This is a genomic window from Collinsella sp. AF29-7AC (assembly GCF_003475665.1).
Classification (GTDB): Bacteria; Actinomycetota; Coriobacteriia; order Coriobacteriales; family Coriobacteriaceae; genus Collinsella.
This window is the reverse complement of the sequence record NZ_QRQX01000005.1, coordinates 77,700-135,370: the sequence shown is the minus strand read 5'-3', so window position 1 is coordinate 135,370 and position 57,671 is coordinate 77,700. Positions and strand designations below refer to the sequence as shown.

Here is a 57,671-nt window from a genome sequence, read left to right as displayed (position 1 = left end):
TAAACAGGCGCATGGGCTACCTCCTTTGGTTGATGAGGTCCTCGATGATCGAGACGACCTCGTCGATGGTGTGGGCGGTGGAGTCGACATGTACCGCGTCCTCGGCGGGAACGAGCGGCGCGACCTCGCGGCTGCTGTCGAGCTTATCGCGCTGCTTGAGGGCGTCGAGGGTCTCGTCGACCTCGGTCTCGAGTTGCGCGGACGTGAGCGGCTGGGCATCGTTTTGGTGGCGCTGCAGCACGCGGCGGCGGGCGCGCTCACGCGGGTCGGCAGTCAGGAAGATTTTGACCTGCGCGTTAGGGAACACGACGGTTCCGATGTCGCGACCCTCGGCCACGATATCGCGGTCCTCTGCGACACGGCGCTGATGGATGAGCATGGCGGCGCGCACGCCCGGGTAGGCCGAGACCTTGGACACGTTGGCGTCAACCTGCGGGGTACGAATGGCGGCCGATGCGTCCGCGCCGTCGATGGTCAGGCGCGTGTCCTCGCCGGTACCGTTGGTAAAGCGGATTTCGATCTGCTCGGCGAGGGCATCGATGGCTGCCTCGTCGTCCAGGTCGATGCCGCGGTCGAGCGCGGCGAAGGTGACGGCGCGATACATGGCGCCCGTGTCGAGCTTGTTAAAGCCAAGCTGACGGGCAATCTCCTTTGCGATGGTGGACTTGCCGGAACCGGCGGGGCCGTCGATGGCGACGATCATGCAATGCTTCCTTTCGATGGGTGACGTGCTGGTATGGTTCGCGGGCGTTGGGGCGCGGCGGGTTGCCTAGCCCGTGTAACGCTCGCGGTAGGTGTTGCGCTTGGGTGCGGAGCCGTGGCTGCCGTGGTGACGCGTGCGGCTGGCGGGGGTGTCTTGGGGCTTGCCGCCGTTGCGCTTGGCGCTCGCCTGCTTGAGCGGGATGCCGCCGCTTTTGAGGATCTGCACCTCGCGGTCGGTGAGCTCGCGCCACGAGCCCTTGGCCACGCCCTCGAGCTCAAGGCCGGCAAAGTTGCAGCGATGCAGACGGATTACCGGATGGTGAATCTTGCCCAGCATGCGCTTGACCTGGTTCTTGCGGCCCTCGCGAATGATGACCTCCACGGCGGTGGTGCCGGGCTTGACGCCTTGTGGAGCCACGGCCACGGCCTCGCGCGCGTTGATGACGCGGCAGATCGCCGGCTGGCACAGGCCGTCGTCGAGCTCGATGCCACGGCGGAGTGGGTCTAGATCGCGGTCGGACAGCTGGCCGTCAACGAGTGCCTGGTAGGTCTTATAGACATGCTTGCTGGGGTGCAGCAGGTCCTGCGACAGGTCGCCGTCGGTGGTAAAGAGCAAAAGGCCTGTGGTGTCGCGGTCCAGGCGGCCCACCGGGAAAAGTCCCGGAAAGCGGTCGCGGGGGACCAGGTCGGCCACGCAAGGGCGCTCCTGCGGGTCGCTCATGGTAGTGAGGTAGCCGGTCGGCTTGTAGAGCATCAGGTACACGGCGCCCTGGTTGAGCTTGACGGGCATGCCGTCAAGCTCGATATGGTCGCGGTCAACGTCAACCTTGGTGCCCAGCTCAGTTGCGACCTCGCCGTTGACGGTCACGCGGCCGGCGGTCATTAGGTCCTCCGAGCTGCGGCGGCTCGCCACGCCCGCGCGCGCCAAAAAGCGCTGTAGCCGCATGGTGTGCGGGTAGACGGGCTGGACGTCGGTTGCGGGCGGCACCGTGCCCGTGCCGGCCGCGCCGCGCGTCTCCCCTACTTCGTTAGTCCTCGTCATGCATATCCTCCGAGGTCTCGTCAACGACCAGGGTCTCCAAGTCCTCGACTGCCTCAACATCTTCAACATCGGTATCGAGCAGTTCGTGCTCTTCGTCTAGGTCCTCGGCCTGCTCCTCGAGCGTGGTCTGAATGCTGCGGCCGCTCAGGCGCTCGCGGATAAACTGGCGCGACTGCTCGTCGGGGGCAAACTGCTCCAGATCGGGCAGGTCGCGGGTGGAGCGCAGACCGAACTTTTCCAAGAAGGCGTTGGTCGTGCCGTAGATGATGGCCTGACCGCGCTCGGGGTCGCGGCCGAGCTCGCGCACCAGGCCCTTGTCCACGAGCGACGCAATGACGCCGTCGGAGTTGACGCCGCGGATGCCCTTGACCACCTCGCGCGTGACTGGCTGGTGGTAGGCGATAACGGCCAAGGTCTCGAGCGCCGCCTGCGACAGCTTTTGCGTGTCCCAGCTCAGCACATAGGCCTCTACCACATCGTGGTAGGCGGGGTGCGTAAACAAGCGCCAACCACCGGCGACCTCGCGCAGCTGAAAACCGCGGTTAGCCTCCTCGTACTCAACTTTGAGCTCGGCGAGCAGCGATGCGCACTCGCCCGGGGCGATATCCAGTGCACTTGCCAGCGCGGGCGCACTCACGGGGTCGCTCGACACCAGCAGCAGCGCCTCCAAGGCGCCTTTGAGGCTGTTTGCCTCCAGCGTGGAAAGGGTTGACATGGTTGCCGCTCCTATTCGGTGAGCTCGGGGCCCTCGCCGGGCACGTATGCCTCGGCGCCCTCGACGCGATTGATTTGAATGGTTCCAAAGATTTCGTCCTGGCTCAGGGTAAGCGAGCCGCGCTTGGCGAGCTCGAGCATGGCCAGGAAGGTGACGACAAGCTGTTCGGTGGTGGCATCGCCGTCCAACAGCTCGCGGAAGGTGCAGGTTTGGTGAGCCATGGTAAAGCGATCGACCGAGGCCACCGTCAGGTCGAGCGGCACGCGATGCGGTGCCACGTGCTCGGCTTCCAGCAGGAAAGTCTGGCGCTTGCCGTCCAGGTCGGCGCAGATGACGGCGAGGCCGCGCAGGGTAATGCCGGCCAGGTAGTCGGGCATAAGGCCAAGGAATTCGGGGTCGGGGCCGGCCACGCGCGGATGCATGCGGCTCTCGGCCTGCATCCGCGCGCCAAGGGCTGCCGCCGCGCCTTTAAACTGCTTGTAGGCAATCAGGCGCTGGATCAGGACTTCGCGCAGGGCGTCGCCGTCGAGCGCACTGAGTTCCTCGAGGTCTTCGTCGTCCTCGTCACCGTCGCCTGTCTTGCGCGGGGCCTCCTGGGGTACCAGCGAGGCTGCCTTAATGTCCAAAAGAGTTGCCGCGACCAGCAAAAAGTCGCTCGCCACGTCCAGGTCCAGCGCCTCGATACGCTCGGCCTCGGCCAGGTATTGCTCGGCCACCTCGCTGATCGAGATGGCGCCGATATCAACTTTTTGGCGGGTTACCAGCTGCAGCAGCAGGTCGAACGGTCCGCTGTAGACCTGCGTCGACACGCGATACGACATCTTCGACCTCCTTTGACGGCGCCTTCGCGGCGCGGTTTGGGTGCATGTTGCGACCGTTTTGCACGGTCGACCTGTAAGTTTACCTTAGATGCCGGCGATTGCGAAGTTGAGCAGCCACTCGGCCAACGGATACACGGTAACGTCGAAATAGCGGCCGATCACGTCGATGCCAGTCCACATGGGCAGCAGATACAGCACAATGATGAGTATGGGCATGGCGTATCGCTGCAGCTGGTAGTAGGTGGAGAGCGCCTTGCCTTTGAGGAACGGCACGATAATCGACGAGCCGTCAAGCGGCGGAATCGGAATGAGGTTAAAGAACGCAAGCGACAGGTTGACCACGATAAAGGTGGCGCCGAAGTTCATGATTTGCGTCGCCACGGCAAAGGACATGCTGGCGTAGAGGTTGCCGTATGCAGCGTGCATGAGGGCTGCGGCCAGGCATGCGAGCGCGATATTCGATGCGGGGCCGGCTGCGCTCACCAGGACCTCATCACGCTTGGGGTGTTTGAGGTTGTTGAGGTACACGGGCACGGGTTTGGCGAAGGCGAACACCGGGCCGCCGGCGGCAAGCATGAGCAGCGGCAGGATGATGGTGCCAAACGGGTCGATATGGTTGAGCGGGTTGAGTGAGACGCGTCCGCGCGAACGGGCCGTCTTATCGCCGAGTGCCCAGGCCGCGGCGGCGTGTGCGCTCTCGTGGATCACGATGCCCACGATGACGGCGACGGCGCTGGCTAGCAGGTTCATGAGGTAGCTGCTGGACATGGCGCTCCCCTAGCGGACGCGACGCGAGGCGCGCGTGAGCAGGTAGTCGGCCACAAACAGGATGACGGCCACGATGGCGTAATCCAAGCGGAACACGCCGCCAAAGGGCGATGTGATGACGCCGTAGCCGGCGATGGCGCTCGGCAGTGCGCGCGAAAGCTCGACGACGAAGCCCACAATCTGCAACTTGGCGGTGAGGCCGCTAAAGCACAGCAGCACGGTCATCGCGCTCATAAAGATGCCGCAGATGCGACAGGCGATGGCGATGATGCTCATCGCCACGGCAGCGGCCTTACGAGAGTTCACGCGCGGTCTCCTCTTCGATCTGGGTGGAAAGCTCCAGCCATTCGTCCTCGAGCTTGGGTAGCTCTTGCTTAAGGCCGTTATATTCCCCCAGCGCGGCGTTGAACTTGTCTTGATCGGCATAAAGCTCTTCGCTCGCCATCAATTCCATAAGCTCGTCATAGCGGGCGCGCTTTTTGTCGAGCTCCGTCTCGATCTTCTTGAGCTGGTTACGCACGCCCTTGAGCTTTTTGTTGAGCGCAGCGCGGGCTTGGGCCTCGGCGCGCTTTTGCTCCTTGGTCTTTTTGCCCTCGGCAGGCTTGGGGGCGGCGACGGGGGTGTCGGCCTGGGCGGCGCTGGCCTTGGCGGACTTGGTCGTGGCCGGCGCGCTCTCCGTGGACGCCTCGGCGGCGGCGCGGGCTGCGAGGTCCTCGCGCTTGTAGAGGTAGTAGTCGTAGTCGCCGTCGTAGACCGTGACTTGTCCGTCGCGGATGTCGATGACGCGGTTGGCCACGGCGCGCACCAGGTGCTCGTCGTGGCTGATCAGCACGATGGTGCCGGGGAAGTTTTGCAGGGCGTTCTCGAGCATGTCCACCGAGTCGATGTCTAGGTGGTTGGTGGGCTCGTCCAGGCACAGAAGTGCCTCGGGGGCCACGAGCATCTTAGCCAGGGCCAAGCGCGCCTTTTCACCGCCGGAAAGGACGCGCACCTGCTTTTCGATGGAATCGTTGTCGCTAAACAGGAAGGCGCCCAGTAGGCTGCGCTGCTGCGGCACGGTCCACTTGGGCGTGACGGTGTCGATCTCTTGCAGGACGGTGTTGGACTCGGTCATGCCCTCGAGCGCGTGCTGGGCGTAATAGGCCACGCCCACGTTGGTGCCCAGGTCGCGGGTGCCGGTGGTGGGCGGCTCCAGTCCGGCGATGATCTTCATGAGCGTGGACTTGCCGGCGCCGTTGGGGCCGACGAGCGCCACGTGCTCGCCGCGGTAGAGCTTGAGGTCGATGTCGCTGTAGATGTGCTTGTTGCCGTAGGACTTGGAGACGCCCTCCAGGCCCACGACCATGTCGCCGGAGCGCGGCGGGTCGGGGAACTTAAAGTCGATGTGCTTGTGGCCCTCGGGTAGGATGACAAGCTCCTTTTTGATCTGCTCGATCTTGCGGATGCGCTCCTGGGCCTGGGCGGCCTTGGTGGGCTTGTAGCGGAACTTGTCGACGAAGACCTGCATGTGGGCGATGTCGCGCTCCTGGGCGGCGCGCTTGGCGCGCATCTGCTCAAGGTTGTCCTCGCGCTGCTTGAGGTAGCTGCTGTAGTTGCCGGTGTAAGTGGTCACGCGACGGTTTTCGAGCGCGGCGACGTGGTCGACGCAGGCGTCCATAAAGGCGCGGTCGTGGCTGACGATGAGGACGGCGCCGTCGTAGTTGGCGATAAAGCCACGCAGCCACTGGACGCTTTCGAGGTCCAGGTGGTTGGTGGGCTCGTCCAGAAGCAGCAGGTCGGGATGGCGCAGGAAGAGCTTGGCGAGCGCGATGCGCATCTGCCAGCCGCCCGAGAACTCGGAGCACGGGCGCTCAAAGTCGGTGACCTTAAAGCCCAGGCCGGACAGGATCTTGCGGGCGTTGCTCTCGAGCTCGTAGCCGCCCAGGTGCTCAAAGCGGTCCTGGACCTGGCCGTACTCGTTGAGGAGTGCGTCGACGTCCTTGCCCTGCTCGGAGAGCTCGGTGATTTGGGCCTGCAGCTCGTTAGCGCGCTCGCCCATGCGGCGGATTTCCTTGGCGGCGGCCATGACCTCGGCGAGGATGGTGGTGTCCTTTTGTTCCAGATTAGTTTCCTGCTCTAGGTAGCCCACCTGGCAGTCCTTTGCGTACTGGACCTGGCCGGAGTCGGGACTGTCGATGCCCATGATGATTTTGAGCATGGTGGTTTTGCCAGCGCCGTTGGGGCCCACGAGCGCGAAGCGCTCGCCGGGGTTGATCTGGAAGGACGCGCCGCTAAAGAGGACGCGTGCGCCGAAGCTTTTTTCGATCTTGTCGACCAGGAGGATCATGGTGCCGCCTTTGACCTTGTGTGCCAATATGAAAAAAGGCCCCAACTTGCGTTGGAGCCTCATTCAATGCTCGGGTGGAGACGAGGGGGATCGAACCCCTGACCTCTTGACTGCCAGTCAAGCGCTCTCCCAGCTGAGCTACGCCCCCGTGCGAAGAAGTACTATACGGGAACTCGGACCACGATGCAAGGACATTTTTGGAAAAATTTTCGCGAGTGTCGGCGCGCACGGGACCGCGCCAGCCCGCGGGGCGCCTGGCCCCCGCACAGCCCGTACGCCGGCCGACTTGGCGCGTGGAACACGACGCGCCCCGTTCAACAGGGTTTTCCGTGCGCCGCCAGTCCCATTATCGGGTCCGATTGCGAAGCGCCCCTCCCCAGCGCCTCAGAACCATGCCGGTTTACTACGATAAATCAGGAATGTCCAACCACGCACGCCTTTTCGTGCAACCGGCGGGCTACCTACCTGCGGTTTTGCAAACGGAGAACACACGGTGCTCGGGGGTCGCCGATTCGTCGTAGTAAACCGGCATGGTTTTGAAATGGCATCAGGTTGATTTCACGCAAAAGTGTGTTGGAGCCCTGAATTAAAGGCCTTAAATTTTTTAGATCGCGTCTTTTCTGCGACGCGCCTAGAATTGCTGTTGATTAGCATCGGGCTTGATCTTGCGTTGTGCGACTTGCTCGTGCATGGTAGTATTTCACGTCGTGAAGCGAAGAAATTAGGTCTGAGTTGCCTTTGTTAGAATTGCATTCACTGTTCATAAGGGCTCTTGGCGCAACGGTTAGCGCAGGGGACTCATAATCCCTGGGTTCTGGGTTCGAATCCCGGAGGGCCCACCAGAGAGTTTTAAGGCCGGGCGTTACGCCTGGCCTCTTTGTTATTGGTGCTGCGGACTAGCTTTGCCATCCACAGACGTAAAGTTATTAACATTCATATTCATGATTAACAATGGATATGTAGCCAAGATGCTGCCCAGCCAACAGATGTGGAAATCGATTAATATGAAAAAAGGCCCCAACTTGCGTTGGAGCCTCATTCAATGCTCGGGTGGAGACGAGGGGGATCGAACCCCTGACATCTTGACTGCCAGTCAAGCGCTCTCCCAGCTGAGCTACGCCCCCGTGCGAAGAAGTACTATACGGGAACTCCCCCGCCGATGCAAGGACAATTTTGGAAATATTCTGCGGCGCGTGGAACAGGCACGAGGACGAAGAGACACACGATGCCCGAAATAGCCCGCGGGGCGCGCCCCAGGTGCCGCCGGCCAGAACAAAGCAATCCGCGGTGCTTCCGCGGGAGGGTTTCGTCTGAGCCCCTCTCCGCGCCTTCGGGTCAATTTACTGAATCGTGCGCAGCTCGCGCCAGCTGGTCGCTTCATAAACGGACCGGTTTACTACGACGATTCCCGGATTTCCGACCTCACGCCTGCTTTCGCAAAACGGGCAGGCAATCTACCTGCGGTTTTACGAGCGGCGAATTCGGTGTGTTCAGCCACCCTCAATCCAACGTAGTAAACCGGCATTGTTTTAAAATGGGACTTAATTACTGGCAGCATATAAAGTATTAAAAATGCTCACTAGGCCATTATTACTTACCAATACCAAGCCAATTGCACAGAACGTTTGCGCGCAATCTGGTCTCAGCACATCTCATCCCCTCGGTTTTTGGCTTGTAGCGCAACTCCAATCGCTTACACACACTGTGAATGATGGCATCAAGCTGTTCGTGATCATTGAGCATGTCATGAGTTACAAGAAATACGTCGTATCCCATGCTTTGCAATGCTGTCATTCGAGAGGCATCGTGGTCAAGCACAGCGCCCGATCCATGGATAACCTCTCCTTGAAGTTCGATAATCACAGCCTTCATTTTTATTGGGTTTACGATGACGATATCGCCGTAACAGATTTTCTGACCTGCGATTTTTCGAGCTGAATTCGACAGCGGTGTTAAGTCGTTGACGTATATGTTTTTAAACTCCGCTCCGCCAGTACGCCTCGGAAGACTTAGCAACATGATTCCAGCAACTTCTAGCGGGGATGCCGCAATACCCATTACCTGCCGTGCGGCTTCGTAGAATTGTTTTCCCCACATCTCGCCCTTAACCTTCGCTGCAAATTTGTGCAGTTCTTCTATTTCAATAAGAGGCTTTCTCATCCAGAGCGATGTGCCTTTTCCGTTTGCTTTATTTCCGGATCCGTCATTCTGCTGCCCACTTTGATCATTCTCGCTGTCCTTCTGGCTCGCCCGAGCATAGACTCGCTTCCATGGGGCCTCGTCTTGGGTTTCATCTAGTTCAAAAAGACTTTCTGTGGTGTACTGCTCTTCTTCTGATTTTGCTTGCTCAAGTGCCATGTCGACCGCGGGCGATGGTTTATAAACCGAAAACCATCCGCAGAGCTCGTACATGGCCAGAACCAGGTCGCATGAAGAAACGCTTCGAGTCATGGTGAATAGCGTATGAAGAGGGTCTGTGACGCTAAAGCCCATGCCCGTGTCGATCGAGACCTTCTCTGTATAGGCGCTGTTCCATCGGATGGTCCGTCTTGTCTCGGAATGTAGGTTGCTTCGAGTTGATGCTGCTGTGATGACTGGGGTCTTGAGGACGTCGGTTACGAAAGGGGCTTGGGATAGAGCTCGCCAGCCTTCTTCGGAGTTGGGTAGGCGCGGGTAGAGGTCGCGCACCTGCGGTGGGCAGCGCCAATAGCGGAATGCGGTGTTTGCGCAGACGATTTCGTCCATTTGCGCCTCCCCTGGTATCGGCCGTAGACCGTGCGGTTGTGGTCGTGGACGATTATCTACCGGGGCATCATGCGGGTAAGTACCGGAAGCTGACCAAACGCTGACCAAAAGCTTGACGCAATCCGTTGAAAAGCCGCCATAGGCATGAACGCGCTGGTACAAGCTGTGAGCCAGCGGTCTCTGTCTCCACAATTGCACATAGATTACGCAGGGAATTCAATGAATGAACGCAGACGCATTTTGCAAAACGCGCAATGACGACACCTAAGGTGAACTGCGTAACATATAACGCCTTAGGTAACTTCGCTTCAATTTTGGTGTCAAAAAGAAAAAGGTCAGAGGCTTAACACCTCTGACCTGTGCTTTAGATGGTGGGCGATACAAGATTCGAACTTGTGACCCCATCCGTGTGAAGGATATGCTCTACCCCTGAGCCAATCGCCCGTCGCCTTTCGGCAAAAGAGATACTAACATAGCCGCGCGCGGTTTACCAAGAACTTTTTGCCCTCGATTTTAAATTCGTGGGTGCTAGCCAAGCCAAAACAACCAAGGCAATCGGCAAAACCGCAGTTAAGCCACCCTTTATCGCTTAATCCACGAGGTCTCGGGACGGCAGATAAGTCGAGCATTGTTATAGGCCATGTCGAGCGTGAGGCAGGTGCGCGCGGCGTAGAAGCCGTCCTCGCGCTGGATGGTCAGCGCCAGTTCGGGCTTGTCGCCGGTTAGGCACAGCGGCAGCAGCAGTTGGATCCGACCGCCGTAGAACTGCGGCACGGCGAGCGTGTAATTGGCGGCGGCGCGGCGGGCGGCCTCGACGACGGCTCCCTCAAAGGCGCGGCGCAGCAGCAGCGAGTTGCCCTCCCCCATCAGGCTGGCGGGAATACGCGTGAGGTTCTCCTCGTCGCCCAGAATGTGGTCGATGTTGGAACGGATGGGCAGGCGGTAGTCAAAGACCAGCTCGGAGGGGTCCTCGGCAAAGCGCACGTGGCACGGCAGGTATTCAAACGAGACCAGCATGGGATCGCTTTCCTTAAAGAAACCCTTCAAAAACCAGCGCTGGCGCGCATCGGGCTTGGTGTTGGGCTCAAACAGACCGTAGATGGTCTCGTAACGGCGCGTGTACAGGCCTGTGTTGAATAGGCAGCGATCGTCGTCGAACACCAACGGCAGGTTGGACGGCGCGGTCTGGTCCACGTCGCGCTCGGTCAGGAACACCGCGCGACTAAACGAGAACAACAGGTAGTTTTTGAGGATGCGGTTACTGGGACCCCAGTCCTCGGGATCGGTGAGGTCGACTAGGCGGTCGTAGCAGGGCTCGGGGCAAAACGCAAAGTCGTATACATTGCTGCACAGGTGTTGGGGATCTCCATGTGGCGTCCAATCAATTTCATTGCTGTTGTGCGGATGCTTAGATTCTATACGCGCGACGGGTCGCCGGCACGCACAACGCAATTGCGCCTTAGCTCTTTGACGAGCTTGTCGCGGGAGCGGCTTCTGGAAACGAGACCCTGGATCCAAGCGTAGTACTGGTTTCGTTAGAGCGATACCCGTTATCAGGCGCGTTCGACCGCCACCTTTGCTCCTGGCTCTCCGGCAGAGTAGATATCTCTTGGTATTAGAGGCGCCTCCAATCAATGCGACTGAAGGCGCCTTCTCCGCGAGCATTGTTTTGATTGCGTTGGTCGTGCTCTGCGACCAAGATCTTCCCGGTAGGCTTTCTTTTGATTCCGTTGGTCGCGCCTTACGACCAAAATCAAAGTCAAGCATACAAATGAATGGGAAGAGCTGCAAGGCATACCCAGAAGTCACACGGTCGCGCTCGTCAGCCCTCGGGCTATGCCAGGAAGCGGGATAGTGCCAATATCCGTCGTTGTCAAAAATGGCGAGGTACGTACCTCGCCGATCTGGCACCTCCAAGACGACTGTCTCTTCGGTGAATGAATTTTCTCACATTTCAGGGGCATTTAGAGCCGCATTGATAAGGTCGGCGGAGTTGTCGAAACGGCCTGGTTCTTCACTGGCAAAGAACGCATCCCCTTCGCGGATGGCCTGTAGGCTTTCGGCGTTAGGCTCTTTGGGCGGATAGGGCTGTATGGTTGCATCCGTAAACTCATCGTTTCGTTTATGTTGAGACATAAAGGCGTACCTCTTCCCGTTCGATGTTTTTGCGGAAAGCCGGGCGCATGTGCTCTGGAGGGTTGGTGACGATATCAACCTATCGTCTAAGTTCCTTCTCGAGCTCATGGGAGAGTTCGTACAGCGTGCCGAACGTCATGGTGTTGCCGCAGACTAGGCGCAAGTCAATATCGCTATCAGGCGTTTGCTCGCCTCGGGCAAAGAAGCCAAATAAATATGCTTTGCTGACGTCGTATTGAGCAAGCACGCGGGAGGCGGCGGTGGATATGTCGGTAGGCGAAATCATGGGTTATTTGCTGTTCAACAGTAGAACGTCAGGGGCCAGCGCCGAAACCGCCGATCCGGCTTTTTGCCGTTCTGCTAGCTCGAAGATAAACGGAGCGTTTGATCTAACGAACTCGGTCAAAAAATCCAGATCGTCAGTAGAAAAACATTCGACATTGAACCAATTAACCGCAGGCAAGAAGCATTCCGCATGGTCAAAGCCAAGGTCAACCGGACGCTCGACGGCTACGCGAACGGTCCCGTCATCCCTAGCATAAGCAGAGTTCATTAATCCGCCCCGCTGTCCAAGATAAACTCTCCCGTCTCCAGGTCTACGAAGTCCGCGAGCTTTATCTTTCCGGAGAAGCCGCTCCCCTTGTACTTTCCCGCATAGGTCTCAGAGTCGAACTTGAACGAAATGTTATACAGCTTGCCGCTCTTTGTCCTCCTGACTAGCCCGTTTTCCAGCATGTAGCTCAGTACCCTCTTATGGCTTTCTCTATCGATACCGTTTAGGTAAAAGCAGCAGACACCTTGTTTCGAGCCCGCCGCGATGAGCGTTTCGGGATTCGAGTATTTGGCCTCTACGACGACGCCATCAAGAACTGCGGTTCCGACAATGTCGTCCATGAGGGCGGTTTTGAATGGAGAGAAGAAGAGCATCCATTTGCCGCATTGGACGGGATCTATGTCGTGGATTCGTTCCTTATTGATAAACCAGATCCACGAGAACGATTTGACCCTGGCAATCGAGCCGGATTCGTTAAGAAGCGTTTCTTCGACGGACGGCGTTAATTCCTTGTTGTTGCCTGTGTTATTTGAGTTTGCCATATCATTTATCCTAACATTCGCCGTTAATAAAGCTCCTCGCCAGCAGTTTCGAGCGCTTGTATCGCTGCGCGTTTTAGCTCATTGAGACTTTCGTAGCCGCTTCCCGACAGCGGGATTATTCGTATGTTGAATGAGTCACCGTACTTGTAGTCGGCATACACATCGCAATTTCCCCTACCGAGAAACTGTATGGCCGCCCGATCAATTGCCTTTGTGCTTTGGCCTACGTAGTACAGATCCTTGGTTGCATTATGGACAATGAAGATGCCAGTAATTTCGCCTTGCTGTGTCAGGGCCTTTCGCTGAGCCATAAACTCTTCGGCGCTTGCGACGATTTGTGGATCATCTTCTAGGAGGGATTGGCGTAGTTTAAGAAGTGCTTCTTGCTGCTTCGAAGCGATCAAGATAATTAGGAGACCGTCCAAAAACAAGAATAAGCCGAAAAATATCAAGGGGAAAGACGGCACTCGATTTACGCCAACGCTGAGCAGCCAAGCTATAAATGGGCTGCCAAGGGTAAAAATAAGCCCGCTAACGCAAATGACCTTTCCTGCCTGAATTTGCCTTCTTGGAGGGGCCAAAGCGACGGTTTTAATTTGATAGTAGTTTCCCATGGTTGGTCTCCAGTGATGTAGGCAATTGGGTCCAAATGAAGCTTTATAAACGGCAGCATTTGGATTGCAATTATCTTATCGCTCTGGCAGATGGAGTGTAAGGCTCAACATCGGTAGCAGATCGAGAGGCAGTCGAGCTAAACAAAATAGTGCCGTCGCAGCAATAGCTGATACGGCACCAATCTCTAAGAAATTGATTTAGTAGAAGGCTATATACTTCTGCAATAGCTGCATTAACCACTCCCCTGGTCTCGCTTAAACTGGGCCCTAGCAGCGATATGCGGCAGTCAGGAGCAATGTCCCCAGCAGGAAAAGCGCTACGGACGCAGCGATCCAGTTGTTGTCGCCGGCCTTGGGGAGCGCCGCAGTTGTTGCGGTGGCAGCCTTGGGCTTGGAAGCTTTGGCGACTGTGGTCTTGGTTGCCGTCTTTGTTGTCTTGGTTGTCGTGGCCGCGGGCTTCAGCGAGGGATTTGCCGTGGGCCCTGTGGTGGGCTCTCCAGCAGCGGGGCTTACATCGGCGGGAGACTTGTCCGCGCTATCGCCAGGTACATCGACCCCGTCGGTCTCCCCCGCCGGAGGCGTGGCGACATCGGGCTCAACCACCACATGCGGTGCCACCGCACCGGAGGCGTCCACCATGCCGCTAGCACCAAAAGCCCCACCAGCAGGCGTCACAAACCGCGCTGACACAAGCGACCCGCCCAGGCACGCAACGCCGCCATCGGCACCGGCCGCATCAAGCCACGAGGCATCGACGGAAAGCCGACAGCCGGCCGCGCCAGCGCCAAGGCCCGCATCCTGCAGATACACGCCATAGGCACGCACGCCCACTCCGGACCCGGCGCCAGCGGCAAAGACGCGCCCGCCGCCGCGCACGGCCATGTCGCCGGCGATCACGCCGGCTACCGCCTCGTCCGCAATATCGGCCCCGTCCGCCCGGGCATCTACGGAGCAGCCGTCCACCACGGGCGCCCGCGAAACGTGGATCCCGCACTGCGAGCCCGTCGCCGTCAGGGTCCCGGTGCCGCGAAGCGTCAGGTTGCCCCACACCTCCATGCCGCACAGCGTGATGTCCGCATCGGGCGCATGCGACTCCGTCACGGAGTTTTGCCCGGCAAGCGTCAGCACCAGGTCGCCCTCGGCGCCGATGGCCTCGCCCGCGTAGCCGTTAAGCTCCAGGTGGTCAGCATCGGTCCAGGTCCAGCCGGGGCCCGACACGCCCGGCTCGTAGTACGTCGCGCCCGCGATGATGAGGCTCTCCGCGCCCGCGGCATAAGAAGGCCCGCCCAGCAAAACGCATAGGCAGGCCATGGCAACAATCGCAATGTAATGGCGGCTGGTGTAGGACTCGGCAGCAAACATACCCGCTCCGATCTTCGCAGGAGCCAATAGAATGTGCACCAGAAAATGCCCTGGTAGCAGTAGCTATTAGTTTAGCGAGATCAGACAACTGCCAAGGAAAAACGCAGTGAGAAATGCCTGAAATTAGGTGTAAATCGTTTTGCCAGTCGGTGAAAGGAGGGCGCCTTAGGAACACCGCTGGCGCGGCCTCACCATTTGCGTATTTCATAACATTCTGGCTGCAGTGCTCGAGGTGTTCGATGTCTGTCTCCATTGTCATAAGATGGATTCCGGCGGCCATCGGGCACTATTCTGTTGGGTCACGACTATTACGGAATGAGATGGCGGCCTTAATTGCATTACGATGATTAAGGTTTTGACGACTAAAACAACGTTGAATAGTTATGGCATTAGGAGATAACAAGTGGAAGACATCACGACGCGCACGCTGCCAAAAATTGACCTATCCGCTATTAATCAACAATTACATCTCCCTGAAATTGAACCGCCCGATTTCAATCACCAGTCACGTTCATTGGCAGGTGTTTATGCAGAGCAACCAGATCTCCGACCCAATTGGCATCAGCTAATTATTGTTGGCAACGGATTCGACTTAGAGTGTGGGCTGCCCTCGGGCTTCAGCGACTACATTAATGCTCGCAATAAAGAAATCAATGAATGCGAAAACGACGAAACTCGAAGGTACACCCTCACTATATGGGATGCCATTCTTGCAGGCATGCCAAACGCCAATTGGTGCGACATAGAAGGTGCTATCTCAAATTGGATGGCACCCGACGGCATTGAACCATTATCAGAAGGCACGCTCTTTGCGAAGTGCTTAAACATACTGATCAATTACAACCCGACTGTTTATGATCCAAAAAACGTTGAAGAAGTGGTTGCGTTTCAGCTGTACAGGCGCTTTCCTAATTACTGGGGGACTTGGACCAGTAGCCTTCTACTGGATATAACCATGAAGGACCTTCATATTCTTGAAGAAGAGTTTGCGAAATACCTTCAGGGGGCAGTTTCGAAGTCGGACGACTATAAAGATCGCGCATCAAAACTCATGATTGAGCTGATGGTATATGAGCGACCGAGTGAAGAAGAGTATGACGTTCAGGAAAGTATCCTTAGCTTTAATTACACTCGGGCCGCAAAGGATTTCCACTCGAAGGAACATGTGATTAACTACGTCAATGTTCACGGGAGACTAGGCGGTGAAATAGTTTTTGGTATTGATGGCTCTCGCATAATGAACAACGAGCTCGTTGTGCCCTTTACAAAAACGTATCGAGTTATGGCATTAAATCCGCCAGATATCGGAAAAATCGTTGATGTGCCCACCAAAACAAGCATCTATGGGCACGGCACGCGCGTCATAAAGTTCTACGGTCACTCTTTGGGAAAAGCAGACTATTCGTATTTTCAGGCAATATTTGATGCGGTGAATCTATATGAAGGAGAAACAAAATTAATTTTCTTTTTCAGACCGCACGGTCAGAAACCCGGAGATCGCGGTGGCGTTGAAGAAGCAAAGAAAGAAGCAATGTCAAAAGCAATTGCGCTTTTGACTGCATATGGCGCGACTCTAGACAACAAAGACCATGGAACGAATTTGATTCATAAGTTGCTAATTGAAGGTCGTTTAGTCGTTGCTTTACTTCCCGATACCGTGCGTCGCACCAATTAGATTCGCTAAATCATCTTGGGTGACAATAAATTCGACCATTGAGCGTTTACCGAACGAGGCATGGATTTGAAGAGGCTTGCTTTAAGCCGCGCGGCAACCCTCTACCTCATGACAGGGGGTGATGAACCACAATAGCGGTAACCGTAATTGTATTTTGCGAGAACAACGAATGACGGAGTGTATCGGAAGTATAAGCCCACCCAGCGCAGGTTTGCCCCTCCCCTAGCCGCGCTTAACATATTCCTGGCCTGCACCTTGTCCGCAACGCCCGCGAACTCGTTGCTCCAGCGATTGACGACGATCACGTCGCAGCCGACCTTAAAGAGCTTCAGATCGTGTGTCACCTCGGAACCAAAAATTCCGACGCGTCCAGCGTGTGCTCGTAGGCCACCACGGGCACACGCTTGAGTTCTTCACGTGCTTCATTACGCGTAAACGCACAAATTTTTCTCATAACCGAGAGGACCACCCGCGCCCCGGCGAATGCCCGAGAAACCTCCCTAGGGGCGCGGATCACGACAGCTAAAATGGGCGAAGGAACTCGCGGACCTCTGCGTCTTCCATCCATCGCTTCACCGAGGCTATCGCGTCTTCCAAAACCAGCCGGTGACGCATAAAGGCCACTCCGGGCAAATTCTCGATCACCTCTTCAATGAAGTTAATCTTCCCTTGAAGTAGTGGGATTTCGCTCCCACTCCACGAAGCGCCGAAAGAAGACATGATTACTGGGACCTTTTTAAGCTCTTCCGAGCTAAGGTCCTCTTGGCACAGTAAGACTATGTACTTGACCCTCAGATTCTTGGGTAACTCCATTGCAACATCTGGTAGATGATCGACAAGCTTCCCATTACGCATCGATCGTGACGCCAGCCAAGTCACGACTGCATCGCCGCAATGCTCAATAGCGTAATCAAGAAAATACTTTAAAGCGAAAGGCTTCGACATGCTCCGCAGGTTTGTCTCAACCCCCTCTATGCCCTTCCATGCGCTATCTGTTGCGGCCTCGCTGTTCTCCTCCCTCCATACTGCTTCGCCCAAATGCTCCATTGCATAAGTCGCATTGAACTCCATGAGCACGGGCATTGCCCTCTCAGGAAATTGACCATCGTTAGCGACGATAAGACGAAGAACATCCTCATTCCAATAGGGATTCGTACCGTTTACGAGATTAAGTAAGATATCTTCGGCAAGACGCAGCATTTCCGGCTTGGAGATAAATGCCCTTTGTTCGGCATTGTTGATGTCCCTAGGAAGAAGCCTATAAAGGACATGCGAGCCCCTTTCCAGCTTCTGTAGGACGCCGACCGCGTACCTAGCGAAAAAGTCTGGCGTAGCAGAGTCGATTTCCATCGCGGCTTTATATGAAACGGTTTCGCCGTATTTGTCGGCTCCTTCCTCGATATCCCTTGCCAGCTCGGGACTGACACCGAACTCCTTTAACCGCGCTTCGTCAATCCGACTAAGCCATTCGGGAATCTCATTCTCCTGTCGCTTCAAGGCAAGACCGCGAACCCGATCGATGCCGAGCAAGTCAATCCAGCGAATAAGCAAATCGTCCGGGACTGTATACAAGGGAACATCAGAGAGGATGATCGGCTCTGCGCATTCGGTCAAAGACTCCGCACCAAGAATCATGACGTCACTCAGGATTGGGAATGGAATCCCAGTTGAGCTTTGCCGGCCGGCAGAACACACAATCGAGATCGCCTTCAATAGCTCTGCCGAGCCAGCCGTTTGAATAAGCTCGATCAATTCCTCCGAGACATCGTGTCCGCGGGAGTCGTCTAAGAAGATTTGGGCTGAAATCCGCATCTTGGGCGACACATTGAGGAACGGGAGCCCCTCTTCGGCGATGATACCTTGGGAAATGAGCTCTTTCTCCAGTTGAACAAACCCAGGTAAGCTGCAAATCTCAATCGACTCGATTCGGGAAACATATCCTTTATACGCCTCCTCCAAGGTCTCCTTCCACAACCGACCGGCACCGTCCTCGCCGCCGATACCCCGAAGCCCGGTAATAACCGAATCGCAGAGACGGCTTAGCTCATGACAGTCTCTGAGCTCCTTGAGGCAGGCGATCGCTCGCTTCCGCAACTCGATCATCGCCTGGGTGTAGAGGTGGTTGCCATGGATGAACGTGACCTTGTTTCCCTCCATCCTCGTCCGGCTCTCGTACACTGCCGCCAGTAAAGCCTCGACATAATAGGCAAGCAAAACCCCGTACCTATCCTCCTTTGTTTTGCGAAACTCGCACGATAGGCGTTCAAGGACCTCGTTCTCGTATCGAAACCCGTCCGAATACGAGTTCTCGTTGAAAGACATGCTCGTTGTGAGTGTCTCCTTTGCCTCCCGTGGAGGCAAAATGTTCTTCTCCAATGCCATAAAGAACAGCTCTTCCGGCTCGCTGAATTGAGGGGCATGCAGAAAAAACGCGAGCGATGTGAGGATACGAGATTTCTGCGAATAGAATCCGGAAGCCTTGTCGAATTTACAGGCAAGGTAATCGTAGTTTCCGGGCGCGGTGTCTTCGATTGCCCCGAGAATATGTTCAAGGCCCTTCTCACCGAGGAGGAAATTGTAATCGCTCACCATTTTCCATCGTTTCCCACCGTTCGCCAAAGCCCAAATGTCGTTCAGCTGTGACTTCAAGGAGGAAATAAGCTCTTCGCTGTAGAAATTGTTCACGAGGATGGCAACAATACTGGGACATCGAACATTGCCGCACTCCAACTCATCGATGTCGGAAAGCGATACGCTTTTCTCGGCGATAAAAGCCTGGTAGAGCAAATAATCCCTCAAAACCTGTTCGCCCGGCGCTACAGCCACCATATCCTGACATACATCCACCAGTTCGTCGTTGCACAGAGCGGTGCAAGCATCGACGTATCTGTCACGAGAAATCCCTACCTTGGAAAGCAGGCTATCCAGGTCTTTATTCTCCTCTATCCTGTGAGCATCCAAAACCGAGACGATCGTCGACGCTTTTTTGGAGTCGCCGTCCAGACGAGAAGCCTTCTCTCCGTAGCAAGCTTCTATAAGACTCGGCATCGTGGAGAATACTTCGTCCCCGCGTTCCTTAGCAACCTCGGCCGCCGCGAAGGCCAAACGCATGTTACCCCTCGACAAGCGAATTATATTCGCAGAGGCTGTCCCTTTCGCGATACCAAATCCGTTCTCGACCACATGTAAGGCCGTCTCCTCGTCAAGCGGGTTGACTGCATAGAGGTAAGGCTTGCAATACTGTGAAACGGAGCTCTTCACGAACCCCACCGCGTAATTTCTTGCCGTCATAAGAACCTTGATATTACCCCTGTTAGACACGAAGTCCGCAAACCCTTCGAGGTCTGAAAGCTCGTTGGCGTCGTCGAGCAGAATTAACGAAGGGTCCTCTTTGGGGACATCATTAGCCAAATCGTTCCAGATTGGCATCCTGTTCGATTTAATGACAAGAGGATAAGCGCCGCTGCCATTCGAAAATTGACGCAGAGCCTCTACGCAAAGCCTGGTCTTTCCGCATCCAGGACGCCCATACACCAAGACGAACTGATTCTCATCGAGCGCGGCGAGAAGCTCGTTGATCTCTTTATCCCTGCCAAGCAAATCGACTTTCAGGGTTGATGCAAAGCTATTCTTTTCAACTGCGGATTCGAATTCATCCGGGGACATAATTTGTCCAGTACCCACCTCGATGTCCAGATGCTCTCTTGCAAGATTTGGGTACCGTCGAGCTAACAAACTCGCCATCTCGTCCGTGCCCACAAGATCGATTCGATCGTCAATGCCTCTTAGATAGTTGAGGTCAGAACTGTTTAGCCTCCGGCAAGAATACGCGATAACTATCTTAACAAGCTGTCCAGAATCGAGCTCTTCTCTTTCGGCCTTCAGGCACTTCTCGATATCCAATTCGATTTTACTCTTCGCATCAGCCCTATCTGGATAATGGCCGCATTCGAGATAGGCGAATTTGTTGTGGGGCAAAAGCCAGATTGTGTCCGGCGTTCCAGGGGCGGTTGCCGCCGAATGGGCGGCAGACCCCCTGTGCACGGGCTTATCATACTTAAAATATTGCGTAAGCAACTCCTGGGCAAGGTTCTGAAAGCCAGCAGGATCGAGTCTGGTGATTCTGTCCCTGATTTCGATTTCTCTGCTCATCAAAGTTGCACGCTCCTCCGCTTTCTCTGGCAATCCGAACGCCCTCGGGTAAAGGCTGCACCAAACTGCCACGGTGAGCTTGATGATATGACATACGCCGCATTAGTGAGAGCACGATTGTCGATAGCAAAACGATCCAGTTCCGCGGCGCGCGCCACACCTTCTCATGCACCCACTGGGACAAATGTCAATGGGTTCGCGACCGCAGTGACTGTAAATGTATTTAGCGAGATTAACAAAGTACGGGGTGTATTGACTGGCGTCGATACACCCCGTACTCAACTAAGTTTCTTATTTAGACTGCAGCTGCTTAGCGCAGGCCGTTCCACTCCCCTAGTTCCGCTTAAACAAATCCCTCGTATTGACCTTACCCGCCACGTCAGCGAGCTCCTCGCTCCAACGGTTGGCGACAATCACGTCGCAGCCAGCCTTGAAGGCCTCCAGGTCGTGGGCCACTTCGGAGTCGAAGAACTCCGGCGCGTCCAGCGTGGGCTCGTAGACCACCACGGGCACGCCCTTGCCCTTAACGCACTTTATGACGCCCTTGATGGAGCTCGCTCGTAAGTTGTCGCTGTTTGACTTTGTCTGCAGACAGCACACGCCTTGGACCGGCCACTGCTCGCCCATGCAACTATTCACAACAAGAGCGAAAATGAAGCATGCACCGTTCTATAAAGATGCTTGGATTATCCGACTAGAACCCAAGACCGAATCAACATGATTCGATGAATAGTTTCTCTACAGATCTTATATCATTTTGATATTGAGCCATTTCATATCGGTAATCGTCGGCAGTGTCGACATCGCGGTCTTCCCTATGGTCTTTATACTCAAGATTCAAATCCCATACATATTCGGAAACACAATCTTTAACTACTTCCTCTACCTGGTCTAACGAAATGTCTTCCGTTAGAAATTCACCTAAACCGTCACAAAAACCATAAAGTATCGAATATGGATTTAAATTCTTGAGCATCGCATCGTGAATCTTCTTTTTTACAAACGTTTCCCAATCCCCGATATAACAGTCGAACATCGAAGGTTGATATTCAGATTCCCAATCACGACCATTACCAAAGCTCTCAACGGAATCTATGACATATTCTTTAAGCCAACGATTCGCTTCCGCCTTAAGCGCAAGTGAAAGACGTCCAAAAACTTTATCGGAGACATTCAGTATCTTTTTAGCTCTTTCAAGGTCTTCCAATAAGTCATAGGCTGTTAAATAGCTTGTACCTATCGCTAAATGACTCAAGTTCAAAAAGGAACATAGCAATTCCGCATAGTATGGGCTGTTATAGAAAGCACCCCGACCTGAGCCAACCAGCAAAAGCGAAACAGATTCCCAGGCTTTAGTGTTTTCTGAATCGAGCATTTCACTCAGAAGAGATCCAATCCATTCAAAATCACTATCGATTAGAAGACCAGTAATCTGTCGCAATACAGAACAAACATAATGCTCCGGACATAGACGGAGCCAAGATCCAGGGCAATCAACTTGAAGGGTTAAAACCTCGCCTTTAATGGCCCTGAGTTTAAATGCGTCGATAACGGACCTATCTGTATTGACCTTAAAAATGGTTTCTAGCTGATCGGCATATATTGCTGATTCCACTATCGCTGTAGACTCTAGGGTATTTCCAGCAAGAAAGGCGGCACAGTAATCATTAACAGAAGGGTTAATCATTGCAACATGCCGCTCACAATCGATAACAACCGTTTTGATTACGGCCGACTCAAGGCGCTTGATTGCACGATCAAAGCAATCGATAGAACAATCAATCCCATAAGATAGTTTGATTCTAGAATTAAAGGCAGTTTTTAGATGTGACAGGCTTACGAATTTCTTTCCAAACGAAAATAGTTGAAAAGCAAGAACTCTCTCTTCCTCACCAAGACGTTCTTCGAATTCGTTTTTCCAGATATCAATAGGGTTATTAAGACGTGAAACAATCTCTGAACAGTAATTTTTCAAATCACATTGCTCAATAAATTCCGGTCGAGAACAATACTCAATCACACGAGGATTATAGTTGGCGTGTTCACAAATCTTAACGCAGCCCGCTTTATCTTTATCGACTTTTTTAGATAGCGCCTCTATGTACGGCTGCGGTACGTTTTCGAATCGCAAGTTAGAAAGAAGTATTCGAGCTTTGTCCAATAAGGCCATGGAACTGGTGTCTATTAAAACAAGCTGATCATCAAGTTTGCGAATCAAACGATGAAAAGAATCGTCCTTCCTACCAGCTTCGTTGAGAATGGAAATGCGTGAATTGAGAATTATCTTTCGCTTGTCAGATTTCTTAACCATAAAAAGTAAGCTGCTAATCAGGCGCAGCAACTTTGAATCGACATCAAGAAAATTCTGACCAAGGAAATCATCTAGTACAATAAGTTCCGGTAGGTTGGAATCGGGCGAAGATGCGCTAATTACGCCCTCCAATTCATAGCATGAAGAATAGAGAACGCGATAACCAGTTGCGGACATTTGAAGGGCGAGCATTTGTGTAAGTGTGGTTTTGCCCGTACCCGGATCGCCGGTGATGATTAGACAGGGGTTTGATTCGAGAATATTGACCGCCCTGTTATATAGAGCGGTCTGGACAAACAAGGATTTGCGTTCATCGATATTAGCAAGATATAAATCACAGCCTACAAAGAATGACCTGTTGTACAGGTTTTGCAGCACATTGGCCCCAGCAATCCATAGCTTAAAATGATTACGCAGAATATCTGAATTAGACTCATCAGAAAGGATCTGGTCAAGCTTAACGGAATCCAGTAGTTTGAAATCTTGAACACCGAGAGCTTTCGCCTTAGAAAACAATCGCTGTTGGAATTCTCTCGTAACGCCAGAGGCCACAGTAAGTATTAAACATCTGGAGGGAAGATTACCGCGAGAGTCCAGCTGTTTAATCAAAGCTAATAAAGTTGATTCAAGCCTGGAATAACGCACATGCTGAGTCCAATGCTTGGCTTGAACGACAACCGATGGACAGGCATGAGAACCACAGAAATAAAAATCGGAGGCATCTATCCCGCCATCCCTGCCCTCGGTATAGCAGGACAGCTTAATATGCATAAGCTTTTCGGCGACATCACGACTGAGCAACTCAAACTCATAGCTATCAAGCGCGGAATAATTAAATTGCATATGCCGAGCTCCAAAAGAACAAACAAGAATACTCCTTGCAGTATAACCATGTTTAATAGTCAAGGACGATAAGTTCGGGTGGGCAGTAATTATTTAGACCCTTAATAAGTAGCAAATTGGCTTTAATAAGAAGGGGCATATCGGCAGCCACTTGTCAGCCCTTCCCTTATTGCGGATATGCAGTTATCTGTAAGAACTTCTAGAGCTGCCCAAAAGTGCGATCTGATTATTTGCGCATTGGATTAGAAGTGTATCGGCCCCCCCACCATGAATTCGCAGACAACACATGGGAACCTCCGGCATCATATTGCTGCCTATTTAAGCCAACTCAATCGAGCTTTCTGCAACCTCAATGCCGGGCGCGTATTTCTGCACTAACGCGTCCAAAATTACTCGGTTACCCGGCGTCATCTTTGGGGAAGAGACGATCTTCATCAAAGATGACGCTCCGTCTGAGATAACCAAATCGTAGAAGGAAGGAATTTCGGGATCGCATCTATCAAGTATGACCTCAGTGGCCCTCTTAACTGCTTCAACATCACCCTCGATAGAGGCGATGCCCACAGGTACTGCTGTCAAAACATAGCGCCATTCTCTCTGGTATGACCATGCGGTAGCCTTGTGGATCCCGAGCGCACTTAAATCAGCTTCGACCCAACCGTTCCCGCAGCTTCGTATCACTTCTGGAAACAGAAGCGACTTATCGTTCGTATACTGGATTTCATGAAGCATCTCAACGCTTCGGGCCATTTCTTTAAAAAGATATTTTTTATCCCAAAAGTCTTCGAGCGGCAATTGAAGTCCATCAAACTTGCCACCAGGAGTATTCAAAACTGCGTCACTAGATAGCTTACTTAGGCTTTCGGTAGACACAGAGTACCGCTTAAACGGATGAATCTTCATTTGGATTCTTACTCCACATTCAGCTCCAGCATACTCGCGCCACATGGGGATGCTCTCCTCATCAGAAGAAGTCTAACAACTGACGAACTTCATTTTTCCAAGATTTTGAGAGTCTGCTGAACGCTGTTCTTGTGGGTCATCAACTTTATCTAACCGGCTGAACCTCATAGTCCGATTATGCAGAATCAAGGCCAGCGTATCTAGGCTTGTATAATGATAGAGAACGGCGGGTGCTTCCATGTTTGGCTCCTAACTCTAGCAATGAGTCCATATCACTGTTCATCATAATTAATAGAAATGATTACAAAAAATCAATCAGTCCCAACCGGTCTCCAACCGACCCCTCCCCCTCCCCAACTTTGTCCAAAAAGTTCGCAGTTGTTGACCGACGTTACCGTAAAATAACCCCACTTACATATACACGGAGTGTTGGCCTGGCGCCGCCTCCGGGCCTTGGCGCCCACCTTATCGAGAGGCACCGCTATGAAACGAGTCTTTTACCGCTCGCTCTGCGCAGTTCTTTGCGTATCCATGCTTAGCGCAGCAATACCTGTAAGGGTTTTAGCGGAAGAAGAACTGCTTCAGGAAAACACCTTGGAGCAGTTTGATACTGGCGCAGCGGACAATTCGGGCGGCAGCATGACAGGCGATATCGATACAAGCGAGATCGGCAATGAGTCCATCAAAAATGATTCCGATCTCGCGAATCCAATTTCACATCAGGCGGAACCTCAGGTTTCCCTAGCTTCCGATATGTCGCCTGATACGGAACAAGCCATAAAGGCCGCAGTAAGTGGATATCAGCACAGCGATAGCGCCACCAGCGGCAGTGTCACCCTCACCGTCGAATGGAACGATCTAGTACTTGGACAGCCAACGACTTTCCACGTGAGCGCAACAGGTGGCAGTGGCAGCTATCTCTTCCGCATGGATGCGCCCTCGTACTCCAACCCCAATGAGTACGTCTACGAGTCGGTCGCCGACCCAAGCCGCGGAGAGTGGACAAAGTACACCGACGCGTGCGTTAGCCACGACTTTACGTTCACAACGACGGCTGCCGGATCATACAACTTCCGCTTTTACCTCATGGACAAGGCGTCGGGCGTTTACTACTTGCGCACCAACACGTATATCCAGGTTGAAGATGATGCGTATCCCAGTGTTGCGAGTATTGTTAATAAAGCAGTGTCCCAGGCCAGGCAAAACACAAATGGTTCTGAATACGAAATGGCCCTTTATCTTCATGACTGGCTTCTAGATCAGCTTGAGTACGACAACTCGCTGAAGTGGTCATCTGCTGAGAGTGCCCTCACGCGCGGCCTAGGCACCTGTCAGGCGTATGAAAGCGCCTATTCCAAGCTGCTCACCGCTGCCGGCATCACCAATTCAGAGACCCGCGATACCTATGACGGCCACACCTGGAATGCCGTCAAGCTCGATGGAAAATGGTACCAGGTCGACTGCACCTGGGACGATACATCCGACAACTTCTATGGCGACCTTGACCAGCGCCACCTGTACTTTTGTATCACCGATGAACTCATGGCAATCGCGCACAAAGGGCACGCCAAAATCTACACTGCCGACGAGTACGCCACCCGCTCGACGAGCCTCAAAGACAACTACTTCGTTCACAACGGCAAGGCCGACGAATGGGCTGCCAAGTATGATGATCGCATCCAGCAGCACCTCGACGCAAAGGAGAACAAGTTCTCTATCGACGCAGGCAACCAGTTCTTCCCGCCCAGCATCAGTGGCATCCAGAACGGAATCATCGCCTTTACGATGGAACAGAGAGAATGGAAAACGAACAGCGCTAAAGTTGACCTCACTGCCGCCTCTAACATCACCATGACATCGAACCGTGAGTGGACTGCAAGGTTTGATTTTGAGGTCGAGTACTCAAAGATGCCAGCCATGCCCGACATCTCGGAGCGTACGATCGAAGACGGAATCTACGTCATCCAATGCTCGTTCTCTCCCGAATCCGTAATCGACGTCCAGGGAGGCTCATGGGATCCGAGGGCGAACATACAGCTCTGGAAATCCAACGGCACAATGGCGCAGGCGTTCCTCTTCAGGTACGATGAAGCGGCAGGCGCCTACGAAATCACCAATGCCAAATCGGAAATGGCACTCGACGTGCAGGGCGGGTTGATGTCAAGCGGCGTCAACGTCCAGCAGTACGCGCCGAACTCCACGGAGGCCCAGCGCTGGTCAGTCGTCCCGAACGAGGACGGCACGTTCACCCTATCGCCGGCAAACCACCCCGAGCTCGCGCTCGACGCGTCGGGCGGCCGCTCGACGCCCGGAACCAACATACAGATCTATGCCACCAACGGGACCGAAGCCCAAAGATGGGTGCTCAAGAAAATCTAGTGAAACAGGCTTACCGCTTGCCCTTGCGAGCTTTCGCAAACCCCTTCGCGCCGTGCACCATCATGAACGCCATTAACGCGAATCCCAGATACCCGTTCAGGCCGTACAGCACGTTGAGCAAAGGCGCATAAGGCACTAGGCAGGCAATCACACAGCCGAGCACGCCGCCCGCCACAGTCACAAACCTGTAACGATGTGAGCCCTCAGCCGCCAAACGTTTTACACCCGTCCACATTTCAAGCCTTCATACGACTCTATCGGCTTAGTAATAATCGGATACTCAATATCGTCAGGCATTTCTCTATTTTACACGCCTAACGCTGGCAACCCTCATTCCATGATATAGATGCCAGAGCCCTGATCAATGTAGTCGATTCACCCTAGTCAAGAACGATCTTCCGAATGTATATATCCTTCAGCGATATAACGAGCAAATATTGCAAAGCCATTGCAAACGGAATTGCCATAACGCCTAACTTTCCGAGCAGCAAATAACAAGCAACAAGATATACAACGTTCGAAATAAGCGTGATGACTGTCGATTGTTTCGTTAGGCCATAAGCGTTGAAGCAGGGATGAATGGCGGAAAAGACAATGCTCGCAGCGACAAGAGCGGCTAATGTGGCAAAGAGATACCAGTACGCACCGTAGAGCGGATCCATAAAGACAGCAAGTGCAGGCGGAACGACCAAGCAGGCAATAGCTGCGCAAGGTGTCACAACTTTAGCCACGACCTTCTCGATTTTTCTAACAACCTCATACGCGCGACTGTTAAGCCCCTTGGCGATCAACTCAGCAAGCTGCGGCATAATCGCCAGCTGCACAGGTCGAGAAAGAAGAGAGAGAGCGGAAAGCAGCTGCCTAAAGAATTTAAAGACACCGACAACCTCACTCGACAAGAGAGAGAGGAAGAACACATCGAAATACTGAATTGGAGCGTCCGCCGAGGTATCCAGGTTTGACCAAATTGTGAAGGAGATGTAGCCAGCCGGCAAATCGGCGAGTCGTGCTTTAACGATCTTAAAAAATCCAACGCGCCTGCGAGCAACATGCACGGCAATAAAAAATAGCGTCATGCTTTTAATGATATCAGCAGCACAATACGCACAAGCAATAACGACTACACTATTCCCGAAAAGCACCATTGACACAGCCACAAAGAGCAGCTTGACGGCCGCCATAACAACCGCATGAATGGCAACATAGTTGAATCTATCGAAAAGACGGAGCAAACCCGTAGGGGCACCTTCTATATGCACAAGTATCTCGAAACAAAACACCACTGCCGCAGCAGTCGCGGCAGAATCCCATCCGAGAACGCTCGCCACGAAGCCGACAATGGCGAAGGAGATGACACATCCGGCAACTGCCGATGTCACATCGACAAGAAAAGCGGCCTTAATACAGGCAGCCAGTCCGCGCTCATCTCGTTTTTCCAGACTGATTGATCCATAGCGAATCACACTTTGCCATGATTGGAAATTTAAAAGAGAATCAATCGCCTGCATGTAAGTCTGACCGATCATCAGCGAACCGTAGCCAGCAACGCCAAGAAATCCAGCAGATACAAATGACGTCAGCATATTCAAAGCAGAGGCGCCGCCCTGACCTACAACGATAGTGAAGACATTTTTCGCAAGCTTCGCCCAGAATTCATTGCCCCTAATTTTGTCACGCAAAAGCTTGAGACTAAAGTGCATCATTGCTCCATTTCGTTTCTCGCCAGCGAATCCAGGATTAAAGAACCCAGGTCATCGGAAGTCATGAACTCACAATCCGGATACCGTTCCGCAAGCCGTCGAAGCAGTCTATCAAGCGCTTCGAGTGAAAACTCGCGATGTCTCTCATTCACTCGGGTCGTATAGTTGACGCGATGGGTGCATACCACCGCCGGCTGCCTACGCCTGAAAGCCGTCTCGATTTCTGCGAAAGCATCGTCGACACACTCATCGACGTTTTTGCCTTGAAACATAGAGCGCGAGGGCTCGAACTGCACGTTTCGGATTAAGCGGCACTGCCCAGGCACGTTGGAGTGTCCGAAAACGTTAATCTTCTTCAAATAGGAGTTGTTCCCTTTCGGGACATTCCTCTTCGGCGACGATTGGATAGTCTCAATGCCCAGCTCAGCGGCGATGAGCTCACATTCCTTATTGGCGACATAGCATGGTGGGATGAAGCTCCTGGGGGCGAAGCCAAAAAGGCGTTTGAAAATCGTGACCGCGTCTTCAAGGTATCCGCGCTCATCGATCAGAGTGTTTCCGCTGTTGAGCGCGTCAATCCCATTGTAGAAGGCATCGTCCAGACCCACCATTCTCAAACAGCGGGCATATTCCACAGCTGAGTCGGCGACCGCATCGGCAAGCCACGCCGTAGCGTTAAGGTGCTCTCGCCCGTGGAGCTGAGGATGCAGTGCCGTTTCACCGCGACCCAGCCGAACGAAATCGAGTACTCCCTCGTCTCCGTCATAGGTTCGGTAGGTTTTATCGATGGGCTCGAATCCAAAGTGCGCTACATCAGCGTTGCCGGGAACGCATCGATTGAAATCTGGGTTGGCGGTTGCGAAGTTCAACGTGAATACTGGGGCGGAAGCCTGAAATCGCACCGCATTCTCGCGCAGCAAAGAAGAGAGGACGCTTACGTCGGCCTTCTTTTCCAAGCCGTCAAAAGATTGGTAGTGATCGAGCCTGAAAGAGGGGAAGCGATTCTCAAATGCCGCAAGTGCATCGGCATCCGGGACCCTCACGGCACCCCAATCGTCGGACTCGAAGACGACGATACGCCTATTCGTTTGGAAACCAAGCTTTGCGACAAGGGTCTTAGCAGCCTCTTTGATTACGTGCATCGTCTGCCCCTAAAGCTCGAATTCACATTTTTCGGGAAAAAGTTCGTCAAGGCAGGTGAGAATCCTCGTCCGCGCAGTCTCGTACTGCTCCGGCGTAAGGTCGCCGTCATTGAGACAGACGACCTTACCCTTGCGCCCGCGAAGATACGATTCAGCCTCTTCCAGGGTTGAATCGAAATTAGCACCAAATGAAAAGGACCGTCCGAAAGAAACTGGACGCGGATAAAAATCTCCTTTTGCGCACTGCCAATCTTTCATGAGCCAGTTAGATACGTCGGTTGCCTCTCTAAAACGATGAGAAGAAGTCGCCTCAAGCTCTTGCTTTTCTACCTCCCAAATTTCTTCGAAGGTAGACTTTAAAAATGAATTGCAGAGATGGGGTTCATAAAAACCTTTGAATGTAGGATATATCAATAAAACGAGCGTTCTCAAGCACATGATGCCATAGCCTGGGCTGAACCACTTTAGTGGATGCCTGCCTACACACGCAAGTGGTTTAAAATGTGAGCTTAAAACGCTAGCGCAGTTAAAGGGGACGTAGAAATTGTCACCTCGAGCAAGACTTGCTGCATTTAGAACTGCCGTAATTCTTGGTAGTCCTTTATGAAAGAAATCGTCTTCTGTGGTCTTATCAAGAATCAACAAATCATCATTGAATAGGACAAAGTGCTCAGAAAGGCCCTCAATTTTGTAGGCATTCAATTCGATAACATTTGAATTGAAAGTTGGGAGATTCTTATTGGGGATAAAATCACTATGCTTTACAACATTGATTTTTGGATTTGAACAATCAAGCCATTCGGGTAAATGACCATATGTCAGAAAATGAATTGTGCCAACCCATGGCGCGTTGGAAGAAACACTTCGAAAAAAATAGCGTAGCAAACCCCAATCTCTATAACGTTTATCCTGATTGGGAGTGATTATCTCGCTTGACTCATTGCTATATTTATATCGATCAAAAAGCCAATTTGGGTCCGTGCAATCAACCCATGGAATTACAAAATCAATCTTCATAACGTTCTGTGACCTCGAAAGAATTCCTAGTTATCAGTAGTGATTGTTTCTCCCCGTTCAAGGAGATCATCATTTAATTGAACCGACTTTAAATCTTCTATCAAAAGCTAACGCCCCTAGTAAAAAGCCAATTGGAACTGAAAGGGGCCCAACAAAAGCTGCTGAAGCTGTCGACTGTATCAACAAATATAGAAATAGAAGAAGTAAGCAAATGTACCTATTAGGGTCCTTACTGGATCCACTCTGAATCATTTTAAAAAGTTTTATATAAATTGAAAGAATGCAAAGGAGTCCTAAAAACCCGGTTTGCCCAAGAACCATAGGCCAGTACACATCCGAAATAAAGGAGCCGCCATCAGGAATATTCATAAGACCGTAAACAGATGATAGATGGTAAGAAAAATACACTTGAGAGTAATAAACTTTAGACATGTAAGAAGCGAACGACCCAAAACCAGTGCCAAGCGGAAAATAATCAAAAGCTATCTGCAAGGATGTGGTCCCAAGCAAGTCACGTGCAGTTTCATTTCCAGCGAAGTAATACTCAACTATTTGACCCCAAGCAATGAACACAGCAATGACGCATAAGCAAATCAAATTCCATTTTGAAATAGATTTACGCCGGACTAGCACAACATAAAACAGAGCAATGGCAAAGATGGCAGCTGCCATTGCTTTATATCGAAATGTGCAAAATACATTTAATGCAGCAAAAAAACCCATGCGTAAGTTCCTACGCCAAGGTTTCTCGTCAAATATAATCCGATTGCGAGAAGAATAATTTGCGCTCCGGCAAGGTATTCAGAATGAGAAAAAAACAATTTTGGTATCGCTATACCAAATCTGATCTCTTGACCAGGAAACCAGTTAAAAAATAAATTTAGAAGCAATAATCCCGTCAGGCAGTATGTCAAAAAACGAACAATGATGATCATCTTTTCTCGATGAACGGAAACAAAGTCGTTACTTGCTGCAAGCCCAAATGCCATGGCCAGATAGAATTTTAAATTTAGGAATGTATCTCCTATGCATGCTAGTATTGGCTGGGTTGAATATAGACATGAACTCATCAAACCAGCAGTTACATATAGAACAATGAGCCACCATATTCCTAAAAACACTTTGCTGCGTCGAGATAATAAATAATACAATCCCCCAAACAGTGCAAAAACTTCGTCATAATATCCAAATATCGGAAAGCACTGTTGGATTGGATCTTCAAACACCAACAGAAAAATACTAAGCCATAATAGGTATTGATATAAATTTCCGTAATTTTGTGGCTTCTTGGCCTTTTCAATCGAGGTCATTCATCATCCCTGCTGCCATATTGAATGCATGAATCTGTTTCTTTGTACAGATTTAGTATTTGTTCAATTGAATGTTTGGAATTGAATCGATCGGCAACAACTTTTCTTCCAGCATCGCCTATTTCTTTACGAAGCTCAGAATCGAACAACAACTTATTAATTAAAAGAGCGAGGTTATTGACATCGTCGACTTTGATAAGGAATCCATTAGTGCCGCTTTCAATGAGCCGTGGTACTCCGCCGACGGCTGTGGCAATGGTGGGTATACCGTGAGACATTGCCTCGAGAACGCTCATGGGCATACCTTCATTCTTAGAGGGAAGGCAGTACACCGCGGCCCGCTCGAACAGGGCTTCGCGTTCGCCACCGGTGACCCAGCCGCAAAACTCGCAGCGGTCAGCAATGCCTAGCTCCTCAGCGAGCGCTTTGTTCTTCTCGATTTCACCGTCTCCGCCAAAGACAATTTTAGTCTCCGAGAAACGCGACAGGACTTCTCTTGACGCGCGCAAGAGAACATCCGGGCTCTTGCGCGCGTCAAGACGTCCTAAAAACAGGACGTCTTGACGCGAACAAGGTGAGCACGGCAGCGCAGGCACTTTAACACCGTTATGGACAACGTCAATCTTTTCAGAGTCACAAACGTTTTCTGCAAAGTAGTCACGCCACTCTTCCGACAAAACCACAACTCGGTCGGCGATGCCAAAGGTCTCCCTTACGTCACGACGGTAGGCGTCTCCACCCTCTTCAAAAGCCTTCTTAAACTCCCCGTCGTGATCGTGCAGTATTACGTACTTGCCTGCTTTATGTGCCATACGGGCCATAATTGACTTACGTTTGTAGGACCCACGGGCACTAATGTGTAGGTGAATGATGTCATAGGAAGACATAACCCTCACATAGCGCGCTAGCGCCCGCGTAAATGCGAGAGACTTACCGAATTTTGAGGAACCGACCCCCGTCCCCAGGTACTCGAAGGCGTCGCATGCCTCAGGGAGACCTCCATCAAGATAGCCCCGTACGACGGAGACAATCCCGCCATGCAGAGAAAGGTCGGGGCCGACCATCAGAACTTTCGCGTTCACTCTATTATCAACTGAAACCATCGTCATCCTTAAGCCGCGAACCTAGGCAGCGAGCGGGAACCCCCCCCCAAATTGAAAACTCAGGCTCCACATCTTTGGTCAAGACGGCGCCAGCGGCAATTACGCAGTGATCAGAGATGTGGACACCCTTGAGGATCGTTACGCCACAGCCCATCCACACGTCGTTACCGATAACGACATCTTGGTCGTTATCGGGAGTCTTCTCCTCATCTGTAAGTTCCATCATGGGACGATCGAGAATATCCGTGCGGTGGTCACCTGTAACCACGGTTAAGTTAGGTCCGCTCATGACATAGTCGCCGATGCGAATTTTCGCTCGGGTCGTGAGCAGCGTTGTTCCGGGACCCAGGTACACGTCGTGACCCATGTAGATATTTCCCGCTCCGGAGATCTCGCTGCGGCGGCCGAGTGTCACGTTCTCGCCGCATGAAGCAAAGGAGCGTCGTAGCGAGGGCATAAGAAGTAGCTTGTTATAAGCGCGGGAGACTCCGTCGAGGATCCTATAGGCGAAATCCATTATTAAGCTTTCCTCCACACCATCTTGTCCACGACGCCGGTGTAGCTCTGGATGATCTTGACCACCTTGGTGGACACGGTCTCGTCGGCGTAGTCGGGAACGGGCGCCTCGGGCAGCGACCCCTCCGCATCGAGCTCAACGGCAGTGTGGACGGCCTGCAGCAGGCCCTTCTCGGAGATGCCGGCCAGCGTGAAGCAGGCCTTGTCCAAGGCCTCGGGGCGCTCGGTGGAGGTGCGGATGCACACCGCCGGGAACGGGCGCCCGATAGACGCGAAGAAGCTGGACTCCTCGGGCAGGGTGCCGGAGTCCGACACCACCGCGAAGGCGTTCATCTGCAGGCAATTGTAGTCATGGAAGCCCATGGGCTCGTGCATGCGCACGCGCGGGTCCAGCTTGAAGCCGGTGGCCTCCAGGCGCTTGCGGGAACGCGGGTGGCAGGAGTACAGGATCGGCATGTCGTATTTCTCCGCGAGCGCGTTGATGGCGGTGAACAGGCTCGTGAAGTTCGCCTCGGTGTCGATGTTCTCCTCGCGGTGGGCGGACAGCAGCATGTAGTGCTTGGACTCAAGGCCGAGCTCGGTGAGGATGTCGGAGGCCTCGATCTTATCAAGATTTGCGCGCAGGACCTCCGCCATGGGCGAGCCCGTGACATAGGTGCGCTCGGGGGCGCAGCCGGTGTCCTTGAGGTAGCGGCGTGCGTGCTCGGAGTAGGCCAGGTTGACGTCGGAGATCACGTCGACGATGCGGCGGTTGGTCTCCTCGGGCAGGCACTCGTCCTTGCAGCGGTTGCCCGCCTCCATGTGGAAGATGGGGATGTGCAGGCGCTTGGCCGCGATGGCTGACAGGCAGCTGTTGGTGTCGCCTAGGATGAGGAGCGCGTCGGGCTTCACCTCAACCATCAGCTTGTAGCTCGCGGCGATGATGTTGCCCACGGTCTCACCCAGGTCGGCTCCCACGGCGTCCAGGTAGACGTCGGGGTCGGCAAGCTCCAGGTCGCGGAAGAAGATGCCGTTGAGCGTGTAATCGTAGTTCTGCCCGGTGTGCGCCAGCAGGCAGTCGAAGTGGCGGCGGCACTTCTTGATGACCTCGGACAGGCGGATGACCTCGGGACGCGTGCCCACGATGATCAGCAGCTTCAGGCGGCCGTCGTCCTTGAATGCAATTTCGGAACAGTCCTTGCGCATGCGGCTAGACCTCCTCGTAGTAGGTATCTGGGTTCTCGGGGTCGAAGGGCTCGTTGGTCCACATGACCGTCACGAGGTCCTCCGTGTCGGACAGGTTGGTGATGGAGTGCGTGTAGCCGGGGATCATCTCCACGGCGCGCATGTCCGTGCCGGAAACGACGTACTCGTCGACGGGGAACGGGTTGCCCTCGGCGTCCTCCCCCACCTTCCTCAGTCTGATGGACGCGGTGCCGGAGACCACCAGGAACCTCTCCCACTTGCTCATGTGCCAGTGGTTGCCCTTGGTGATGCCGGGCCTCGAGACGTTGATGGAGACCTGGCCGCGCTCGGGCGTGCGCAGGAACTCGGTGAACGATCCGCGCGCGTCCGTGTTGGGCTTCAGGCTGTAGGCGAAATGCCCGGGCTCGTAGTAGGACAGGAACGTGCTCCAGAGCTTCTTGGAGAAGGAGCCCTCGGAAAGGTCCGGCACCGAAAGCGTCTCGCGGCTGTCGCGGAAGCACCCCAGCAGGTAGACGATCTCGCCCAGGGTCTTCATGTCGGTCTGCGGGACGTAGCAGAACCCGTCGCCCTCGACGCGCTCCAGCCCCTCGTAGCCGCAGCGATGCTCGTTTCCGAGCAGGGCGCCCAGCATCTCGTCCACCAAGTCGTCGATGTAGAGGAGCTCGAGCTCGACATTGGGGTCGTTCACGGTGTAGGGGCGGCCGTTGGCGATGGCGTCGCAGAAGGTCGCGACGGCGGAGTTGTAGCGCGGGCGGCACCACTTGCCGTAGAGGTTGGGGAAGCGGTAGATGAGCACCGGGGCGCCGGTCCTCTCCGAGTACTCGCGGAACAGGCCCTCCCCCGCCAGCTTCGACTCGCCGTAGACCGATCCCTCGAAGCGCCCCGAGAGGCTCGCCTGCGCGGAGCTGGAGAGCATGACGGGACACGTGTTGCCGTGGCGCTCGAGGGTGTCCAACAGCGTGGAGGCGAACCCGAAGTTGCCCTCCATGAACTCCGCCTGGTCCTCGGGGCGGTTGACGCCGGCGAGGTTGAAGACGAAGTCCGCGCGGGAGCAGTAGTCCTCCAGCTCCCCGGGCGTCGACTCGATGTCGTACTCCATGACCTCGAGCGGGAGCAGGCTCGCGTATCTCTCACGGCGGTCCTTGCCGTCCCTTATGTTCTTCAGCGCGCAGCAGAGGTTCCTCCCCACGAAGCCCCCGGCGCCGGTGACGAGGACGCGCACCCTACTGCACCGCCTCGTGCTCGCGGCCCTCCAGGGCAAGCTGCACGTACTCGGCGGTCTTGATCTTGGCGATGGTGCCCTCCACGTCGAGCCTCTCGGTGTTATGGGAGGTGTAGGACTCGTCGGCCTGGGTCTCCACCTCGCCGTCAACGACGAACTTGTCGTAGTTCAGGTCGCGCGAGTCGCAGGCGACGCGGTAGTAGCCGCCCATGTCCTCGGCGCGCAGGCGCTCCTCACGGGTCATGAGGGTCTCGAAGAGCTTCTCGCCGTGGCGGGTGCCGATCACCTGGGTGCCCACGCGGCCGAAGACCTCCTGGACGGCCTCGGCGAGGTCGCCGATGGTGGAGGCAGGGGCCTTCTGGATGAACAGGTCGCCGGGGTTGGCGTGCTCGAAGGCGAACTGCACCAGGTCGACGGCCTCGTCAAGGTTCATCAGGAAGCGGGTCATGTTGGGGTCGGTCACGGTAAGCGGCTCGCCCTTGCGGATGCGGTCGATGAACAGCGGGATGACGCTGCCGCGCGAGCACATGACGTTGCCGTAGCGGGTGCAGCAGATGGTGGTTCGGCCGGCGCCGTTGCGGGCGTTGGCGTAGATGATGGACTCCATCATGGCCTTGGACTTGCCCATGGCGTTGATGGGGTACGCGGCCTTGTCGGTGGACAGGCACACGACGCGGTCCACGCCTTCGTCGATGGCGGCGTGCAGGACGTTGTCCGTGCCGATGACGTTGGTGCGCACGGCCTCCATGGGGAAGAACTCGCAGGAGGGCACCTGCTTCAAGGCGGCGGCGTGGAAGATGTAGTCCACGCCGTGCATGGCGTCGCGCACCGACTGGGCGTTACGGACGTCGCCGATGAAGAAGCGCACCTTGGAGGCGAGCTCGGGGGACCTCTCCTGCAGGCGGTGGCGCATGTCGTCCTGCTTCTTCTCGTCGCGGGAGAAGATGCGGATCTCGGCCAGGTCGGTGTCCATGAAGTGCTTGAGCACGGTGTTGCCGAACGAGCCGGTGCCGCCCGTGATCATGAGGGTCTTGTCTTTGAATGCGGTGGTGGGTTTCATCTACTTGCCTTCCTTGCGTTTAGCACCCGTGAACTGGTAAAAGAGAAATTTGGTATTAGTAACGAGATATCGTTTGAATAGTCGCTTCGGCTCCTGCATCAGGCGGTATAGCCACTCGAGACTTAGGTTCTGCATCCAAATCGGTGCCTCCGGCACCACGCCGGCGAGGACCTTGAAGGCTCCCCCTACGCCGATCATCAGTGGCTGAGGGCCGCCTTTAAGCTCATGCATGAGGACTTCCTGGCGCGGAGCGCCAAGTGCAATCCATGCAAAGTCGGCGCCAGAATCGGCAATGCGTCGTGAAAGGTCTCGTTTCTCGCCATCGGAAAGCGGACGAAAGACGGAAGGCTCCATGCCAGCAATTTCCAAGCCTGGATACTCTTCCTGAAGCGATTCCTTGAGCGCCTCGAGGTTTTTCTGTTCGGTGCCGTAGAAGTAATGGCTCCATCCGTGCTGAGCGGAAATACTGAAAATCTCGCGCATCAGATCCGGACCGGTCACGCGCCCCATCGACGTGACCGTCTCTCGGCCGACAACCGATAGGGGCTTCCCATCGGGAACGGACATAACGGACTCAGCCTGACAGGACCAGTAGCTGGGATCGTCATGGGCCATGACCGACGTATGGGCGTTAGAGACGCAGATATACTCACCATGCAGATTGTCGATATTATGAGTAATGAAATCGACGCATTCAGACATATTGGTGCCCGTGATCGGGACATCGATCACGGGCACACGGTTTAATTCGGGATAATGATGATAGGACTTAAGCACTAAAACGCACCCTTTCCCGTGATTACTTCAATAACGGTGAGGGCGATAATCCTTAAGTCGGTGAGAATGCCACGCCTCGCAATGTACTCAAGATCTCGCTGGACCATACCGTCGAAACCAGTTGAGTTTCGATCGGTAACCTGCCACCAGCCGGTGATGCCGGGCTTGACGGCCAGACGCTGCAGGTCGAATTCTGTGTACTCGGCCACCTCGTTAGGCAGCGGCGGGCGCGGGCCCACGACGGACATCTGCCCCAGGAACACGTTTAGGAACTGCGGGAACTCGTCGATGGAGTGCTTGCGGATGAACCTGCCGATCCTGGTGACGCGGGGGTCCTCCCTCATCTTGAACATGGCACCGGCGATCTCGTTCTGCTCCTTGAGCTCGGCGAGGCGCTCGTCGGCATCCTTGTACATGGAGCGGAACTTCCACATGCGGAAGGTGGACAGGCTGCCGTCGCGGTGGGTCTGGCCCACGCGGATCTGACTGTAGAAGGGGTTGCCCTCGCTCTCCAGGCGGATGGCGGCGGCCAAAATCAGGCTCGGAATGGCGATGACAGCCAGCACGCAGCCGCTGAACACGATGTCGAATGTGCGCTTCACAGCCCTATAGACAAGGCGCGAGCGATCCCAGTCCATGATGGATTGCATGGCCTTGTAGCGGCAGGCGCTCTCGCGCCGGTCCATGGCCTGGGCAATCAGCACCGCCCCCGCGGGCGCATCCGTTGCATACTTTGTTTTATCCGACACGTTCTCTTCCAAGACTTCGTCCCCAGATTGGGGATCCTCACTGTTTTGCTAGACAATCGCCCGCAGCTAGGCGATCGCCTTTTTGAGGTTTCGCATTACGCGCTGCTCGGCTGAAAGCACGGCAAGCCCAACGCGCGTTGTTACGCGTCGGCCGCACAGGTCGAGCTCCAAATAAGCAGTGCTCTTGCGTCTGTTAATGGTTTTGATAAGGCCTTCGTGGCCCAGCAACGGACCTGCCGTCACTACGACCTGGTCACCGTCTTTTAGGGCCTCGCTCATGGACACCACGCGGTCTCCCCTATGCGTAAAGCTACCAATAAGCTGAACCTCTTCTTTTGCCAGCGGCACAAACTGACCATCCTGGGCAAGCACCCGGGCAAAGTCGTCCATGCGTAGCAGATACTGTTGCACGGCTCGAGGATCTGTCGTATCGCAGATAAGATAACCGGGAAAAAGCGGCTTGGTCGTATCGACCCATTCGCCGTGTACCTTGATCTCGGTTTGAAATTGGGGATAAAAGAGCTCCTGCATGGCGCTCGCCGGCACCATGTGCTCGATGCGCTCGCGCATTACGTCTTCGCGACCGTTAATGACCTGGATTACATACCACACGAGCACCACCCCCTTGCTGTCTTACGTGTGGCTCGCGGGGTTTGGGTATGGCTTCGCCAGGGCGCTTGTGCGCGAAGGCGCTCCATATTCAAACCCTGAGCCCAGTTAGACAAGCACGTGGCTCTGCCCCACCGTGAACGGTATATATAAGTGCAGTTGCTAGAGACGCGGACGTGTATCGCAAAATGACCGCGTCCCCAGCTGACTGCGTGCGAACCAGTCAAGCGGGTACAAAACTGGACCGCACGCAAACAGCTGAAGGACTGCTGTGGTTTGCCGTAACAATTCATTGCACTGTCTAATGCAAACTTATAAGTAGCCACAAAAGCAAGTGCAAAATCGCGCATGGCAATCGATATTGGAGCTCGTGGTTTTTCTAACACCGCCGTTACGGCCGGATGCTGATCGACCCTGCGCTTTGCGACTAGCTGGAACCGCGAGCACAGTTGAACTCATGTAACGTTAGGTATCCTAGCACAAGCTGTTAGTGAAACTGATTTGGGCTGCGTTGGACAACATATCGTTCATTTGACGTGCTTAAGGGGGTTGTTTTGGGATGTTGTTCACGTTAGCGCAGGTTATTGGGGTGCTGGCAATAATTGGGAGCGTTCCTGAAGCCCAAATGGAGCAGCGAGCTGCACTGGTAATTGCGTTTGGATAACAAACTAAGTACAGACATGAGAAATAAATTGTGCAACTTTTTGTTGGTGTGGTTATGAGTTTGTGTATCGAGGTGTTTTGGCATGAAAAAGGCCTTCGGGATTCCGAAGGCCTTTGCATTCACGATGGTGGAGACGAGGGGAATCGAACCCCTGACCTCTTGACTGCCAGTCAAGCGCTCTCCCAGCTGAGCTACGCCCCCGTGACGAGGAGATACTATAGGGGAAGTTGGCGCGACGCGCAAGGACTTTTTTGGGGTCAGATTTTAAATACCTATTGATATAGGTAAGCGATGGCGGTGCCAGTGTGGACTTGGATCGTGGCTGTTGACCTGACGACGTTGCTGATGCCGGTGTCGGCTAGTAGACCTAACGAAGCGTGATCTAGTTCCCATTCTAGGCCGTGTTCGCTTACCTTGGTGTTGGGGGCTATGGCGATTATGGAAAAGGTTTTGCCGGTTGCATTCTCAATGGTCCAGGATTCGCCTTCGTGCAGAATGCGGGCCGTTACTTCGTCTTCTGCGATCCAGACGGGGGCATCTTTGTAAGCTGCTAGTAGGCCTAGGACGCTTAGGGCCATGTCCGGACGGCCGCCCGTAGCACAGGTTGCCACAACCTCGGCACCTGGCCAGCGGCGACGGACGGCATCGAGCGCCAGCGCCAGATCGGTATAGTCCTTGTAAGGGTCGTGGCGTTCTACCTCAAAGGCTTCGGCGGCATCGACCAACGCACGGCCCGCGTCGCTCACCGTGTCGGCATCTCCTACATATACGTCGCAGCCAAGCCCCGCGCCCAGCAGTGCATCGAGTCCGCGGTCTACCGCGACAACGTGGTCGCACTCCCCCGCCAGGTGGCACAGCAACTCGGGGCTCGCCACCTCCGGCGAGCCGCAGACCACTAATACCTTGCAAGCCACAGCCCTCGCCTAGCCCTCAAACTCAAGAACGCGGGCCAGGTCTAGGTCCACGTAGCTGTCAATAAAGATGTCGCAGTTGGCGCGAACATGGTCGCGCTCCATGCGGCCGTGCGGGTCATAGATGCCTACACGCTTAAAGCCGGCGGCGCCAGAACTCTTTAGGCCAAAGACGGCGTCCTCAAACACCCATGTGCCCTCAAACTTGTGCCCATGGCGCTCCTCAAGGCGGCGCAGCGCAAGCTCGTATACGTCGGGGAACTGCTTGGAGCGTCCCGCCTCACCCGTGGTGGTCACAAACTCCATGTAGGCATCGAGCCCGGCACCAGCGAGCGCAGACTGCACCAGCTCGGCCGGCGTGGACGTAGCCACGCACATGGCAATGCCCGCCGCCTTCGCCTGCTCCAAAAATGCCAGGAGCCCCTCGCGCGGCGGCACCTTGGAGTACCCATCGATCAGGATGTCGCTCAGCTCGCGATACAGCTCCTCGCCATTCGCTCCAATGCCCCAGGTGTCGTGGTAGGCCTGGCACTCGTCCTCGAGCGACAAATGCTCAAACTGGGCAAAATCGTCGACCGTCACGTCAACTCCGTGGCGATGCAATAACTCGGGCTGGGCATAGGCCCAAACGGGGGTGCTATTAACCAGCGTGCCGTCGCAATCGAAAATAAAAGCGACATTGGGAGCGGCGGTCTGGGACATAAATGTACCTTTCGATGTCAAATGGTAAACAACCTGCTAAAAACGTTTTACCAAACGTCAAACCAACAATCAAAAAACCCTTATTGGTAAAACTGTCAAGAGTTTTACCATCGCAATTCTGCCAGTGGTCTAAACATGGCGCTTACCGATTAAACGCCGCCCAAAAACCACTTTCCTTCATAAAAGTAACGTACAGGTGTTATCGTAGTTTCTGCCGAAAGTTCCACCGAGCACGCGAGGTGGAACGAATCATAGAACTATCGCCGTCCCTTCGATTCGTGCAGCCTTGGACCTTTCGCATCTAGTCACCAAGGCAACACGCTGCCGCGTCATGATGGGATCAAACGTGAGCGATACAAAGCTAAAGCCAACGGCTAAAAAGCCCGCAACCCGTAAAGCCGCCCCGCACGCACCGGAGCTCACCAAGGACGATGTCTATCTATTTGGCATCGGCACGTGGGAGCGCAGCTGGGAAAAGATGGGCGCGCACCCCGACACGCAGAACCGTACGCGCGGCTGGCGCTTTTGCGTTTGGGCGCCCGATGTAAAGAGCGTGCATGTCATTGGCGAATTTAACGACTGGAACGAAGAAGCCAACCCGCTGGTGCCAGTGCATACGAGCGCTATTTGGGAAGGCTTTATTCCTGGCGCCGAGCAGGGCCAGCTCTATAAATACCTCATCGAGACCAACGAGGGTGAGAAGCTCTACAAGGCCGATCCGTATGCCTTTAAGGCCGAGTGCCCTCCGGGCACCGCAAGCGTGCTGTGGACTCTCGACGGCTATAAGTGGAACGACGCCGCATGGCTCAAGCGCCGCGCCGGCCACAACCACATGTCGCAGCCGCTGAACATCTACGAGGTGCATATTGGCTCGTGGAAGCGCCACGGCGACGCACCACAGGGCGAGCCGGATGAGTACGGCAACTACCCCGGTCCCATGGATCCCTTCCCCGCGCAGCGCGGCGAGTTCTATACCTACGACGACCTGTCGGTGGAGCTCGTGGACTACGTGCGCGACATGGGCTACACGCATATCGAGGTCATGCCTCTTATGGAGCATCCCTTCGATGGCTCCTGGGGCTACCAGACGACCGGCTACTACGCTGCCACGTCGCGCTACGGCAACCCGCAGCAGCTCATGCACTTTATCGATGCGTGCCACGAGGCGGGCATTGGCGTGATCATGGACTGGGTGCCCGGCGGTTTTTGCGCCGACGCCCACGGCCTTGCCACCTTTAACGGCCACATGCTGTTTGAGCACGAGATTCATCCCAACTGGGGCACGCACAAGTTCGATTTCGCTCGCGGCGAGGTACGCTCCTTCCTGGTCTCCAACGTACTGTACTGGCTCGAGAACTTCCACGTGGACGGCATTCGCATGGACGGCGTGTCCAGCATGCTGTACCTCAACTTTGGCATCGACGATCCTGGCCAAAAGAAGTTCAACAAGTACGGTACCGAGGAGGATCTGGACGCCAGCGCGTTTATCCGCCAGGTCAACTGCGCCGTGGAGGCACACTACCCCGACGTGATGATGATGGCCGAGGAGTCCACCGCGTGGCCGCTCGTGACCTATCCGCCGCAAGACGGCGGCCTGGGCTTCCACTACAAGTGGGACATGGGCTGGATGAACGACACCCTGCACTACATGCAGACCGATTTTCCGTGGCGCCCCGGCAACCATGGCCTGCTCACGTTCTCCATCATGTATGCCTTTACCGAGAACTTCATTTGCCCGTTGAGCCACGACGAGGTCGTACACGGCAAGTGCTCGCTCATCGGTCGCATGCCGGGCGACTGGTGGCGCCAGTTTGCCGGCCTGCGCACGCTGGCCTTCTACCAGATGACGCATCCCGGTGCCAAGCTCAACTTTATGGGCAACGAGATCGGCCAGTTTATTGAGTGGCGCTACTACGAGTCCATCCAGTGGTTCCTGACCGAGGAGTACGAGACCCACCGTCATCATCAGGCGTTTATCAAGGCGCTCAACCACCTGTACACCGCCGAGCCCGCTCTGTATGAGCGCGGCTACACCGACGACGGCTTTACCTGGATCGATGCGGACAACTCCAAGCAGTCCATCGTGAGCTTTGTGCGCCAGGGCGAGGACGTCGATGACGACCTGGTGATCCTGATCAACTTTGACCCGGCGAGCTACGAGAGCTTCCGCGTGGGCGTGCCGCGCGAGGGTGACTGGGAGGTCATCTTTGATTCCGACCGTCCCGAGTTTGGCGGCAGCGGCTATGCCGGCGAGGAGCCCTACACCTGCTCGAGCGAGCCTTATCCCTGGAACGGGCAAATGGACTCCATCGAAATCAAGGTGCCCGGCCTGGCAGGCGTGGTGCTCAAGCGCCGCGGTCCCAGCAGCTACAAGCCGCCGGTGGTCGAGGAGCCCAAGAAGGCGACGCGCAAGCGCACGTCCTCGGTAAAGCCCAAGGCCGCGGCTGCTAAGAAGGCGCCGGCCAAGGCGAAGGCCACGACGACCAAGGCCAAGGCTGCCGCAAAGCCCGCTGCTAAGGCTACCGCAGCCAAGAAACCGGCTGCCAAAAAGGCCGCTACCAAGGCCAAGTCTGCTTCTGTTAAGCCGTCTGCCAAGGATGCGTAACAAAACCGTTACAGCTGTAATTAACCGCCCCGCGGGGGCGTAGGATACATGTCATAACCGTTCCGGGAGAAACATCCCCGGGGGAAAGGAACGTATGAATAAGATCTTCGACAACAAGCAGGAGTTTACCGAGCTCTATCGCGATGCCGTCATGAGCATCAGCGGCAAGAGCGTCGAGGCCGCCAGCGACCTCGACCGCTTTAACGCCCTGGCCAAGCTCGTGGCCGAGAAGGCGCGCACCGTTGCCACCAAGAGTGACGCCCGCGTCACCGCCGAGGGCAAAAAGCGCGTGTACTACTTCTCGATCGAGTTTTTGATCGGCCGCCTGCTCGACAACTACCTGCTCAACTTTGGCGTGCGCGACATGGTCGCCGAGGCGCTCGACGACATGGGCTTTGATCTGTCCGTCATCGAGAACCAGGAGCCCGATCCGGCGCTGGGCAACGGTGGCTTGGGCCGCCTGGCCGCATGCTTCCTGGATTCCATGGCAGCCGAGGGCATCGCCGGCTACGGCAACGGCATGCGCTACCGTTACGGTCTGTTTAAGCAGGAGATCGTCAACGGCAGCCAGGTCGAGGCCACCGACGAGTGGCTCACCCACGGCTATCCCTGGGAGGTCCGTCGTCAGGATAAGGCCGTGACCATCAAGTTTGGTGGCCATGTTGAGGGCTTTGAGGAGAACGGCCGCACGTTCTACCGCACGGTGGACACACAGGACATCCTGGCTGTCCCCTACGACATCCCCGTTGTGGGCTATGCCGGCGAGACCGTCAACAAGCTGCGCGTCTGGGCCGCTGAGCCAGTCGAGGAGCACTTTGATCTGGAGGCCTTCAACCGCGGCGACTATGCCCTGGCAGACGCCGAGCGCGCCGAGGCCGAGGCCATCAGCGCCATCCTCTACCCCAATGACGCCGGCGAGCACGGCCGTCTGCTACGCCTGAAGCAGGAGTACCTGTTTGTCTCGGCCGGCATCTACAGCCTGCTCGACACCTTTGAGAAGGAGCACGGCGCTAACTGGGAGCTGCTGCCGCAGTTTGTGGCCATCCACACCAACGATACCCACCCCGCCATGTGCGGCCCCGAGCTCATGCGTATCCTCATCGACGAGAAGAAGCTCGAGTGGAATGACGCCTGGAACATCGTGACGCAGGTCGTGAGCTACACCAACCACACCATCCTGCCCGAGGCTCTGGAGAAGTGGCCTATCGGCACGTTCTCCAAGCTCCTCCCCCGCGTGTACCAGATCATCGACGAGATCAGCCGTCGTTGGCACGAGTCGTTCGACACCACGAAGGAGGGCTGGCAGGAGCGTCTGCGCCAGACCGCCATCCTGTGGGACGGCGAGATTCGCATGGCCAACCTGTCTGTGATCTGCAGCCACAGCGTCAACGGCGTGGCCAAGATCCATTCCGACATCATCAAGAACATCGTGCTCAAGGACTTCTATGCCCTGACGCCCGAAAAGTTCAACAACAAGACCAACGGCATCTCGCACCGTCGCTTCTTTGCCGAGGCCAACCCCACCTATGCCAAGCTCGTGACCGAGGCCATTGGTGACGGCTGGCTTAAGGACGCCTTTGAGCTGGAGAAACTCAAGGAGTTTAAGGACGACACCGAGTTCCTGAAGGCCGTGGGTGCCTCCAAGCGCGCCAACAAGGAGCGTCTGGCCGCCTACGTTAAGGCCGAGACCGGTCTGGTTATCGACCCCAACACCGTCTTCGACGTTCAGGTGAAGCGCTTCCACGCTTACAAGCGCCAGCTCATGAACATCATGAAGGTGATGGATATCTACAACCGTCGCATCGCCGATCCTAACTTCCACGTGACGCCGACGACCTTCATCTTTAGCGGCAAGGCCGCCTCGAGCTACACCTTTGCCAAGGAGACCATCCGCCTCATTAACTCCGTGGCTGACGTCATCAACAACGATGCCCGTGTGAACGAGGTCATGAAGGTCTGCTTTATCCCCAACTTCCGCGTGAGCAACGCCCAGCTCATCTACCCCGCCGCCGAGATCTCGGAGCAGATCTCCACGGCCGGCAAGGAGGCCTCGGGCACATCCAACATGAAGCTCATGATGAACGGCGCCATTACGCTGGGCACCCTCGACGGCGCCAACATCGAGATCGCCGATCTGGCCGGCCGCGAGAACGAGGCCATCTTTGGCCTGACCGCCCCCGAGGTCGAGCAGCTCTGGGCATCCAACAGCTACTTTGCGTGGGATACCCTCAACGGCGACCGCGAGCGCCTGGGCCGCGTGATGGACGAGCTCAAGGACAACACGTTTGCGGGTCTTTCGGGCAACTTCGAGAGCATCTACAACGAGCTCATGAACAACAACGACCCCGACCTGGTCATGGCTGACTTCCGTAGCTACGTGGATGCATGGGAGAACCTCACGGGCAGCTACGGCGACCAGGAGACCTGGAACCGCAAGGCCCTGCTCAACACCGCCTCGAGTGGCTGGTTCTCGTCCGACCGCACCATTCGCGAGTATCGCGACGAGATCTGGCACGCATAAAGCGCGCGAGCTCCCTTTGCCGCACGGCATTACTCGACGGGCGTGACAGTGCGCCGCGCCCGTCGCTAATGGGTTAGGAACATCGATGACAGAAGGAGAAATCGATGAGTAAGAAAGAATGCATCGCGATGCTCCTCGCAGGAGGACAGGGCAGCCGATTGGGGGCACTCACCCAAAAGATCGCCAAGCCGGCGGTTAGCTTTGGTGGCAAGTTCCGCATTATCGACTTTTCGCTGTCCAACTGCTCCAACTCGGGCATCGACACGGTGGGCGTTCTGACGCAGTACCGTCCCTACCTGCTGCATGCCTACGTGGGCTCCGGCGAGGCGTGGGATCTGGACAGCCGCGACGGCGGCGTGTCGATCCTGCCGCCGTACGAGACGCAGACCGGCGGCGCCTGGTATGCGGGCACGGCCGACGCCATTACGCAGAACCTCGACTACATCAAGGCCAACGACCCCAAGTACGTCCTGATTCTTTCGGGCGATCACCTGTATCGCATGGACTACCGCAAGATGCTCAAGACGCACATTGAGAACAACGCCGACCTCACGGTGAGCGTTATGCCCGTGCCGTGGGAGGAGGCCAGCCGCTTTGGCATCCTGACCACCGACCCCGAGGACGGCCGCATCACCAAGTTCACCGAGAAGCCCGAGAAGCCCGATTCGAACCTCGCGTCCATGGGCATCTACATCTTCTCGGCCGACGTGCTGATCGAGGCACTCGAGGAGGATGCTCTGGACCAGCGCTCGAGCCACGACTTTGGCAAGGACATTATCCCCAAGCTGCTCGGCGAGAACAAGCGCCTGTACAGCTACGAGTTCCACGGATTTTGGAAGGACGTCGGCACCATCGCCAGCTTCCACGAGACCTCGATGGACCTGTTGGGCAACAACCCCGAGTTCGATCTGTTTGACAAGAACTTCCCCATCATGTCCAACATCACCACGCGTCCGCCGCACTACATTGGCCCGGACGGCCGTCTGGACGACTGCTTGGTCTCCAACGGCTGCAAGATCTACGGCACCGCTCGCCACTCGATCCTTTCGACCGATGTCATCATCGAAGAACGCGCCGTGGTCGAGGACTCCGTGCTGCTGCCGGGTGCGCACGTTAAGAGCGGCGCGCACATCTGCCGCGCTATTTTGGGCGAGAACTCCACGGTCGAAGAGGGCGTGAAGCTCGGCTCTGTCGATACCACCAAGGATACGGCCGTCGTTGGAAATGACGTCGTTATCGGGAAGGGGGAATGATCCGATGATCAATCGCAAGGCCATCGGTTATATCACCGCTAACTACTCTTCGTCCTACGGCAGTGTCCTGCTCAAGGACCGCCCCATCGCGTCCGTTCCGTTTTTGGGCCGCTACCGCCTGATCGACTTCCCGCTGTCCAACATGATGAATGCCGGCATTAAGACCGTCGGCGTCGTCATGCCGGGCAACTACCGCTCGCTGATCGACCACGTGGGCTCTGGCAAGGACTGGGGCCTGGACCGCAAGAAGGGCGGCCTGTTCATGGTGCCCGGCAACGCGTATGGCACCACCAAGGGCGGCATGCGCTTCCTGCTGCGCGACATCATCTCCAACAAGACGCTGTTCCAGCGCTCGGAGAAGCCCTATGTCGTGATGATGGGCACCAACATCATCTTTAACATGGACCTCAACACCATCATCGAGGCGCACGAGAACTCTGGCGCCCAGATGACCGTGGTGTACTGCAAGGCCACGCGCAACGTCGATGACGAGACCAAGCTCGAGATTAACGAGAACGGCCGCCTGACGGGCGTGAGCGCCGGCGTCGTGTACGGCGACAACGCCTCCATGGACTGCTGCATCGTCAACCGCGAGACGCTGCTCGAGATCATCGACCACTACCAGGCCGCCGACTATCTGGACCTGCTCGAGGCACTCCAGGGCGACTTTGGCAACATCGACGTGTGCAGCTACGAGTACAAGGGCGAGGTCGTGGGCGTGTTTAGCGAGAAGTCGCTGTATCGCCGCAGCATGGACCTGCTCGACCAGACCGTCGCCGACCAGCTCTTTGACCCCGAGCGTCCGATCCTGACCAAGGCTCACGACGTGCCGCCTTCGCGCTATGCGACCGGCAGCCACGCGTGCAACTCGATCATCTCGGCCGGCTGTATCATCAAGGGCACCGTGCGCAACTCAATCCTGTCACGCGGCGTCGTGGTCGAGGAAGGAGCTTCGGTGACCAACTCGATCATCAACCAGAGCTGCATCATCAAGAGCGGCGCCCGCGTTGAGAACGCCATTCTGGACAAGAACAACGTGGTCCCCACCAACACCGAGCTTCGCGGCACGCCCGAGAACATCCTGGTGCTGGGCAAGGCTCCGTTAACTTCCGACACCACCATCGTACGTTAACGTTGGCACCGCAACATCGCTCGTAACATGTAGAATAGCCGCCCGGTTAGCGCCAGGCGGCTATTCTCGAATTGCAACATGGGAGACAATATGGCAGATTCCAGCAAAAAGATGCAGATCGTGTTTGCCTCGGCCGAGTGCGCACCGTTTGTAAAGACCGGTGGCCTGGGCGACGTGGCGGGCTCGCTGCCCGCGGCGCTTGTGCGCGCCGGCGCCGAGGTCATCGTCATGGTGCCCAAGTACGCCACCATCAAGGACGAGTACAAGGCGCAGATGGAGCACTTCTCCGACTTTTACGTGAGCCTGGGCTGGCGCAACGAGTACTGCGGTCTCGAGAAGCTCGAGCACGACGGCGTCACCTATATGTTCATCGACAACGAGCGCTACTTTGCGCGCGACTATCCGTACGGCTTCTTTGATGACGGCGAGCGCTTTGCGTTCTTCTCCAAGGCCATCACCGAGAGTCTGCAGCACTTGCCGGCCGGTTTTGAGTGCGACATCCTGCACTGCAACGACTGGCAGACGGCACTGGCGCCCGTGTTCTTGCGCGAGTTCTACCAGGGCCTGCCGCTGTACGACCGCGTCAAGACCGTGTTCTCTATCCACAACGTGGCGTTCCAGGGCCAGTTTAGCGACACCGTGATGGAGGACATCCTGGGCGTGGCGCATATTCCGGCGGCCGCCTCGCAGCTGCGTTGCGACGCCTGCAGCATCAACTACATGCTGGGCGCGCTGCGCTATGCCGATGCCATCACCACGGTGAGCCCCACCTATGCCAACGAGATCCAGACGCCCGAATTTGGCGAGGGCCTGGACGGCGTGCTGCGCGAGCGCTCCTATGCGCTGCAGGGCATCCTCAACGGCATTGACGTGGCGGGCTTTGACCCGGCGACCGACAAGCGCATTGCCGCCAACTACACCGTGGAGGACCGTTCCGGCAAGGCCGTGTGCAAGGCCAAGCTGCAGGAAGAACTGGGGCTCGAGGTTCGCGACGACCGCCCGCTTATGGTCATGGTCACGCGTCTGACGCGCCAGAAGGGCTTGGATCTGGTCATGTACGCGCTCGATCGCATTTTGGCAGGCGGCGTGCAGGTGGCCGTGCTTGGCACTGGCGACCGCGACAACGAGGATGGACTGCGATACTTCCAGGACAAGTACCCCGGCACTATGGCCGCACGCATCGAGTTCGATCCTGCGCTGTCGCAGCGTATGTATGCCGCAGCCGACATGTTCCTGATGCCTTCGAAGTTTGAGCCCTGCGGCCTGTCGCAGATCATCGCCATGCGCTACGGCACCCTGCCGATTGTTCGTGAGACCGGCGGTCTGAAGGACACGGTGATCCCGTATAACGAGTTTACCGGCGAGGGCACGGGCTTCTCGTTTAGTAACTTTAACGGCGACGAGATGGGCGACGCCGTGTTCCGCGCGGCGCGTCTGTTCTGGGATAACCGCGACGCCTGGAACCAGCTGGTAACGCAGGCCATGAGCCAGGACTTTAGCTGGACGCGCTCGGCCGACAAGTATCTGGACCTGTACTTCTTTATGCATCCGGAGATTGAGCGGCCGGCGGCTGTTGTCGACGAGCCTGTGGTTGTGGCTGAACCGGTGGCCGCCGAGGAGCCCAAGGCCGAGGAGAAGCCTGTTGAGGCTGAGCCCGCAAAGGCCAATCCTGAGGTGAAGGTCGAGGCTACTCCCGAGCCCGAGCCTGAGGTGAAGCCCGCTGCGAAGCCTGCGGCCAAGAAGACCACGACTCGTAAGACGACGGCCAAGAAGGCCACAGCGGCCAAGGCGACGGCAACCAAGACCACCGCTGTCAAGACAACGACCTCGCGCAAGCGCACCACCGCAGCTGCCAAGAAGGCCGCCGAAGCCGAGGCTGCTCCCGAGGTAAAGGCCGACGCCGTCGAGGCTAAGGCTGCGGCAAAGGCACCGGCAAAGACCGCTGCCAAGAAGACAACCACGACCGCCAAGAAGACTACAGCTACGAAGGCGACGGCTACCAAGGCCGCCGCGACCAAGGCAGCCGCAAAGCCGGCAGCCAAGGTCGAGGAGACGCCTGCAGAGTCCAAGGCGGAGGCAACCGTCGAGGCCAAGCCCGCTGCCAAGACCACCACGCGAAAGCGCACGACGACGGCCAAGAAGACCACGGCAAAGGCTGCCGCTCCTAAGGCAGAGGCTATGCCCGCCGCCGTCAAAGAGGAGACCAAGCCCGAAGCAAAGCCCAAGCCGGCACCGAAGGCCGCTAAGGTCAAGACCGCTCCGAAGGCTACGCCAAAGGTCGAACCCGCCAAGAAGGCCCCGGTCTCCCCCGTCGCCGCGACCGAGGAAAAGGCTCCGACCAAGAAGACCTCCGTCCGCAAGGCAACGGCCACCCGTAAGCGCCGCTAGCATACAGACGATTCAAAACCTCATCAAACCCTAAGCAAGGGGCGCTCCAACCGGGCGCCCCTTCTCTGTAGATAGTGGTAAAACGATTTTCTAGGACAACCGTTCGCCGATGGTAAACGGATGTTGTTTATACAGCCTGTGTACAAAAGATATACTTACAACTTGTGCGTAAAGCCATGGCCCGCAGGCCGTGATTCTATTGAACTGGACCGTATTATGAGATTGATACACAACAGCCGTCTTCCGCAGTTTCGCACTCCGTTTGGCGCTGTGGCCACTGGAACTACCCTTTCGCTCTCCGTGATTCTGGAGGATGCCGACCCCAACCAGGCAACGCTTACGCTGCGCACCTGGGTCGATGAGATCGGTGAGTCTCGGTATCCCATGACGCACGAGGGCGACGGCATTTATACCGTAGAGCTTGAGTGCACCGAGTCCTGTCTTATCTGGTACAGCTTTATCTGCAATATCGAGGGCCAGCCCGAGGTCCGCTTGGGCGCACCGCAGGGTCGCACCGGTGGCGAGGGCGTAACTTACGACTACGCCGAGGTGCCGTCCTTCCAGATTACCGTCTATAAGCACCGCGAAGTGCGTCCCGAGTGGTACGAGCGTGGCATGGTCTACCAGATCTTCCCCGATCGCTACGCCCGAGATGAAAACTGGCGCGAGCGCACGCTGGCCGAGGTCGAAAAACCACGCAACGGAATCCAGCGCCGCATGGTCGAGGACTGGAACGAGCCGCCCGTGTACGAGCGCGCCGAAGACGGCTCCATCAAAACCTGGGACTTCTACGGCGGGTCGCTCAAGGGCATCCAGGAAGACCTGCCTCGCATCGCCGAGCTGGGCTTTACAGCCATCTACCTCAACCCCATTTTTGAAGCCGCGAGCAACCACCGCTACGACACGGCCGACTACACCAAGATCGACCCGATCCTGGGCACCGAGCAGGACTTTACCGAGCTGTGCCAGGCGGCCGAGAAGCTGGGCATCTCCATCATTCTGGACGGCGTCTTTAACCATACGGGTGACGACTCGATCTATTTCAACCGCTACGGCAACTACCCCGGCGTGGGCGCGTGGCAGAGCGAGGATTCGCCATGGCGCGATGCGTTTTATTTCCACGAGGATGGCTCATACGACTGCTGGTGGGGCGTGGGCAACATGCCCGCCATCAATGAGAGCTCTGAGCTGGTACGCGAGCGGCTCCTGGGCAAGGACGGCGTGATCCGTAAATGGCTACGTGCCGGCGCTCATGGCTGGCGCCTAGACGTGGCCGACGAGCTTTCCGATGACTTCCTGGCCGAGATCAAAAAGGCCGTGCTCGCCGAGAAGCCTGATGCACTGTTGCTCGGCGAAGTCTGGGAAGACGCCTCCAACAAGATCAGCTACGGCCATCTGCGCCGCTATCTGCAAGGCTCCGAGCTGGACTCTGCTATGGATTACCCCTTCCGCGACATGGTCATCGGCTTTTTGATGGGCTACAAGAACGCCTACCAGGCAGCCGAGGATATCGAAACCCTGCGCGAGAACTATCCCCGTGAGGCCCTGTCCTGCGCACTTAATCTGCTTTCGAGCCACGACCGTCCGCGCATTATCTCGGTGCTCGGCGGCGGCCCCGACGAGTCGCAGCTGCCCGAGTGCGAGCGCAGCAAATGGCGTCTGGACGAGAACTCGATGGGCCTGGCCAAGAGCCGTTTTTGGCTCGCAACGCTCATGCAGATGACGTTCCCGGGCGTGCCTTCGATTTACTATGGCGATGAGTACGGCCTGGAGGGGCTAACCGATCCGGGCAACCGCCGCACCCTGCCGACCAAGGACCAACTGCACGACTTCGACACGCTGGCTATTGTCAAAAACGCCTCCGCCGTACGCCGCGCACTACCGTTTATGATCGACGGCGAGATCAAGGCTTTCGCGCTCAACGACGAGGTGCTGGCATACAACCGCACGGGCAAGGATGGCGAGTCCGCGACGGTTATCATTAATCGTAGTCTGCGCAATTCGCACCGCGTGACGATTCCGGCGCTCGACGAGTGCGCGAGTGATGTGATCAGCGGTCACGAGTGCGAGATCCACAACGGCACGGTCACGCTCGATTTGTATCCGCTGGGCTCGTCGATCATCTATCATCATGCCGAGCAGCGCCTGCAGGAGCCGCTCGATCACGGCGCAGGCGTTGTGTGCCATATCACCTCGGTACCGACCGATGACGGCAAGCCCGGCACGATCGGCGCACCCACGCGTCGCTTTATCGACCATCTGTCGGCTATGGGCATGCGCTACTGGCAGGTCCTGCCTGTCAACCCAACGGACTTCTTCCGCTCCCCTTACGCCGGGCCTTCGGCCTTTGCGGGCAATATTGACCTGCTGCCCGAGAGTCACAAGGAGCTAGCCGCCGACTTTGAGACCTGGAAGGCCCGTGGCGGCGAGGATGCCGATCCGCTGTACACCGCGTTTAAACATCGCAATGCCGATTGGCTCGAGAAGTACTGCGTCTACATGGCCGTCAAAAAGTACTTTGAGGGCGAATCGCGCCACGATTGGCCGGCAGATGTTGCGCGCTACAACGAGCATCTGATCGACGACAAGCGCTTCCACGACGAGGCCGAGCTTCAGGCGTACATGCAGTACCGCTTTGACCTGGCTTGGTGCGAGCTCATGAACTATGCACACAAGAAGGGCATCGAGGTCATCGGCGATATTCCTATGTACGTGTCCGACGATTCGGCAGATGCGTGGAGCGAACCCGAGAACTTCTGGCTGTCCGATACCGGTAAGGCAATCGAGATCTCCGGTGCGCCGCCTGATAACTTTGCGCCCGAGGGCCAGGTGTGGGGCAACCCAACGTTCCGCTGGGACCACATGAAGCAGAACGGCTATAGCTGGTGGATGGATCGCCTACGTCGTGCGTTTTCGCTCTACGACCGCGTGCGCCTGGATCACTTCCTGGGATTCCACAGCTATTTCAGCATTCCCGCGGGCAAGGCATGCGCCGACGGGCGTTGGCTGGCAGGACCGGGCAAAGACCTGTTCCAGACCGCCTATGACGAGCTGGGTCCGCTCAACTTTATCGCCGAGGACCTGGGCTACCTGACGCCCGGCGTTCGCGCCATGGCTTCGACTTGCGGCTTCCCCGGTATGGACGTACTGGAGTTTAGCGATTACGACGTTCGTTGCGGCGTGCACCCTACGCCCGGCAAGATCCTGTACACATCGACTCACGACACGTCGACGCTCGCGGGTTGGTGCACGCGCTCCTTTGCGGGCGGCGACGAGCCGAGCGGTGTTGAGCTGGCAGCCAAGCTGATGAGCGACGCGCTGACAAGCGACGCTCCCCTGGTGATGATGCCGCTGCAGGACGTGCTGGGGCTTGGCGACGACACGCGCATGAACGTACCGGGCGTGGCCACGGGCAACTGGACCTGGCAGGCTGACGAGGCCGACGTTGCGGCCGCTGAGGGCAAAACCGCACAGCTCCTGCGCAACACGCATAGATTCTGGGGCGAAGCGTGATAAAACGCCCGATATAGGGTACAGTTACAGACGTTTGAATTTTTGCGGGCAGAGTAATCTGCCCGCTTTGTGCTGAAAAGGAAGTATTATGGCGCGCTACGATTACAAGTGCTCGAGCTGCGGCAACGTGTTTGAGGTTGAGCATCCCATGTCCGAGACCCCCGAGGTCGTGTGCCCCAACTGCGGCGCTCCGGCCGCCAAGACGTTCTCGGCCAGCGGTATTAAATTTGAGGGCAGCGGCTTCTACAACACCGACCAGCGAAGCGGCGGCTCCAGCACCAGCGCCACCAGCGGCTGCTGCGCCAACTGCCCGCATAACCACTAGAAACCAATCAGCCCCGCGATCAACACCGATCGCGGGGCTGTTTCTTTGTGTCGCAGGTAGCTCTATGAGTTGCGGACCAGGCGGGCGCAAAAGTGGCCGTCGTAGGAGTCGGCGTTTACCGGCACGCTTTGGAAGAGGCCTCGATCGTTCTGGCGTACGGATACGAGCTTCTTGGCCTGCTCGAAATCGGGCAGTTGCAGGATCTGCGCCTCGGAGAGCGGCTCCAGGCTAAAACCGGTACCCTCGGGAGAGTTTAGGAAAGCATCCACGACCTGCGTGTTCTCTTCGTCAAAGACCGAGCACGTCGCATAGATGAGCTCGCCGCCAGTAGCCACGCGCGCGGCAGCCTCTTTGAGCATCGTCAGCTGCAGTTTGGGCAGCTCAACCGTCACATCCTTTTCGGTCAGACGCCACGGAATCTCGGGATGACGGCGCATAGTGCCGGTGCCAGAGCACGGCGCGTCGATAAAGACCGTGTCGAACTTAACCGGCTCGCCAAGCATGGCATCAAATGATGTGAGCACCTCATCAAGCTCGCAAGCATCACCCGAAACCGTACGAACGCCCTGAATGCCGGCCTTATGCAGGCGAGCGAGATTCAGATCGCACTTGCGATCATGCAGATCGAGCGCCGTATGCTGACGCTCATAGCCCGCACGCTTGGCCTGGCACATCATCACATAGGTCTTGGTGCCACGACCAGCACCAATCTCAAGGCAGCTACCAGGGCGCGTGGCAGCTGTGGCGATAAGTTGCGCGTTGAGATCAGATGCCACCGCGGCAGCACGCTCAAACACACCCGAAGCAACGGTAACCTGGGCATCAACCGGGGCATGGCAGCCCGGGAACACGGGTGCCACAAGCTGCGAAATATACGGATCGAGCTTAGTCGCAAAGGCGTTCTCATGCAGGGCCAGCGGCGCGGGGGCCAGATTGCCGGCAAAGTTAAGCGCACCCTCGGGCGTGTCAAACGACGCCATAATGCGAGCGCACAGCCAGCGAGGAAGACCCATAAGGCGCGACAGACGAACCAAGCGTCGCTCGGACTCATCCATGTCGGATGCCGTGGCAAAGTCCTCAACATTGTCCGCAACCTTATGCAGTACAGCATTGGCCAAGCCGGCGGCGGACTTAGCACCGCAACGAACCAGTTCAACACCCTGACTTACGGCAACACGGCCCGGCGTATGCAGGTAGAGCATCTCGAAGGCCGAGATACGAAGCGCCATGCGAACGCGCGGCGCAACCTTTTTGGGCTTATCGAGAAACTGATCGAGCAGCTCGTCCAAAACACCCTGCGTGGCGGCAACACCGAGCGCCAAGCGAGCGGCAAACGCAGAATCGCGCTGGTCAATGGCCTTGGCGGAAGCACGGGAAGACAACACGTCGCGCGCATACATGCCACGGCGATCGGCCTCCATCAGCACATCGAGCGCAAGCTTGCGCGCGGGAGACAGCTTGCTCATGACAAAACACCCCACGAAAGATCGGCACCCTGCAGGCCAGCAGCCCAAGCAGAAGCGACCATAGCACGCTTGCCATCAGGCTTAACCTCGAGCAGTTCAACCGAGCCATCAGAAAGGCCCAGGTAAACACGCTTGGCCTTAACGAGAACCTGACCCTCGCCGAGCGACACATCAGCCGCCGCAGCATCGAGCACACGCACGGTCTTGCCGGCAATCACGCAACGAGCAGGCGCGGTATCGGACGAAGCGAGCACATGACGCACGCAATCGAGCGCCGCCATTTGCGGATCCAAGCGCATCTCCTGCTTAGAAATCTTGGCAGCATGGGTAACGAGCGCCTCATCCTGTTCAGTCCACACGGCGGTGCCATCGGCAAGAGAAGGAAGCGTATCGGCAAGCAGTTTGCCGCCAAGCTCACCAAGCTCCATAGTCAGCGCCTCAGCATGCTTACCGAAAACCGACGTGGAAGCCTGAGCACAATAAGCACCAGTATCCACACCATGCCCGATGCGCATGATAGAAACGCCAGCAACCTCGTCACCAGCAAGAATGGCACGTTGAATGGGAGCCGCGCCGCGCCAACGAGGCAGCAAGGACGCATGAACATTCACAATGCCGAGCGGCGCCATATGCAGCACCTCATCGGGCAAAATGCAACCATAGGCAGCCACACAGAAAATATCAGCCTGCGCAGCCTGGAGCGCCGCAACAACCTCGGGCGTCATACGACTGACCTCAACAACCGGCAACCCCAGCTCAAGCGCCTTGGCCTTAACAGGAGACGGCTCCAACTTCTTACCACGCCCACGAACAGCATCGGGACGAGTAATGACAAGCGCAATCTCGTTCCCAGCCTCAACAAGCGAAGTAAGCGAAGGCACAGCAAAATCAGGCGTACCCATAAACACAATACGCATAAAGAACGTCTCCCTTCAACCAAAGCCGAGACGGCTACAAATAACAGCGGAAAGCCAAGTACTCAGCCCATCCGCAATAACAATTCAACAAGAACAAATATACCCAAAACCAAAGAAAGAGCCGCAATAAAAGCAACTCTTCCAGCAAAGCACCCATCAGCGAAGACGCCCATCCCTGGCCCGACGGCACCCGGGCGAGTCAAGCAGCGTCAACGTAGTCCCCGGGGCGCCCGCCTATATCGTTCCGCGCGCAGTTTCGCAGCGCAGCGAGAATGTTTGAGCACGGGATGATATA

General features: G+C 56.0%; 48 protein-coding genes and 5 tRNA genes (1 of these 53 only partly in view). 10 read left to right on the top strand and 43 right to left on the bottom strand.

All coding sequences use genetic code 11. The features are described 5' to 3' along the window. From DWZ15_RS03555 to DWZ15_RS03515, 9 genes are all read right to left on the bottom strand, one after another. Positions 1 to 13, bottom strand: partial view of a lysophospholipid acyltransferase family protein gene (locus tag DWZ15_RS03555; protein WP_117840616.1) — the start only. The gene continues 716 nt to the left of window position 1, outside the view; 13 of the gene's 729 nt are visible here — the first part of the coding sequence; its start codon is at positions 11 to 13; its stop codon lies beyond the left edge, outside the window. Positions 14 to 16: 3 nt separating this feature from the next. Beyond that, complete coding sequence (gene cmk, locus DWZ15_RS03550) at positions 17 to 703, bottom strand: (d)CMP kinase (RefSeq protein ID WP_118449428.1); 687 nt, start codon at positions 701 to 703, stop codon at positions 17 to 19. Positions 704 to 769: 66 nt separating this feature from the next. Then, the gene (locus DWZ15_RS03545) at positions 770 to 1,744 is read right to left on the bottom strand and encodes a pseudouridine synthase (RefSeq protein ID WP_118449426.1); all 975 of its coding nucleotides are present in this window, start codon (positions 1,742 to 1,744) and stop codon (positions 770 to 772) included. Then, complete coding sequence (gene scpB, locus DWZ15_RS03540) at positions 1,731 to 2,459, bottom strand: SMC-Scp complex subunit ScpB (protein ID WP_118449424.1); 729 nt, start codon at positions 2,457 to 2,459, stop codon at positions 1,731 to 1,733. Before scpB ends, DWZ15_RS03545 begins: the two co-directional genes overlap by 14 nt. A gap of 11 nt (positions 2,460 to 2,470) precedes the next feature. Then, entirely contained in the window at positions 2,471 to 3,280 is an 810-nt protein-coding gene (locus tag DWZ15_RS03535; protein WP_117564782.1) for a ScpA family protein, read from the bottom strand. Positions 3,281 to 3,364: 84 nt separating this feature from the next. Beyond that, positions 3,365 to 4,048: a site-2 protease family protein gene (locus DWZ15_RS03530; RefSeq protein ID WP_117564781.1), complete on the bottom strand. Its 684-nt coding sequence runs from the start codon at positions 4,046 to 4,048 to the stop codon at positions 3,365 to 3,367. 9 nt (positions 4,049 to 4,057) lie between these two features. Beyond that, on the bottom strand, positions 4,058 to 4,354 hold the full coding sequence (locus tag DWZ15_RS03525) for a hypothetical protein (protein ID WP_164473297.1): 297 nt from the start codon (positions 4,352 to 4,354) through the stop codon (positions 4,058 to 4,060). Then, positions 4,341 to 6,374, bottom strand: a complete 2,034-nt coding sequence (locus DWZ15_RS03520; protein ID WP_117564780.1) for an ABC-F family ATP-binding cassette domain-containing protein — start codon at positions 6,372 to 6,374, stop codon at positions 4,341 to 4,343. The genes DWZ15_RS03525 and DWZ15_RS03520 overlap by 14 nt, the downstream gene beginning before the upstream one ends. A 75-nt stretch (positions 6,375 to 6,449) precedes the next feature. Then, a tRNA-Ala gene (locus DWZ15_RS03515) sits at positions 6,450 to 6,522 on the bottom strand. A 618-nt stretch (positions 6,523 to 7,140) separates the two neighbouring features. On the opposite strand from DWZ15_RS03515, the gene DWZ15_RS03510 reads away from it, so the two are divergent. Beyond that, a tRNA-Ile gene (locus DWZ15_RS03510) sits at positions 7,141 to 7,216 on the top strand. 209 nt (positions 7,217 to 7,425) lie between these two features. On the opposite strand, the gene DWZ15_RS03505 is transcribed toward DWZ15_RS03510, so the two are convergent. The 10 genes from DWZ15_RS03505 to DWZ15_RS03460 form a co-directional block, all read right to left on the bottom strand. Beyond that, positions 7,426 to 7,498, bottom strand: a tRNA-Ala gene (locus DWZ15_RS03505). A 466-nt stretch (positions 7,499 to 7,964) separates the two neighbouring features. Further along, complete coding sequence (locus DWZ15_RS03500) at positions 7,965 to 9,119, bottom strand: hypothetical protein (RefSeq protein WP_118449422.1); 1,155 nt, start codon at positions 9,117 to 9,119, stop codon at positions 7,965 to 7,967. A gap of 369 nt (positions 9,120 to 9,488) precedes the next feature. Continuing rightward, a tRNA-Val gene (locus DWZ15_RS03495) sits at positions 9,489 to 9,563 on the bottom strand. Positions 9,564 to 9,701: 138 nt separating this feature from the next. Beyond that, complete coding sequence (locus DWZ15_RS03490) at positions 9,702 to 10,571, bottom strand: DUF3825 domain-containing protein (protein WP_158572490.1); 870 nt, start codon at positions 10,569 to 10,571, stop codon at positions 9,702 to 9,704. A gap of 495 nt (positions 10,572 to 11,066) precedes the next feature. Continuing rightward, positions 11,067 to 11,255, bottom strand: coding sequence for a hypothetical protein (locus tag DWZ15_RS03485; protein ID WP_118449418.1), 189 nt, complete (start codon positions 11,253 to 11,255; stop codon positions 11,067 to 11,069). A 79-nt stretch (positions 11,256 to 11,334) separates the two neighbouring features. Continuing rightward, on the bottom strand, positions 11,335 to 11,541 hold the full coding sequence (locus DWZ15_RS03480; protein WP_117654746.1) for a nucleotidyltransferase family protein: 207 nt from the start codon (positions 11,539 to 11,541) through the stop codon (positions 11,335 to 11,337). Positions 11,542 to 11,544: 3 nt separating this feature from the next. Next, positions 11,545 to 11,808 (bottom strand): hypothetical protein, encoded by a 264-nt coding sequence (locus DWZ15_RS03475; RefSeq protein ID WP_117654745.1) that lies wholly within the window; start codon positions 11,806 to 11,808, stop codon positions 11,545 to 11,547. After that, on the bottom strand, positions 11,808 to 12,350 hold the full coding sequence (locus DWZ15_RS03470; RefSeq protein WP_118449415.1) for a hypothetical protein: 543 nt from the start codon (positions 12,348 to 12,350) through the stop codon (positions 11,808 to 11,810). The genes DWZ15_RS03475 and DWZ15_RS03470 overlap by 1 nt, the downstream gene beginning before the upstream one ends. 23 nt (positions 12,351 to 12,373) lie before the next feature. Then, complete coding sequence (locus tag DWZ15_RS03465; RefSeq protein ID WP_118449413.1) at positions 12,374 to 12,964, bottom strand: hypothetical protein; 591 nt, start codon at positions 12,962 to 12,964, stop codon at positions 12,374 to 12,376. Between the two features lie 267 nt (positions 12,965 to 13,231). Beyond that, positions 13,232 to 14,326, bottom strand: a complete 1,095-nt coding sequence (locus DWZ15_RS03460) for a hypothetical protein (protein ID WP_118449411.1) — start codon at positions 14,324 to 14,326, stop codon at positions 13,232 to 13,234. Positions 14,327 to 14,729: 403 nt separating this feature from the next. Between DWZ15_RS03460 and DWZ15_RS03450 the strand changes: the two genes are divergently transcribed. Beyond that, positions 14,730 to 16,001 (top strand): AbiH family protein, encoded by a 1,272-nt coding sequence (locus DWZ15_RS03450; protein WP_118449409.1) that lies wholly within the window; start codon positions 14,730 to 14,732, stop codon positions 15,999 to 16,001. A 522-nt stretch (positions 16,002 to 16,523) separates the two neighbouring features. On the opposite strand, the gene DWZ15_RS03440 is transcribed toward DWZ15_RS03450, so the two are convergent. The 5 genes from DWZ15_RS03440 to DWZ15_RS10470 form a co-directional block, all read right to left on the bottom strand. Continuing rightward, complete coding sequence (locus tag DWZ15_RS03440; RefSeq protein WP_118449407.1) at positions 16,524 to 20,153, bottom strand: ATP-binding protein; 3,630 nt, start codon at positions 20,151 to 20,153, stop codon at positions 16,524 to 16,526. A gap of 333 nt (positions 20,154 to 20,486) precedes the next feature. Then, entirely contained in the window at positions 20,487 to 20,780 is a 294-nt protein-coding gene (locus DWZ15_RS03435) for a UDP binding domain-containing protein (protein WP_118449405.1), read from the bottom strand. A gap of 85 nt (positions 20,781 to 20,865) precedes the next feature. Beyond that, entirely contained in the window at positions 20,866 to 23,307 is a 2,442-nt protein-coding gene (locus DWZ15_RS03430; protein ID WP_118449403.1) for an ATP-binding protein, read from the bottom strand. A gap of 318 nt (positions 23,308 to 23,625) precedes the next feature. Beyond that, complete coding sequence (locus DWZ15_RS03425; protein ID WP_118449401.1) at positions 23,626 to 24,255, bottom strand: DUF2971 domain-containing protein; 630 nt, start codon at positions 24,253 to 24,255, stop codon at positions 23,626 to 23,628. A gap of 27 nt (positions 24,256 to 24,282) precedes the next feature. Further along, positions 24,283 to 24,450, bottom strand: a complete 168-nt coding sequence (locus DWZ15_RS10470) for a hypothetical protein (RefSeq protein ID WP_158572489.1) — start codon at positions 24,448 to 24,450, stop codon at positions 24,283 to 24,285. A gap of 243 nt (positions 24,451 to 24,693) precedes the next feature. Between DWZ15_RS10470 and DWZ15_RS03420 the strand changes: the two genes are divergently transcribed. Beyond that, on the top strand, positions 24,694 to 26,589 hold the full coding sequence (locus tag DWZ15_RS03420) for an RICIN domain-containing protein (protein WP_118449399.1): 1,896 nt from the start codon (positions 24,694 to 24,696) through the stop codon (positions 26,587 to 26,589). Positions 26,590 to 26,599: 10 nt separating this feature from the next. Here the strand turns inward: DWZ15_RS03420 and DWZ15_RS03415 are convergent, their stop codons facing one another. From DWZ15_RS03415 to DWZ15_RS03345, 17 genes are all read right to left on the bottom strand, one after another. Continuing rightward, positions 26,600 to 26,824 carry a hypothetical protein gene (locus DWZ15_RS03415; protein WP_118449397.1) on the bottom strand — a complete coding sequence of 75 codons (225 nt, stop codon included), beginning with the start codon at positions 26,822 to 26,824 and terminating at the stop codon, positions 26,600 to 26,602. Between the two features lie 145 nt (positions 26,825 to 26,969). Continuing rightward, positions 26,970 to 28,292 (bottom strand): lipopolysaccharide biosynthesis protein, encoded by a 1,323-nt coding sequence (locus DWZ15_RS03410; protein WP_118449395.1) that lies wholly within the window; start codon positions 28,290 to 28,292, stop codon positions 26,970 to 26,972. Next, positions 28,289 to 29,431 (bottom strand): hypothetical protein, encoded by a 1,143-nt coding sequence (locus DWZ15_RS03405; protein WP_118449393.1) that lies wholly within the window; start codon positions 29,429 to 29,431, stop codon positions 28,289 to 28,291. Before DWZ15_RS03405 ends, DWZ15_RS03410 begins: the two co-directional genes overlap by 4 nt. Positions 29,432 to 29,440: 9 nt before the next feature. Beyond that, positions 29,441 to 30,448, bottom strand: coding sequence for a stealth family protein (locus tag DWZ15_RS03400; protein ID WP_118449391.1), 1,008 nt, complete (start codon positions 30,446 to 30,448; stop codon positions 29,441 to 29,443). Between the two features lie 69 nt (positions 30,449 to 30,517). Next, entirely contained in the window at positions 30,518 to 31,171 is a 654-nt protein-coding gene (locus tag DWZ15_RS10410) for a hypothetical protein (RefSeq protein ID WP_147352306.1), read from the bottom strand. Beyond that, positions 31,150 to 31,758, bottom strand: a complete 609-nt coding sequence (locus DWZ15_RS10405; protein ID WP_147352305.1) for a hypothetical protein — start codon at positions 31,756 to 31,758, stop codon at positions 31,150 to 31,152. Before DWZ15_RS10405 ends, DWZ15_RS10410 begins: the two co-directional genes overlap by 22 nt. Continuing rightward, positions 31,755 to 32,861: a glycosyltransferase family 4 protein gene (locus tag DWZ15_RS03395; protein WP_158572488.1), complete on the bottom strand. Its 1,107-nt coding sequence runs from the start codon at positions 32,859 to 32,861 to the stop codon at positions 31,755 to 31,757. The genes DWZ15_RS10405 and DWZ15_RS03395 overlap by 4 nt, the downstream gene beginning before the upstream one ends. Next, the gene (locus DWZ15_RS03390) at positions 32,848 to 33,378 is read right to left on the bottom strand and encodes a DapH/DapD/GlmU-related protein (RefSeq protein WP_118449387.1); all 531 of its coding nucleotides are present in this window, start codon (positions 33,376 to 33,378) and stop codon (positions 32,848 to 32,850) included. The genes DWZ15_RS03395 and DWZ15_RS03390 overlap by 14 nt, the downstream gene beginning before the upstream one ends. A 2-nt stretch (positions 33,379 to 33,380) precedes the next feature. Beyond that, on the bottom strand, positions 33,381 to 34,562 hold the full coding sequence (gene wecB / locus DWZ15_RS03385) for a non-hydrolyzing UDP-N-acetylglucosamine 2-epimerase (RefSeq protein WP_118449385.1): 1,182 nt from the start codon (positions 34,560 to 34,562) through the stop codon (positions 33,381 to 33,383). A 4-nt stretch (positions 34,563 to 34,566) separates the two neighbouring features. Then, positions 34,567 to 35,784: an NAD-dependent epimerase/dehydratase family protein gene (locus tag DWZ15_RS03380; protein WP_118449383.1), complete on the bottom strand. Its 1,218-nt coding sequence runs from the start codon at positions 35,782 to 35,784 to the stop codon at positions 34,567 to 34,569. A 1-nt stretch (position 35,785) separates the two neighbouring features. Then, positions 35,786 to 36,844: a polysaccharide biosynthesis protein gene (locus tag DWZ15_RS03375; protein ID WP_118449381.1), complete on the bottom strand. Its 1,059-nt coding sequence runs from the start codon at positions 36,842 to 36,844 to the stop codon at positions 35,786 to 35,788. Continuing rightward, positions 36,845 to 37,621, bottom strand: a complete 777-nt coding sequence (locus DWZ15_RS03370; protein ID WP_199580021.1) for a WecB/TagA/CpsF family glycosyltransferase — start codon at positions 37,619 to 37,621, stop codon at positions 36,845 to 36,847. Next, positions 37,621 to 38,370 carry a sugar transferase gene (locus tag DWZ15_RS03365; protein WP_233544623.1) on the bottom strand — a complete coding sequence of 250 codons (750 nt, stop codon included), beginning with the start codon at positions 38,368 to 38,370 and terminating at the stop codon, positions 37,621 to 37,623. The genes DWZ15_RS03370 and DWZ15_RS03365 overlap by 1 nt, the downstream gene beginning before the upstream one ends. Before the next feature lie 66 nt (positions 38,371 to 38,436). Continuing rightward, complete coding sequence (gene loaP, locus DWZ15_RS03360; protein WP_233544622.1) at positions 38,437 to 38,982, bottom strand: antiterminator LoaP; 546 nt, start codon at positions 38,980 to 38,982, stop codon at positions 38,437 to 38,439. Between the two features lie 786 nt (positions 38,983 to 39,768). Then, positions 39,769 to 39,844, bottom strand: a tRNA-Ala gene (locus DWZ15_RS03355). 71 nt (positions 39,845 to 39,915) lie between these two features. After that, positions 39,916 to 40,557: a thiamine diphosphokinase gene (locus DWZ15_RS03350; RefSeq protein ID WP_118449377.1), complete on the bottom strand. Its 642-nt coding sequence runs from the start codon at positions 40,555 to 40,557 to the stop codon at positions 39,916 to 39,918. Positions 40,558 to 40,566: 9 nt separating this feature from the next. Next, positions 40,567 to 41,256, bottom strand: coding sequence for an HAD family phosphatase (locus DWZ15_RS03345; protein WP_118449375.1), 690 nt, complete (start codon positions 41,254 to 41,256; stop codon positions 40,567 to 40,569). 331 nt (positions 41,257 to 41,587) lie between these two features. Here DWZ15_RS03345 and glgB point away from each other — a divergent pair, with 331 nt between their 5' ends. The 7 genes from glgB to DWZ15_RS03310 all read left to right on the top strand — a co-directional run bounded on the left by glgB (position 41,588) and on the right by DWZ15_RS03310 (position 54,993). Next, a complete protein-coding gene (glgB, locus tag DWZ15_RS03340) occupies positions 41,588 to 43,861 on the top strand; it encodes a 1,4-alpha-glucan branching protein GlgB (protein ID WP_118449373.1) in 2,274 nt (757 codons plus the stop codon). Positions 43,862 to 43,955: 94 nt separating this feature from the next. Next, entirely contained in the window at positions 43,956 to 46,382 is a 2,427-nt protein-coding gene (locus DWZ15_RS03335) for a glycogen/starch/alpha-glucan phosphorylase (RefSeq protein WP_118449371.1), read from the top strand. A gap of 104 nt (positions 46,383 to 46,486) precedes the next feature. Then, positions 46,487 to 47,635: a glucose-1-phosphate adenylyltransferase gene (locus tag DWZ15_RS03330; protein WP_035138263.1), complete on the top strand. Its 1,149-nt coding sequence runs from the start codon at positions 46,487 to 46,489 to the stop codon at positions 47,633 to 47,635. Positions 47,636 to 47,639: 4 nt separating this feature from the next. Continuing rightward, entirely contained in the window at positions 47,640 to 48,767 is a 1,128-nt protein-coding gene (gene glgD / locus DWZ15_RS03325; protein ID WP_117564079.1) for a glucose-1-phosphate adenylyltransferase subunit GlgD, read from the top strand. Between the two features lie 90 nt (positions 48,768 to 48,857). Next, the gene (gene glgA / locus DWZ15_RS03320; protein ID WP_199580020.1) at positions 48,858 to 51,155 is read left to right on the top strand and encodes a glycogen synthase GlgA; all 2,298 of its coding nucleotides are present in this window, start codon (positions 48,858 to 48,860) and stop codon (positions 51,153 to 51,155) included. A gap of 216 nt (positions 51,156 to 51,371) precedes the next feature. After that, complete coding sequence (locus DWZ15_RS03315) at positions 51,372 to 54,668, top strand: 4-alpha-glucanotransferase (protein WP_118449369.1); 3,297 nt, start codon at positions 51,372 to 51,374, stop codon at positions 54,666 to 54,668. A gap of 88 nt (positions 54,669 to 54,756) precedes the next feature. Further along, complete coding sequence (locus DWZ15_RS03310) at positions 54,757 to 54,993, top strand: FmdB family zinc ribbon protein (RefSeq protein WP_117564081.1); 237 nt, start codon at positions 54,757 to 54,759, stop codon at positions 54,991 to 54,993. A 62-nt stretch (positions 54,994 to 55,055) separates the two neighbouring features. On the opposite strand, the gene DWZ15_RS03305 is transcribed toward DWZ15_RS03310, so the two are convergent. After that, positions 55,056 to 56,459: an RsmB/NOP family class I SAM-dependent RNA methyltransferase gene (locus DWZ15_RS03305; RefSeq protein ID WP_118449367.1), complete on the bottom strand. Its 1,404-nt coding sequence runs from the start codon at positions 56,457 to 56,459 to the stop codon at positions 55,056 to 55,058. After that, positions 56,456 to 57,376: a methionyl-tRNA formyltransferase gene (gene fmt, locus DWZ15_RS03300; protein WP_118449365.1), complete on the bottom strand. Its 921-nt coding sequence runs from the start codon at positions 57,374 to 57,376 to the stop codon at positions 56,456 to 56,458. Before fmt ends, DWZ15_RS03305 begins: the two co-directional genes overlap by 4 nt. Positions 57,377 to 57,671: the final 295 nt, after the last annotated feature.

Coding starts and splice junctions, on each gene's coding strand:
- cmk (WP_118449428.1), bottom strand. CDS start 703: ATGATCGTCGCCATCGACGGCCCCGCCGGTTCCGGCAAGTCCACCATC.
- DWZ15_RS03545 (WP_118449426.1), bottom strand. CDS start 1,744: ATGACGAGGACTAACGAAGTAGGGGAGACGCGCGGCGCGGCCGGCACG.
- scpB (WP_118449424.1), bottom strand. CDS start 2,459: ATGTCAACCCTTTCCACGCTGGAGGCAAACAGCCTCAAAGGCGCCTTG.
- DWZ15_RS03535 (WP_117564782.1), bottom strand. CDS start 3,280: ATGTCGTATCGCGTGTCGACGCAGGTCTACAGCGGACCGTTCGACCTG.
- DWZ15_RS03530 (WP_117564781.1), bottom strand. CDS start 4,048: ATGTCCAGCAGCTACCTCATGAACCTGCTAGCCAGCGCCGTCGCCGTC.
- DWZ15_RS03520 (WP_117564780.1), bottom strand. CDS start 6,374: ATGATCCTCCTGGTCGACAAGATCGAAAAAAGCTTCGGCGCACGCGTC.
- DWZ15_RS03500 (WP_118449422.1), bottom strand. CDS start 9,119: ATGGACGAAATCGTCTGCGCAAACACCGCATTCCGCTATTGGCGCTGC.
- DWZ15_RS03485 (WP_118449418.1), bottom strand. CDS start 11,255: ATGTCTCAACATAAACGAAACGATGAGTTTACGGATGCAACCATACAG.
- DWZ15_RS03480 (WP_117654746.1), bottom strand. CDS start 11,541: ATGATTTCGCCTACCGACATATCCACCGCCGCCTCCCGCGTGCTTGCT.
- DWZ15_RS03475 (WP_117654745.1), bottom strand. CDS start 11,808: ATGAACTCTGCTTATGCTAGGGATGACGGGACCGTTCGCGTAGCCGTC.
- DWZ15_RS03470 (WP_118449415.1), bottom strand. CDS start 12,350: ATGGCAAACTCAAATAACACAGGCAACAACAAGGAATTAACGCCGTCC.
- DWZ15_RS03465 (WP_118449413.1), bottom strand. CDS start 12,964: ATGGGAAACTACTATCAAATTAAAACCGTCGCTTTGGCCCCTCCAAGA.
- DWZ15_RS03460 (WP_118449411.1), bottom strand. CDS start 14,326: ATGTTTGCTGCCGAGTCCTACACCAGCCGCCATTACATTGCGATTGTT.
- DWZ15_RS03440 (WP_118449407.1), bottom strand. CDS start 20,153: ATGAGCAGAGAAATCGAAATCAGGGACAGAATCACCAGACTCGATCCT.
- DWZ15_RS03435 (WP_118449405.1), bottom strand. CDS start 20,780: ATGGGCGAGCAGTGGCCGGTCCAAGGCGTGTGCTGTCTGCAGACAAAG.
- DWZ15_RS03430 (WP_118449403.1), bottom strand. CDS start 23,307: ATGCAATTTAATTATTCCGCGCTTGATAGCTATGAGTTTGAGTTGCTC.
- DWZ15_RS03425 (WP_118449401.1), bottom strand. CDS start 24,255: ATGTGGCGCGAGTATGCTGGAGCTGAATGTGGAGTAAGAATCCAAATG.
- DWZ15_RS10470 (WP_158572489.1), bottom strand. CDS start 24,450: ATGGAAGCACCCGCCGTTCTCTATCATTATACAAGCCTAGATACGCTG.
- DWZ15_RS03420 (WP_118449399.1), top strand. CDS start 24,694: ATGAAACGAGTCTTTTACCGCTCGCTCTGCGCAGTTCTTTGCGTATCC.
- DWZ15_RS03415 (WP_118449397.1), bottom strand. CDS start 26,824: ATGTGGACGGGTGTAAAACGTTTGGCGGCTGAGGGCTCACATCGTTAC.
- DWZ15_RS03410 (WP_118449395.1), bottom strand. CDS start 28,292: ATGATGCACTTTAGTCTCAAGCTTTTGCGTGACAAAATTAGGGGCAAT.
- DWZ15_RS03405 (WP_118449393.1), bottom strand. CDS start 29,431: ATGCACGTAATCAAAGAGGCTGCTAAGACCCTTGTCGCAAAGCTTGGT.
- DWZ15_RS03400 (WP_118449391.1), bottom strand. CDS start 30,448: ATGAAGATTGATTTTGTAATTCCATGGGTTGATTGCACGGACCCAAAT.
- DWZ15_RS10410 (WP_147352306.1), bottom strand. CDS start 31,171: ATGGGTTTTTTTGCTGCATTAAATGTATTTTGCACATTTCGATATAAA.
- DWZ15_RS10405 (WP_147352305.1), bottom strand. CDS start 31,758: ATGACCTCGATTGAAAAGGCCAAGAAGCCACAAAATTACGGAAATTTA.
- DWZ15_RS03395 (WP_158572488.1), bottom strand. CDS start 32,861: ATGGTTTCAGTTGATAATAGAGTGAACGCGAAAGTTCTGATGGTCGGC.
- DWZ15_RS03390 (WP_118449387.1), bottom strand. CDS start 33,378: ATGGATTTCGCCTATAGGATCCTCGACGGAGTCTCCCGCGCTTATAAC.
- wecB (WP_118449385.1), bottom strand. CDS start 34,562: ATGCGCAAGGACTGTTCCGAAATTGCATTCAAGGACGACGGCCGCCTG.
- DWZ15_RS03375 (WP_118449381.1), bottom strand. CDS start 36,844: ATGAAACCCACCACCGCATTCAAAGACAAGACCCTCATGATCACGGGC.
- DWZ15_RS03345 (WP_118449375.1), bottom strand. CDS start 41,256: ATGTCCCAGACCGCCGCTCCCAATGTCGCTTTTATTTTCGATTGCGAC.
- glgB (WP_118449373.1), top strand. CDS start 41,588: ATGATGGGATCAAACGTGAGCGATACAAAGCTAAAGCCAACGGCTAAA.
- DWZ15_RS03335 (WP_118449371.1), top strand. CDS start 43,956: ATGAATAAGATCTTCGACAACAAGCAGGAGTTTACCGAGCTCTATCGC.
- DWZ15_RS03330 (WP_035138263.1), top strand. CDS start 46,487: ATGAGTAAGAAAGAATGCATCGCGATGCTCCTCGCAGGAGGACAGGGC.
- glgD (WP_117564079.1), top strand. CDS start 47,640: ATGATCAATCGCAAGGCCATCGGTTATATCACCGCTAACTACTCTTCG.
- glgA (WP_199580020.1), top strand. CDS start 48,858: ATGGCAGATTCCAGCAAAAAGATGCAGATCGTGTTTGCCTCGGCCGAG.
- DWZ15_RS03315 (WP_118449369.1), top strand. CDS start 51,372: ATGAGATTGATACACAACAGCCGTCTTCCGCAGTTTCGCACTCCGTTT.
- DWZ15_RS03310 (WP_117564081.1), top strand. CDS start 54,757: ATGGCGCGCTACGATTACAAGTGCTCGAGCTGCGGCAACGTGTTTGAG.
- DWZ15_RS03305 (WP_118449367.1), bottom strand. CDS start 56,459: ATGAGCAAGCTGTCTCCCGCGCGCAAGCTTGCGCTCGATGTGCTGATG.
- fmt (WP_118449365.1), bottom strand. CDS start 57,376: ATGCGTATTGTGTTTATGGGTACGCCTGATTTTGCTGTGCCTTCGCTT.